Genomic DNA, 57,481 nt, shown 5'->3' with positions numbered 1-57,481 from the left:
TGAAATCTTTGGTGTACCACTTATACGTGTATCTTTTTGCAGTACAGGCATTGTATACACTAATCGATTGGCTACTTCTAATTCTGGGTTTGCTATTAATTGATTTGATTTCAATTTTGCATCATCTACGAATGAGAAAACTTTATTTGCAGAACCCATACTTAATGGTAAATTAACTGCTTTGTTACTTAAATACATACGAACTTTTGACGGTACAGCTGATGGATCCGGCCAGTTTTTTAATTTTTCCCAAGTTTTATTTTCACGTTGTACATCAACCATTGGTTCATTCATAATTCCATTTTCAATTCCATACAACCAATAATCGAGCCATTTATTTTGTGTTCTTTGCCAGTCATTCGTTGATGTGCCACCATGTCCACCTTGATGTAACCACATTTTACGAGGAACATTATTTTCTCCAAGTGCATCCCACCATTGCGCGAACTGCTTCGTCTTAACATTCCAATCATTTAAACCATGAACAACAAATACGCTTGCTTTTACATTTTTAGCATCTTTTACATAATTACGTTTATCCCAAAAATCATTATAATTACCAGTTTTCCGGTCCTGTCCAGCTGTTAGCTCTTTTATTACTTGTCCGCAAACTTCAGGATTTTCTCTTGTTAGTACTGCTTCTGCCATATTATCTGTATCTTCTCCTTGGTATCCACCTGGCGCAATGACTGCACCGTTTGCACGATAATAATCATACCAACTACTAATCGCTGCGATTGGAATAATTGTTTTTAAACCTTCAACACCAGTCGTAGCAACAGCATTTGGTAACGTACCATTATAAGAAACTCCAGTCATCCCTACATTTCCTGTAGACCAATCAGCCTTTACTTCCTCACCATTTTCTTTGTATGCTTTCGCACGTCCATTTACCCAATCAATGACAGATTTCGTTCCTAGTATTTCTTGTTCGTCTCCAGTGGTCGGACATCCATCTGATTTTCCAGTTCCAATACTTTCGCCTAAAATGACTGCATAGCCTCTTGGCACATAATAATTTCCATACGAACCAAGATTAACAGCTCCATACGGTTTCCCTTCATACGCATACAATTCTTCATCTACATTATATACAGGAACATCTTTTAAACCAGCTCGATATGGACTCATTTCATATATAACAGGAACTTTCACATTTGGATCAGTTTTTGGACGCATAACTTTTACCGATACACGATCCTTTTTTCCATCTCGATCACTATCTACTTCTGTTTCTACAAATAAATTTTCAATAATCGCTTCATCAAGCGAATAAATCGGTTTTGTCATCCCATTTTCTAATTCAATTTTCGTGTTTGATTGTAACGCCTCTGAAACTTTTCCATTTAACTTCACGTCATTCTCATTTATGTAGTTTGTTTCTTTATTGTCTGCATACGCAGTCGTGCTAGAAACTCCTGATGTAATTGATAAAGATAATATTGCTGATAATGTTGCTATTTTCTTTTTCCCCATACCCTTCCCTCCCCATATATTTCTCTTTTTACTATACAGTAAAATTGCAGAAAATTCAGTTTATACTTTATACAACAACTTGAGAAATTTGTAGAACACTCTTCCAATATTATATATTCTGACTTACTACTATAAAAAACATCGTCTAATAATAGACGACGCTTCTAATAGTATTGAATTACTCATTCATCAAATTTATATAAAATCGTATTTCTCCCTCTATAGTAAATACGCCATAGTCAAAACCATGTCTTTCTAAAATACTTTTCACGATCGCTAAGCCTAGTCCTGTACCTGAATGATCTTTACTACGAGAAGATTCTAAGACGTAAAAAGGTTCCCAAATTTTATCGATATCTTTCATATGTTCAGCATTCATACCATTTTGAATTTGAAAATATACACTCTCATTTCGATCTTCTAATGTAATTTTTATATTTTGATTTGATGTATATTTTATCGCATTAGAAATTAAATTTTGGAACACCATTCTCATTTTATTTACATCTGCATAAACAATTGCATCGCCAACATTATAGTTCACTTGCAAATTAATTTCTTTCGACTCCAGTTCAATCTTATGCTTATGTAATATACTTTGGACTAGTGATTTAATAGAGAATTCTTCTTTTTGTAACACATCTCTTTCTAGTTTAGAAAATCGTAATAACTCTTCAATTAAGTTTGATATGTGATCCGATTGTTTAATGATTGTATCTATGTATGTACCATCATCTAGACCATCTTTTATTCCCATAGAATATGCTTTCACTAACGCGATTGGAGTTTTTAATTCATGGGTCACATCACCCATAAATCGTTTTAAATGTTCATTACGATCTGTTAAATCTTGATGCGCTTCCTGTAGTTTTTCACTCATGATATTAATACTAGTAGCTAAGTCTCCTATTTCATCATTCGTTTTCACTTTTGTTTTTTTAAACTGTAAACGTGAAATATCTTCTGCGACATCACTTAATTCTTTCAGCGGTGTCGTAATTGTTTTTGACAATATCCATACAAGTACGATAATGAGAAAAATCGTAATACCTAAAATGAATAAATAAAATGAGTTTAACGTTTTTATTACTTCATTCGAATGCGCGATAGAAACTCCTACTAAAATCAACATATCATCTTTCGCCATGTATTTCACAAAAAAACTAGATTTGATTTTCTCTTGATCATATATTTTATTCGAATGTCCGAATTTCTTTACTTTCATTACTTCTTCTTTTGTAATCCAAATTTTATTAAGGGCAACTCTCTTTTTTGTAAGTTGCATACGTAACTCATCATTAATATGATCTTCTGAGTCTTTTATGGATGTATACGCAATCGTAACATTCCCCTCATTTTCAATGCTCGTAATTGCTTCATCCAATTGTTCTCTCGGTATGGACTGAATTTGCGCTGTAATACCTTCTAAGCTTTCTCGTGTTTTGTAAATATTATATTTCGGTAAAAGATAGTTAATTAATAATAAAGAAATCGTAAATATAAGAATAACGGTTAAAGATATACTAAGAAATAGCTTTTTTCCAAGTTTATTCACTCTGTTCCTCCAAACTATATCCTAGCCCGCGGTGCGTCTTTATAATATTTTCTCCAACTTTTTTTCGTAATCTCCTTACATGTGTATCAACAGTTCGCTCTTCTCCAAAATAGTCAAATCCCCATACGATATCTAACAATTTTTTACGAGTTAAAATCATCCCTTTATGATTTAAAAAACATTTTATTAATTGTAGTTCTGTTTTTGTAATATCTAATTCTTTATCATTTTTATAAACTTTATTTTTCGTAAAATCAATTTTCAAATCTTGAACTTGAATGACATCATCATGCTGTATTAGCTTTTTCGCTCTAGTTATTAATACGCCTGGATGAAATGGTTTTTTTACGTACTCATCTGCCCCGCTTTGAAGAGCTGCTAATTCATCTTCGCTTTCACTTTTCGCCGTGAGCATTAATACTTTTACGCTTGAGTTTTTCTTTATTTCCTGACAAACAGTAATACCGCTATGTTTCGGCATCATCCAATCTAAAATAGCTAAATCAATTTTTTCATCATAAAATATTTGAAGTGCTTCTTCTCCATCTTTCGCTAAGAAAACTTCGAAGCCTTCTTTCTCAAAATAAGCTTTTAAAATCCTTAGCATATCTTGTTCATCATCTGCGATTAATACTTTCATACATTATCCTCCATTGCTTTTAAACAAAAATCAATTGTATCATACAACTTCTTTGTTACATGTATGTGACAGAAAAATATTTGAACCTTTTAAGGGTATAGTAAAGACGAGGTGTTGTATTATGATTAAAAAAATCTGGGTCATTACTCTTCTTTGTTTCTTATTATCAACAAATGTGTTCGCAAATAGTAATCAACAAATTGAAGTGTTTGATTGTCAAAAAGAAATGGTCGTTCAAAAACAATCTTTAGATCCAGCTATTCAAAAAAAAGCTGTTCAATATGCTAAATCCATTACTGGCCCGTTCAAAAACTTAAACGTCGTTCCAAAAGATGGTCACATGATAAAAATCCCTTTATCTAAACCAGTTTCTATTACAAATCAATGGCTACATTCAACAATTGATGAAGTACTTATTCTTCTCCCGCTTAACCAAAAACCTTATATTATGCTTTACGATGATGAAAATAATCCACATTTTTATTATGTAAAAGGTGATCCGAAGGGACTATTGAAAGAAATGAATGTGAAACATAATTGACTAGAAAAAAGAGACTTCATAAGCTTATTTTTCGAAGCAGAGGTCTCTTTTTTTACTAATATAACACTTTATAATGACTAGATCCTTTAAATAATTTCCCTTTCACAAATCCATTTGCAATATAAAACGCATCACCTTGTTTCGTATCTGTATGTAGAACAACCACTTTAAAATACTTTTCCGCATGAGATAATAGCTGCTTTAATAACAACTTCCCTAGTCCTATACAACGATGGTCCTTCGCAATATAAAATCTCCTTAATCGGCCAATCTTATTATTTTCTGAGTATGGGTCTTCATTTAACCCTCCTATTCCAATTAACTTTCCCTCTTGAAAAATGCCATATAAACATTCGCCAGTTTTATTAAATGTATTTGTTTTATTTTTATATTCACTTTTTAGCTTTATTAAGAAATTAAATCCTTCTTCTTTGCTTTCTTGAACAAGATAATTATGTTCGTATATCATTAAATCTTCTATTTGTTGAATATGTATATCTTTCAAGTGATTTCCTCCTTGATTTAAAAATACATAAAAATGCTCAAGAATTATTTATTCTGAGCATTTTTATGGTTGTTATTTTATTCAATTTGTGTCATGCGTATTTTGCACTTCAGATGTAAATCGATAATATAATTGTTTAATTGCTATACGTTTAAAACTATTTGTACTCAAATATTATATTAGTTTATTCTCAAACAGACCCAAGATAAATTATACTTCGTTAATTGATATGTTTGTGTAACCACTGTTGAAATATCTTTAACTGTTCTGCAGTATGAAAGTAATGTTCACCTGTCTCCACGACCTCTAATTCACAGCGATGTTTTTTTGTAAAATCGTTAATAATTTTAAATTCGCACAGTTCATCCTTGGCTCCATACATAATATATGTATCTATATTCCATGTATTAATAGGATGTTCTTTTACATAGCATAAATAATCCCAATATAACTTTTGACCAATCGGTGTCTCTATAGTCATTTCTTTTTGCAAAAGCTCCGGTGTTACATTAAACCATTTCATCATATTTTCGATAATTCGTTCCATATTAACTACTGGTGATAAAAATAACGCCTTTTCTATCACATCATTTTGATAAGCTAAAAGGCTAAAATACGCACCTATACTACATGCAAACACACTTATTTCTTTCCAATGTTCTTCTGCGTAATTCATAATTATAGATAATTCCCTAACACAAAACTGTACTTTGCAAGGAGTATCATCATTTTTTCTTTCTCCATGCTCAGGTAAATCAAAGCTTAATACTTGATAACCTTTTTGATTAGCTCCTTCAGCTAATATTTGAATAACTGCATCTTCTTTATTTGACATATTTCCATGTACTGCAATAAAAACTTTTTCACTTTTATCTCCCCACAAAACCGCGGGAATATTATTAATGTTAAAATTATTTTTAAGCATATTTCCTCCATAGAATAAGTCATATAGTACTTGGCAAAAAACGTACACACTTTATAATCCAAATCAAACCATTACTAATCCATCACAAATGAATACCACTATCTCTACCTCTGTATAACAGAGTCTACTTTGTATTTAACATCTTTCTTTTTCCATTTCTTCAGAAGCCACAAGTACTTATTTTAATTCCCCACTAAGCAATTTACTCTGTTAATGGAAGAAAGATTTTTAAACGACTTTATTATTTTTAGAATGATTATATTGTAATTTAAACAACTTTATTATCTCTGTATAGCAGGCAATATCCCCTTCAACTCCAGTAAATCATCTATTACTATATCAGCTTGGGCAAGTTCATCTTCTTGTGCAAAATCAAAATTACATCCAATCGCAATCAAGCCATTATCTTTAGCTGCGCTTATATCAGATAAACGATCCCCGACTACTGCTGCCTTTTTTATATCATATTTGTTCAAAATACTTTTTACTAAGTCGCTTTTATTAAGTGAGTTTATTTGTTCAATACTAAATGTTTCAGTAATCCATTGATCTAAATCATAATAAGATACGATTGCTCGTAAATATTCAGTTAAACCATTACTAGCAATATAAATGGAACAATTATTTTCTTTTATATATGCAAACACTTCTTTTACGTTCGGGTATAAAGCACCTTTTCCACTTTTAATGTTTTCGATTAGTCTTTCTAAAAAATATGCATCTGTTTGTTCTCTTATTTCAAGAGAATGATCCGGTAATAAAGCTTCCCAAACCTTCGGTAAAGGCACACCCATAATTTTACGGTATTTATCAATAGGTGTTACCGTATCCCATAATTGTAATGAACGTAAATGATCAAAAGTATCATCTAACGATAATTCTAAAATTTTATCTGTTTGAAATAACGTTCCGTCCATATCAAAAATTAATGCTTGTAACATTTCATTCTCTCCTTTTGAATTATAATACAGTTTTACTTGATATATTTTTAAGCATCTCAACGATAATTTCTGAACAATAGTTTGCGGCCGTTTTCGCGAAGTCATCATAAGAAATTTGTGCTTCATCGTCTGCACTGTCAGAAATACATCGTATTACGAGAAACGGTACTTCATTTATGTAGGCAACATGTCCTATTGCTGCACCTTCCATCTCTGTACAAAGCGGCGCATATTCATCTATTAATTTCGCTTTTAATTTTGAATCTTCAACAAAACATTCACCACTTACAATTCTTCCTTCATGAACCTCCATATGTAAACAACTACTATTGCATGCAATACGTGCTAACTCTACTAATTCCTTACTTGCGACAAATTCTTCTTGGAACGGAAATAAGTTTTTCATTTGAGTTTTACTTACATCATGATGGGTAACATTCGTTGAAATAACGATATCACCAACTTTTACATCTCGGTGTAACCCGCCAGCAACACCCGTATTGATGATAGCATCTACATCAAATTTATGAATTAACGTTTGCGTACATGCGGCTGCATTTACTTTCCCTACACCAGAACGTGTAATAATTACTTCTGTTCCCATGAATTCGCCAATGTAAAAGGGCATTCCCGCAATCGTCTGTTCCTCTTGTATAGCTAGTTTTTCTAAAAGTAAGTCTATTTCAATTTGCATTGCTCCAATAATGCCGATTCTGTTCATGGATGTACTCTCCTTTATTAATTACTCCCTTTAATTCTTTCAGACATAACCGACAATAAAAATTTCGGAAGTACGATTTGTCTCTTTAATCTTTTCGGCTGTGAGAGTAATCTATATAACCATTCAGTTCCTGTATCCCTCATAATTTTCGGTGCTCTTTTTACAGTACCAGATAATATATCGATCATACCTCCAATACCAATAGATAGTGGAACGTTTAATGTTTGCATGTTTTCATAGATGAATTCTTCTTGTTTGGGTGAACCTAGTCCTACTAGTAGTAAGTGCGGCTTAAATTGCTTAATTTTTATTTTTACTTCTTCTATTTCTTCATTATTTACAAATCCATGCTGTCCTTTAAACTGTGCTCCTGGGAACTGCTCATTTAATTTTACTAATGCCTTTTTATTACTTTCTGGCGCAGCTCCAAAAAGAAAGACACGATATTCATTGTCATTACAATACTTTATTAACTCATGAGTAATATCTGCCCCAGTAACACGTTCTTTCAGCGTTCCTTTTAATATTTTCGAGCCTATTATGACACCAATCCCATCCGCTGTTATTAAATCTGCAGAAAGTAACATCTTTTTAAACTGTTTTGATTTAGCCGTGCTTTCCTTTGCAGACATAACAATTTCAGGATTTGCAGTTACTACAAATCTTGGTTTTTCTTGTTTTTCATGTAGCCAACCTTTTAATAAACTTATAGCTTTTGCATATTCTAAAGTTGAAAAAGGTATTCCCTTTATAAGTTGGTGATCCACTATACTCTCCCCTTATATAAGCCTCAAATATTCATCAATATCTATAGAAATTTGTCTAAAAGCCTTACCCCAAAATTCATAGCTCGTTATATCTATTTCAAAATGCTTTTTCATAAGTTCTTCCACTGGAGCTTTTCCTGTTTCTCGTAAAAACTCTTTATATTTCAAGTGAAAAGTACTTTTCCTTTCTTTAGCTATTTCTAATAAACTAAAACTAACTAAATACCCAAATATGTATGGATAATTATAAAAAGGAACATCTGCTAAATAAAACTGAACATATTTCATCCAAACAAACGGCTGATATTCTGATAATGAATTTCCATATGCTTTTTCTTGCGCTACTATAGATAATTTTTCGATTTCATCAGCACTTAAAGGACTTTCTTTACATTTCTCGTAAAAGTTCTTCTCAAATTCGTACGATGCTCGAATTGCCATTACATAATTAAAACAGTTTCTTATTTTCCAGCTAAGCAATAACTTTTTCATATCTATACTATCTGTTGTTTGAATTAGATAATTTATAAGCACCGTTTCAAAGAAAATAGATGCTGATTCAGCTGTACTCATTGGCAAATAATCATCTAAAAAAGAAGAGGATTGTTCAAAACTCATATTATAAAAATGCCAAGCATGTCCTAGTTCGTGGGCAAGTACTCTTACACTATCGATACTTCCGTCATAACGCATAGAGATTCGAGATTCTTTTTCACTGAAAAAAGGAGCACAAAATCCGCCAGGTGGTTTATTCTCTCTCGGTTCTGCATCTACCCAACCACTTTCTATCGCATTACGTGTAAATTCTGCTAATTCTTCATCTATATTTTTTAATGCATCGTATATGCTTTGTACTGCTACTGAAAAAGAAATACTTACCTCATTATTTTCCTTTACTGTCATAAGTTCATACCATGTTATCGAAGTTTTTCCTTTTTTATACACGTTTAAAGCACTTACTAATTTATCTATGTTTTCTTCTGTCGCATTCCATATTTGTAATAATACAGTTTCTGAAATACCATTCACATGAAGGGACCTTGCTAAAATCTCTATATCTTCTAATGCATTGCCCTTTGTATTACGCAATCTCCCTATTTGATTTAATACAGTAGCAAAAATTTCTTTTTCCTTATATAAGGCATTTGTTAATAACTCGAATACTTCTAGTCTTTCCTTTTTATTATGACTATTCATTGCAATATGATTTGCTTGTCCAAATGATAATTGCTTATTATTGTGCTCTATTTCTATCCTATTCCTTAATTGTATGTACATATTTTCCCACGCATGAAGTTCATCTTTTATTAGCCTAGTATTATCGGTAATTTCCACTTCACTTGGTTGCTGCACTTCACTTTTTAATTCCTTTACTTTCACAGTCAATCTAGTAATATCCGATGCAACGCTTTCTTCAACTGATCGACAATACAAATAATATTCTGCTTTTTCAATAGCTTGTATAAGTTTTGAAAGAATCTCTATATCTTTTGTTACAAAATATTGTTCTTTCAACTCCAATATTGGTACTAGAATATCCCCATTTGAATACAATCGATCTAAATCCCACCTAGCAATTTCATGCATTTTTATAGCCGCCTCCTATTTTTACAAATAGTTACAGATATCTCCCGTAAAACAATTATATATGAGATAGCTAAATTTTAACATCTTGAAATATTTAGATTTTTATAACCAAAAGACTTCAACACACAAAAAAGATGATTCTGTTGGAAAAAGAATCATCTTTTTAACATCTTATATTTAGTAACTGCTTTTTCTTCGCATTAAATTCATCTTCTGTAATAACGCCCATATCTAATAATTCCTTAAATTATTTCAGCTCATCTGCTACAGAAACAGTAGCATTATCTTGAAGAAAAAAAGATTGATCAAAAGATCAATCCTTTACTCTACTTCATTTAAGAAAAATAACGTTATAACGCCAGGTCCTGTATGTGCTCCGATTGCTGCACCAATTGTATTTACGATAAATACTTCACAGCCAAATCTTTCTGTAATTAATGCTTTTAATGCTTCAGCTGTTTCTAAGTCATCGCCATGAGTCATACCAATTGTTTGACCTTTAAGCTCTTTTCCGCGTTCTTCCATAATATCTACAATACGGCTCAATACTTTCTTTTTCCCTCGTACTTTTTCAAGTGGTACAAGTTTTCCTTCTTCCACGTTTAAGATCGGTTTAATGTTTAGTAAACCACCGATAAATCCTGCGACTTTACTTAAACGTCCACCTCTCACTAAGTACTGTAAGTCAGCTACAGTGAAGATATGTTCCATATGGTTCATTAGAAAATCAACACGTTTTAAAATATCTTCTTTTGATGCGCCGTCTTTTGCCATTTTAGCAGCTTCTAAAACGACAAGTCCTTGACCAAGCGAAGCACATTTCGTATCAATAATTTCTAAGTCTAAGTTAGCATATGTTTCTTTTACTTCCTCTTTAATGAGAACTGATGATTGATATGTACCAGACAGTTCAGATGAAAAAGCTAAATATATACAAGGATTACCTTCTTTTGCATAAGAAACAAATTTCTCTTGGAAAGTTTCAAGGGAAGGCAATGACGTTCTATAAACAGCGCCTTCTCTCATGTTTTGCAATAACGTAACTGACTCTAATGTAACTCCATCTAAATACTCTGTTTCTGCTTCATCATAAACACGGAGTGGAATTAAATCAATATCATATGCTTGCAGCAATTCTACCGGTAAATCCGCCGCACTATCCGTAATGATTTTAACACCCATTTTTAAACCTCTATTCTGTTATAAATATAAAAATATAAAATAAAAATAGTACTTTTAAATTATATACGTAAAACTTAAATGAAGAAAGGAAAAGACTTTATATTGTATGCACTATTCTTCAAAACTTGAACTGTTATTAAAAATCATCTAAATTTAACCGCTTTACATTCTGTATAATACAAATATATCGAATTTTCCAAAGGAGTGATACAAATGAGCATTCAACTAGCTACATCTAATGATCTAGAATGGATTAATAAACAATATGACTCAATAGGATTTGTACGAAGTGATTTAAATCGAGAGAAAGTCGCAATCATTACATACAACAATGAGTATGCAGGTGTTGGACGATTAGTCCAAATAGATGAAGATACTTTAGAAATGGGCGGGATTTATATTCTCCCTCAATTTAGAGGGCTACACTTAGCCGGGGAACTTGTTTCATTTTTAGTAGAAACTGCGAAGAAATTACAAGTTCCAAATGTATATTGTCTTCCTTTTGAGGAATTAGAAAACTTTTATAAGAAATATGGCTATACTGAGGTCGATACTACGAAAGAAGTTGTTCATCCAATTATTCTAGAAAAATATAATTGGTGTTTGGATCATTATGAAAAGCATGTTTTATTATTTAAGTTGTAAAGGTACCTAAAGTGAGTATATATAAATATTAATTATACTTTTCCGCATAGATAATAACCCTACTTTATTTGGTCAACATCAGCTTCTACAAGATATACTATTACTTCTTACGCTGTCTTTTTTCTTAACCTTACTTTTGTATAAAAGATTAGTTTGTTTAAAATTACCTTAAATCGTATTCAAATAAACTAATCGAAAGGCCAATTCTTATATAATACAATTAAGTAATTAAAAGGAGCGTTATTTATGATAGATGTAATAAGACTCGTTATCTTTACTGTAGTTGCAATTGGTGCCATTATTAACATATACATAGAATTTAAAAAACCTAAAAAAAGTATATTCTCAATCGTTTTTTTATCAGTACTCTTAATTGGATCCTCAGGGTTAATTAAAAATATTTTATCTCAACTTTTATAGAAGATTGATTAAAAATCAACCTCCCGTCAATAATGTAAGTAACATGATTGTATCTCTCCATTCCCCCTTTGGAGAGGAGCAGTTAGCTTTTGCTAACTGCTCTTTTATTTGAACTATTATCCACAAAATAAGTATCATACGCCTTATCAAAAACATATCCTAGTTTTTCAGCTAGTTTTGCAGATGTAGTATTCGCTGCATCCCAGTTTGGATATATCCCTTTTTCTAAACAGTCCAAGATGAGTGCTGCACTAACTATAGTCGCCAATCCTTTTCTTCTATAATTGTGATCAGTCGCAACTTCAATTTCAATGCCATTATCATAAATGCTATATGATGATGCACCGCATACAACTTCTCCTTTATACAAAATACAATACCCTATACCTCGGTTTATATAATCTTCTACAGATTGAAATTGACTTGTAAAATCTTTAGAGACTTTATGTAATGTAGGGTTATTTACGATATTTTCATCTATTCTTCTTAACTCGTATCCTTTTGGAAGCGCTGATATAAGAGATTGTAATTTTGAACGATCAAAAACTTCTGCATTACGTTTAAATTTATATCGTAAAAACTTATCTATTTTTCTTTCGTAAAATGTTTCTAAACGCTTTTTCCATTCTACACTATTTACGATGACTAACATTCTATCAGGAATGTTTCGAAGCAATTCTTCTGTTTCTTTCACCTTTGAATCCCCAGCGTAAAATGTAAAGATCCCTACCGTAATTTGCGCTACTGTCGGATTTTCAAGATCATTTACCCAAGCGGTACCCATATGTCCTTGTAAATAAGAAAGTAAAACAACGTTATTGAAATCTTCGAACATAGTAACTAATTTTTCTCTTGTATGTATATTCGCTTCATATATCATTTACATTCCTGCTTTCTTTAGAATTAATGTACTTCTACTCTTTTCTACATATAAGCAAACGTCTACTACATTCCATATAATTATAAATTATTCATAAATATAAAATTATTATAACATTTAATCAAAAAGTAAATGACTTTCTAGTGTATAGGTTTACAGATAATATACTTAATAAAAATTCACAATCTATATTATTATGTAAAAACCCTCAACATTAGTTTAAGGGTTCATTTAAATATATATGTTATAACTCATTCTTATAAACAAATGATTCTGTTCCTCCGTTTTTATATACTTTAGTTACTTTAACAACTGATGTGTACGTATTATCGTCATTCGATATTATCTTTTTCATCTCTTCTATTTCAGCATTACCAGTTCCACTCTCTATCCTCAAACAACTCGAAATGTTGAGGTATCCACTCGATGCGAAAAGAATAATAAACGTAAGATCAGGGAAATTAATGAACAGTATTCCAAACTTTAAAGGATTCGTAGCCGTATCAGATAATACTAGTCGGAAACTTAATAATTCAGGCACTTGAACAAAATCTTTAGAAACAATTGCTTCACCTATTATAGTAATTTGTTTTACTACATTTCCCATCTCATCTATAAACTCAGTACAACTAGGCGCATCAATTGTTTTTGCTTGAAGTGATAAATTCAATTCTGAATTGTGAAAGTCAAAAAAGAGTGTGCTTCCCTCTGTTAAACATTGCGGACAAACGTTTCCAAGTAGACTGAAATCCTCTTCAATAAATTTGACTTTCGTTTTACAACTACAAACTTTTCCTATTCGAATTGCATCAATCTTAGAGCAATCTACAAAAATAACCTCATCGACCTCTTGTACGAAGGATACGACACCATTCTTCTTATTAAATGAAAGAAAATAAGATACAACAATTTCATTTCCGGCAATTACAATACTCTCAACTTTTGTAAAAGGCTCTAGACTTCGCAAAAATTCACAAATACTATTTTGGCAACATCGATCATTTCGTTTCGGCTCACAACCCACTTACACTCCATCCCTTCTCTATATGTTTTATCTCATACACATAATATGAGCGGGATATGAGAAAAGCTTGGACAATATAACTTTAACGTAGGAATATATTTGCCTACTTATCGCATTAAAAATGAGTACTAACACATAAATTCCCCTATAAATACATATAACAATTTCATCTTTCATGAAAAAAACGTTATAATGAAGTGTAGCCTCTACGATTACGTTATAAAGGAGATTAAAACAATGGCTAAAATTAAAGTATACCAAGCAAAAGAAGAAAATATCGAAGCAGTAAAAAACATCATTGATGTTGAAGAACAAAATCCAACTGCTGAAAACTTACAAAATCTATACGCATGTGTATTAGATACTGAAGATATGGCATTGCCTGAATCATACATTGAAGAAGATATCTTAATTGATTCTATTGAAGTTATGGTTAACGCTTCTCAAAGCAAAATAAGAGACTTAGGTGCTTACGATGTAATCGAAGTTCAAAACAAAGGTAAGAAAACACAAATTTTATTATTAGCAGACGAAGAATACGAAATCATCGAAGGCTAATCTAAATCCGTACATACGAAAAAGCTCCTTTCCAATTGGAAGGGAGCTTTTTCATCACGCTTTTGATGTTTCACTCTTTTTATTCTTTTGTTGTTTTTTAATTACCATGCGCTCATTTCCCATAAAGAAAATAAATATGAATGCTAAACCAGCTGGTACCAATGCCCACATAAATGTTTGGACAATTGAGCTAGAAAGAGCATCAATAATTTTATCTAATATTTGCGGTGGAATTTGAGATCTTGCCGATTCTGATAGAATAGCTCTTGAATCTCCTAAAGCGTTTGTATTCATTCCCCCGTTCATACCTTTAAATGCTTCTTCTAATTGATCTTGGAAACCTGTTCTTTGGATCATTCCGAAGATTGTAATACCAAGCGTCATGCCTAATGAACGAATGAAGTTACTCGTTGAAGTCGCAGACCCTCGCTGTTCCATACCAAAGTTGTGGATAGCCGCCATACTTAGTACAGAGAATGAGAAACCAACTCCAAATCCAATAATAATCATATACACTGTTAATAATACACGACTTGTTTCTGGCGTTAATGTGCTTAATAAGAATAGTCCAATTAGCATAATAACAGCAGAAATAATCATAATGTTTCTGTAGCTAAGCTTCGTCGTTAGAAATCCACCTAATTGTGCTGTTACAACTGATCCTAACATCATCGGTAATAGTAGTAATCCTGAGTTTGTTGCGGTACCTCCGTATACACCTTGAATGAATAACGGAATGTATACAGTTGCTGACATAAACGCAGCACCATAACATAAAGCAATAATGGTACTCATTCCGAATAAGCGCTGCTTAAACATCTCAAATGATATGATTGGCTCTTCTACTTTTCCTTCAATAATAATAAATGCAATAATTAAAATAGCGAATCCACCAAATAAACTTAAAATAAAGCTAGAATCCCAATCATATTTTTGTCCGCCAAGTTCAAGTGCAAACATTAAAGAAACTACTGCACCAACTAAAGTAATTGCGCCGAACCAATCAATTTTTTGTTTTCTATGAACTCGTGATTCTTTATAAAAGAATGTAATAAAAATAAGTGCTAAAATGCCAAGCGGTAAGTTAATGTAAAATACCCAGTGCCAGCTAATGTAATCTGTAATATATGCGCCGAGTAACGGACCAAAAATACTTGATAAACCAAATACCGCTCCGAATAAACCACCCATTTTCCCGCGCTTTTCAGGAGGGAAAATATCAAAAACGATTGTAAACGCGATCGGCACTAATGCCCCGCCGCCAATACCTTGAATGGCACGATAAATACCTAACTGTGTAATATTTTCAGCAGTACCACAAAGTGCCGAACCAATCATAAAGACAATTAAACCGAAAATAAAGAATCTCTTTCTACCATACATATCTGATAGTTTACCGAAAATCGGCATACCTGCCATTTCTGCGACCATATAGGCAGAAACAACCCATACAAAGTTTTCAAGGCCTCCTAAGTCACCAACGATCGTTCCCATCGCCGTTACGACAATGGTATTATCCATTGATGCCATTAGTATACCTAGCAATAAGCCCGCCACAACAAAGCCAAGCTTATTATTCTTCTCAACCATATCTCTTGCTCTCCCTCGTATTACTTATATTTGTTTATGTTCTTTTACGACTGCATTACCTTTTTGATTAAAACTAGTATGATATTCTACAACACTAATTTCACACCCAGGGCCAATTGTAACGTTGTTTCCTCTCACTACGTCAGCAATCGTATGTTCTAAATAAATATCATCTCCTTCAATAATTGTAGTTTGTAGGTTACCAGCATGACTAATAAAAGGAAGAAATCTCGCTTTTTTACGAATCGTAATTTTTTTACCACCAATTTCTCTTACCTTACTTCCTTCATAACGAAGTGAGATTTGAATATTTTCAGCATTAAGTAATCCATCACTTTCAAGACCACCAGTTAATGATAAATCTTCTACTTCAATATTTCCCCTCACATTTAAAGCACCTTTTACATCGACAAAATCACCTGAAAACTTCCCAGCAATATCTATCATACCTCTAACTTTTGTTTTTTCAATATGTGCATCACCATGCATTTGTGTATTACCATATACTTTTACATATTCTGCATCTACATTTCCTTGTACTTCACTATCTCCATACACAACATAATTTTTTACTTTCATATTACCCCGTACATCACTCGTGCCGTACGTTTTAAATTCATTACAGCTCATATCATTAGAAATCGTTCCTTCGCCGCGTATCTTCACTTTATTATAATCTCCGCCTGCTGAATTACCGGAACCATTTACTGTGAGACTATGTGGATGTTCCATAGTGCTTTCTCCCTCCCATTAAACCTGCTTAATTTCTTTTACATTTGCGCTTTTATCAACAGTTAGAACACCTGTATATTCAATGAGTTCAATCTCACAGTTCGGTCCTACTGTAATATTATTTCCTCTTACCGTTCTTATGTGAGCATAATCAATATCAATATTGTCACCTTCTAATAGTTCAGCTTCTAACTGCAAGCCAAATACTGTTTTAAATAGCCTACTTAATGTACCTGATCTATGTCTTACTTTAATCGTTTGACCACCAATTTCTTTCGCGCGACATGTACCGTGAATATTAATATTTATTTCATCAGCGCTTAATAATCCGCCAATTGTAAATTGTCCTTCTGAAGAAAAAGTATCCACTTCACAATTACCGTCAATTGTTGCTTGACCATTAACTTTAAATTCTTCACCTGTGACATTTCCACCTATCGTACCTTTTCCTGCAATTTTCAAACTGTTTGCCTTTACATTTTGCGTAATTGTAGCTTTTCCATCAATTCGCATCGTTTCAGCATGAACTGTGCCATCAACTTTACCAGATCCGCTAATTCGTGCTCTGCTACTTTTCAAGTCGCCAGTAACTGCACCGTAACCGTTACATTCAAATTGCTCACATTCAACATTTCCATTCACAGTTCCTTTTCCGTTTAATTGCACTTTATGAAACTCGCCGCCATTCGATGAACCGTAACCATTTATAATCAAATTATGTGTACGCATACTTTCTCCTCCACTACAACAATTTAGTTTTTAATGCTTCGGTATATTTCATAATCGCTTCGCGCAAAACGATTTTGGTGCCTTTTTCAAAAATTAAGTCGTCCACGTTTGAAACTAAGAAACATGTAGAAATCCCTAACTTTCGGACAATGATTAAGTCACACGTTTTATGTTTCATTGCTTCATAATTTTCACTTAAAACTTGCAAAACCATTTTTCCTTCTTCTAAACTAATCTCTCCCGATTGTAGTAATTCTTCTAACATATACACATAAAGAATATCTACAAATTGAAACTCTGCTGTTTTATTCGTTTGTTCTATAAAAAATTGTAAAACTGGTTCTGATGCAATCCCCTTACGTAAAATGTCTTCCTTCGTTAAAAGAATTTCTCTCACACTCGGTGAAAACATATTCGCTAGTTCATCTAGTGATAGATCCTCTTTCATCGTTTGGATTTTATCAATTCGCTCTAAAATCTTTTCTTTCGGAAAAAATGTCTCCTGACCCGTGAATGTAGACTTTCGTACAAACCAATCTTCCGGTATTAAATTTTTTCTTTTCCACCTATATAACTGTCCATATGAAATACCAGTAAGTTCTAATAAATCTTTTTTTGAAATTAAATCTGTACTCAACTGTATAACACTCCTTCCTGATAACAATGTAACATAACACTGTTACGCTGTAAATAGACTTTTATCACAAGTAGCGTAACAATGTGTAAAACAATCCTATTTTACATACAAAAAGGCCCTTGCACATCTCATAAAAAATGCATAAGAACCTTTATCTATCAAGGTTTAAACCATATTCTATAAAAATCAATCCACCCTTGTGAATTAATCATTATATTTTGTACTTTTTCATGAGAAATTACTTGTTGTTTGTTACGGTATAAAGGAATAATTTGAATTTGACGTAACAATGTCTCCTCAATATCGCGTAACAGTGCAACTCTTTTCTCTACTTGTTCTTGTTTAAAATAAGGGGACAATGATTTATGAAAATCCACGCTGCTTTGCCCATGAATAAAACTGTTTTTTGTAAGAAACATATATAGCAAACTATCTTCTATTCGTTCGCCAATTGTTGCGCTATCATGCATCATATCAGCCTTTTGTATCGTACTAATTTCTAAAAGATCTTCTATTTCAAGAAAATTAGTTTCTACACGAATCCCGTACTTCGCACACTCTTTTTGTATCCATTGTGCATCTTCAACGTGATCTCGTCCTGTAAATGTGTATAGTTGTAGCACTTCACTATGATACGTACTCCTTTTAATTAAACTTTGGATATCTTCGTCAATATCTACTATACTTTCATTTGCTAATATTAGTTTCTTTGCCACTTCTCCACGTTCTCCGCCGAGTTCTTTAACGATTGCATGGCCATGAATGATTTTATATAACGCTTTTCGGAACATATAATCTTGCATTGGTCCTTCTTTTGCAAGATTGCATGTTATATATGTCACGTTCGACTCAAGCCGAGATAGTTCTTTATTATGTTTTTCTTTATCTTTATACTGCGCCTTTACTAACACGTCATATGTATTTACACTTCGCTTCACATTCAATAGTTCAATTCGGTCAAGGAAAGGTCTTTCGCGATAATATAAATCATGTGCTTCTAGTACAAACAGATTTGCATTCTTCTCTCGTAATGAAAAAGGCCCTGTACCAATGAAGTTTCCCGCTTCATCTTCCTTTACGATAGAACACTGTTCTGCACTTAGCATATGTAAAAACATCCTATTTTCCGTATGCAATTGAATTTCAACAACAAATTCATCCACTGCACGGAAACTTTCAACATGTTGTAACATCCATGCGTGTGGGTTGTTTTCAGTTTTCATAAATCGATTCAATGAATGTATAACATCATGTGCAGTAAGTTGTTTCCTATTATGAAAGTGAACTCCTTTTCGTAAATAAAACGTCCATATCTTTTCTGCATCATTATATTCCCATTGAAAAGAAAGCCTTGGTTCTATTGAGTTTGTTTCCTCATTTATATATACGAGTGTATCAAAAATATGTTTAACCATATGACATTCTGAGCGCATCGTAGCGTAAACCGGATCTAAAGCGATGTCCAGGTTCATTTGTACTTGCAAACGAAGTACGTCTTTTCTTCCTTCAGGTGTCCGTTCTATTTGATGACCAAATATGGAATCTACCCAAACTTCATACTCTTTCTTTACTGACGGAAATTGTGCGCTGTAGCGCTCTACAAATGAGATTCCACTTTTTACATCCCCTTTTTTCGTTAACTCTTTTCCTCTGTTTAAAATTAATGTCATTGGTTGCTTTTGAAATATTAGTTTAGAACGATTCCCTCTTCCGCGCCCTGGAAACCAAACAATCCAACGTAGTTCTTCTAACTTTTTTATTATTAATTTACTATTACGCTCTGTACAAAATAATGTTTCGGATATATTTTGCACTGTTATTTCTAATTGTTCTCCTTCTTTTTTCCCTTTCCCATAGGCAATCCATAGTTCAATGTATTGATCTAAAATAAACATCATATTCCCCCTAAAAGGTGAAAAATACTCCCTATTCTTTCTACCCTTTTTCCAATTCTCCTTTCATCTTATCATTTCAATATAGAAAGGAGGAAATAACATTGAATCATCTCTTATTACGTTACAATAAACCAATCATCATTCGACTGTGCGGTGAATTATTAACTCGAACAACTGAATCAATGTTAGCTATCATTATGATTATTTACGTTAATAAGGTGCTAAACGGCAATATTATGATGACTATGCTTATTTTCGGGTTACAACCGCTTTCGGACATTATATTTACACTTATTGCTGGAAGAGTGACTGATGAATATGGGCGAAAGAAAATTATGTTACTCGGCTTATTACTACAAGGCGTTGCAATTGGTAGCTTCATCTTTGCTCAATCCGTTTTTATATTTGCTTTGTTATATGTCATAAATGGGGTTGGCCGTTCCTTATATATTCCCGCTCAACGGGCACAAATTGCTGATTTAACAAAACATGGGCAGCAAGCAGAAGTTTTCTCTCTTCTGCAAACGATGGGAGCAATAGGTACTCTAATCGGCCCTTTAATTGGTACTATTTTTTATAAGACTCACCCTGAATATGTATTTATCGTGCAAAGCATTGCACTTATAGCATATGCAGTCGTTGTTTGGATACAGCTTCCAGAAACCGCTCCGGCAATGACAACACCAACGCAAAAGCTTGAAGTATCATCTCCAAAACAATTTGTACAAAAACATTACGCCGTATTTGGACTAATGATCACTACACTTCCTATTAGCTTTTTTTATGCACAAACTGAAACAAATTATCTTATTTTCGTGAAACATACACTTCCGGATTTCGATCGCATACTCGTTTTTATTACAACATGCAAAGCTCTTATGGAAATCACTCTACAAGTTTTCCTTGTGAAATGGTCTGAACAATTTTCTATGGCGAAAATCATACTTATTGCTTACACCTGCTTTACGATAGCTGCAATTGGCTATGGATTTTCAGCAACAATCTTGTCACTATTTTTCACATTACTCTTTTTAGTCATTGGAGAAAGTGTTGCTTTCAACCATTTGCTTCGATTCGTTTCAGAAATCGCTCCTTCAGATAAACGTGGATTGTATTTTTCAATTTACGGCTTACACTGGGATGTATCTCGAACTTGTGGTCCTGTTATCGGTGCGGTTTTATTAAGTAAACTAAACGGTAGTATGCTATTTTATATTTGTGCTTGTTTCTTAACAATTGGAGGCATTATCCAAGCTTTTTTTGTTCGAAATTTAGAGCGTAAGAAAAGAAGTAAAGATATTCAAAAAGATGTTTTAGAGCATCCCCATCATATTTTATAAAAGGAAGTTTCTTATTTACACAAAAAAAGATGTCACATAGTCATCGATTTCGACTTTTGTGACATCCTTTTTTTAATATCCTACCCTGCCATTTTATTTATACTATCCTCTGGCGAAAATACCGAAATGTGATTTACTTTACCAGTCGATTTTGGAATGATAAATTTCAATTCAAACTGATTATTTACTTTATATACATATATTTTATCATCACCATTTCCTTTAACTGAGTTTGGTTTTCCTAATACTTTTTCAATTTCTTGTAATGTAATTGATTTTAGTTCTGCATGATAGGAGCGTACATCAAAAACTTGTGATCCTTTATTAAAACCGAAGGAAACATTTTTATTTGTAAAAGTTGCGTACATTCCGTTTCCTGCTTGTTCTGTTTTATCTGCTTTCCCCCACGCTTTTTCTATTTCTTCAATATCTCCTGTATGAGCTGCGAACGGAACATTAGGTACTTTTCCTTCTTTCGCTAATTCAAACAAGTTTTTAACGTGGTTAATTGATTTTTGATTTATAACTGTATCCTTCGAATTTGAATCGGTATTTGATTTAATCTCAGGCCCTTTCTTTCCTTCAGAAGAAGTATTCTGTTCGTTTTTACTATTTTCCGAAGTTGGGTTTGCTTCCTTTTTTTCATCTGTTCCTTTACATGCCGCTAAAGTAAATATGCATGTAAAAGTAAGAAATAATAAAGCTATCTTTACATACACTTTCATATATTTCAGCTCCCTATTAAATGCTATTCATTTCGATAACCAATCCAACACACTACTTTTTAAATTGTATTTATTCCAAAAAGTAAATACTTCACTCTCTCCCAATGCTTGTACAATATATTCTACAAAAGCAGTTCCTAAAAAATAACCGAGTCGGTTGTATCCAAAATATTGTCCGCCAGATAACCGAAACCACTCTTTCTCTTTTTCAAACGTCCATCCTTCTATATAATCTTCCAAAAAACGTTTCTTTATATATTCTTCATTTTCTATATAGCATTGTAACCAACGTTCACCATCATTGTCATATGAGTAATATACTGATTCATTTAAACCTTTTATAATTTGCTTTGATAAGTATGTTGCAACGCCTTCACGATACAAATTAACTGCCGCATCGGTCCACTCAGCTTTCTCCCAGTCCATTCCATCATTTTGTAACATAACATTATGATATATATGTCCTATTTCGTGAGCGACAATAACACGAAGGTGATTTAAATCTGGAGATAATTTTTCTGCGGCAAAAAACATATCTCCAATAATCTCCCTTTCTACAAATGCATTAGAGCCAAAAGCTCCAACAAATAAATGAAATGTTACTTCTAAGTCGAAGCCAAACTGAATGTAATAATCCTTATTAATCTCTTGAATAATTCGTGGTAAATTTTCCGAAACACTATGTATATCTCCTAGTTTTTCTGGATACTTTTCAATTGCACTATAAAGACGTTCTTTCGTCTTAGGACAGTGAAATGTAAAATATTCTTTAAATACTTCTGGATGCCTATCATAATATTTATTCAAGTTATGTAGTCCTATATTACTGCTTTCCCAAAGTCTCGAAAAGCTTGGAATTATATTGTTAATCATTGTATTCATCTCCTTATATACACTTTCTCTTCTCAGTGATTATATCCTTTATCTTTAGCTTAAATATGTTGTCACATCAGCTCCTTAAAACAGAAAAAACCAGCAGGAAGTGTTTATTCTACTCCTACTGGTTTAATTGAAATTAAATGATGAATCTTAACTTTTTAAGGGATGTAACAACAATACTTTTTACCGTTTCAAAATTATGAGCAAATGTATTATCTCCACTTAATGATGAAATGCATGTTAAACCTGCAGCTTTAATAAAAGCTTTTACATCTACAAGCATAGAATTAGCCCCCACAAATTTTTTAATTACAGTCATTATAACAGATGTTTTACAAATGAAACATGAGAGTTATAAATAATGCTACTTAGCTATTATTAATTTATTTAGTACACAGATTTATGTCATATAAAAAAGCTGCCCCAAAAAGGACAGCTTTACATATGTATTTTTACACTTCAATTGACTTACCATCTTCAACAATATGATAAAGTAAGTGAGCTAAATGATGAATTGGACCATACTCTTCCTCTTCTTCATCTGTTTCACCTTGGAACTCAAGATCATTTAAGTATAGTGCTAAAAATTGATAGTATAGTTTTAAATCAAATCCGTAGCACGCAGTTGGCTCTTCATGATCTCCTTCATATTGTAACATTAAGTATTGATCATTTCCTTCTGCATCTTCTGCATCAAAGAATACGAAGAATCCAACATTTGTATCTAAATCAAATAGATGACGAGTGCCTTTTTCTGTCGCTTTATTGAAGTCCTCTTCACTTAATTTATGTACTGTTGTCGCTTTAGCATTATCTTCTTGATGAAAATTTACTGTAAATGTTTTCAATGCTGACACCTCCTGATTGTATAATACTAGCATAACATATAAAAAGGACTGCTTACAAATGTAAACAGTCCTTACATTCATTTTCGCATTGCTCGCAATAAGAAACTTACGATGAAAATTAAAATAATCGCACCAATTAAAGCTGGAATAATTGCATATCCGCCGATTACTGGGCCGAAACTACCAAGTAATTTCCCACCAATCCAAGAACCAATAATACCAGCAATAATATTACCAATTACACCGCCTGGTACATCCCTACCAGTAATTAAGCTAGCAAGCCACCCTAATATACCACCAACGATTAAAGACCAAATCATATGATAACCTCCTTTATATTTCACCAATCAAAATATAATTAGAAACAATTGCTTACCATTAGTTATGTTACATTTTTCATAAGTTATTCATGGAGCATAACTGTATTTTTTTGTAAAAATAATACATGTTAATTAACTTTTTAGACTAACGATTTATGCAGCTTGAGATATTACACTTATTATGGACAATCGGGCTTCAATATTGTCCGCATAAACTCTTCTTTAAATGCAGGATAATTAAAACCAACCGCAATTCTTTGTATCGGCCGATCATCAAACCTCGTCGGCTCAGCTATTTTTCTAAAGTCAGCCACACTTTGTCCTCTTGTTACGTCATTTGTCGTACTAATCCAAACTGCAGATTTTTTATATTCAAAAATATCATCATTTATAAATGAAATGAACGGAAGCAAATCGTGAATCGGACTTCCAGCAATACCCGGGTATTCTTTTTTATAAAAGTTCTCATAATAAAAATCAATCATTGGTTTAATAAGCTTTGCCTGCCCTGTTCCTTCTTTATTAATAATATCCACCATTTCAGGCGTAATTAGGGCCTGTTGCGTTACATTTAATGGATAAATAGTCGCATTCTTTGCGTACTTCATTACAATATTTGCAGCAATTGGATCTCCATAAAAATTTGCCTCCGATACAGGAGTAACGTTACCAGGAAATAAAAACGCACCGCCCATAATATAATACGAACATATTTTATCCATTACATTTGGATATAATAAAAATAATGTTGCCAATGTTGTTAATCTTCCTGTCGCTACGATAATAATATCTTCTGGACAAGGCTCAATTAATTTAATTAATTCACAAAAATTTTCCCGTTTACAAATCCTCATTTCAGGTGGAATAATGGGACCTAGGCCGTGCTCTCCATGAATCTCAGGAAAAAACAAAGGTTCTTCAGCTGTCATCGGTCTTGCTGCACCCTCAATGATTTTTACTTCTGTAGCATAGTATCTTTCTAAAAAATACACATTTTCTGTTACGATTTCTCGCGATACATTCCCATATTCAGCAACAATACCTAAAATATCTAATTTACATGTTTTATTTGCATAAATTAACGCCACAGCATCATCAATACCAAAGTCTCCAAAAAAGACGATTTTCTTATTAACTATACTCACCCCTCTTCAGCATTATCTACTATTATTAGTATGTAAAAAAGACAAGGCTGTGAAACGGTGCAAACTAAAAAAGCCGCCTATTTATTGGCGACTTCAATCTTTTTATAAGATAAATATGCTAGTACATTTTTACTTGAATCATATTTTGGATTATTTCCTTTTCTTGGTTCTCTCGTATGTGTTTTTTCAAATCCAGGAATATCCGGCATTTTCTCCATAAATTCAAGCATTTCTTCTTCAGTTCCTTCAATACGTACGCGAATCATTATTCCATTTCCTCAATTCTCATTTTCTCTGTTACTAAGTATAACGTACTTTGGAAAGACTGCAAGAAATTTATCTTTTTAATGTTAAACTTTTTTTACATACAAACAATGCCATTTCAGTATAAAACGATATGATTTTATTATTTTCATATTGAATGTTAAAGAATTCTTGCATTTCAACTGATGTTTTCATCATACATTCTGTTAACTTCACCCGCTTCTGCAAAGGTACATTCATCATATCGCACCACCAGTCAAAATCAAATTTCTTGTCAAAAGTAAGACATGACTGCATTTGCAAACCATTTTTCTCTAATAAGGTAATCCATTCTGTTTTTTTCAAAGCCCGTTCATGACTCGGATCCCGCTTTTTTTCTATAAAATTATAAAATGTATCGTATTCATTATTTTCCGGTGAAACATTATCTATTAAAATAAACAATCCATTATCTTCTAACGTACGATTTACTTCATAAATAAACTGAGCTGGATTCATAAAGTGATGTGCTGCAATTCGGCACGTAATTGTATCAAAAGAACTATCAGAAAACGGTAAACTCTCAGCGTTTCCAGCAACAAAAGACACATTTTCATGGCCGTTACTTATAATAAATTTTTTTGCATTCTCTAACATTTTTTCTGTTAAGTCTAAAGCAACTACTTCTTTAAACAATGGCGCTAATACATTTGCAACATGTCCTCCGCCAGTAGCAATATCAAGAAGACGATTATTATGACGAGACTCAACTTGTTGAACTACATATTGTAAATCCGGTCCTTTAGCATGAATTTTACTTTTTACATACTTCTCCGCATTATTACCAAACTGTTGTTTCACAAGCTCTTCTTTACTCATTTTATCATCTTCTTTCTATTGTTATTTACATATAGAATTCATATAATAATTAAAGTTCTCTTTATGTATTTTCAAATCCTCTTTTCAGCTCACTTCTTATCATGCTGTCCTATCATCAACATAAAATCGATTTTCCGTTTACATATAAAACAAAAAAGGCTACGGGAACTTGTCCCCTAACCTGACTAAATATCAATTACATTTTTACTTTTTCATATACATCTATATAATATAAATCCTCTTTCAACTTCATAATAACGTCTACTTCGTTATAAGTAGCCTCACGAGCATGTAAACCAAATTGATCCATACCAATCCATATCCATCCAGGTGTATGATAGAGAACATCTATGTTAAAATACTCTAATTTAGTAAGCTCCGATTTAATAAATTTATCTTTATTAGCAATTTGTTTATCTATTAAACCATATTCTTTTCCATTTTCCAATAGCGATATAATTTTTCCTACAATCGGGTATTCACGAACAATAAAGTGATATTCTTTTTCCTCCACATTCGCCACAATTAAACGAGAATTAGATAAATCAGCCTCTAAATTCGACATCTTTATTTATTCACCTCCTTTATGAGTTTCATGAACATAATAACAAATGAATATTCAAATAATATTAATATAATGTAAAAAATAAAAAAGCTGACTTCCCTTTAGAAATCAGCCTTTATAGTTTAATCATCTGTATACTTTTACAAACTATTATAATGTTTCTTTTTCCTCATCCTTTCCAGAAACTAAATTCCCAATAGCATCTGCTGTTACTTCCACCACAAATTCACAAATTCCTGCTACAACTTCTCCAATCACTTCATCCATCATTTTTACCCCCTTATTTTATGTAACTTATTTGTAGTATAGAAGAGATTGGTTATTTTTAACTATCGGAAAACGTGACAACAACATTACAGTTTTGTAAGCTTTTTAATTTATTTCGCTTCTATACTTTGAAACTTCAAGTATGATTCACAAGCATATAGGTCATCATAATATTAAGTGAATACTAATTTTGCTAGAGGAGGCGTGTAAAATTTACTACGTAAAATTAATTAAAGGTCAATCCTTCTATGCTTTTAATCATCGTTTCTTAATATCTGAAGAAGAAGAGGTTTCCGAGAAAGTTTATAATTACTTACGTCGTAATGAATTTTTCGAAGTACGCAAAGAAGAATATTCGGCCTAATGTATAAAAAGTATCAAGAAAAATATCATTTACTTGTGATAATTTCTTGATGCTTTTATTTTATTTCTCCTTACCTTCAATGAATTTTTAATCATAAGTTTTGTACATTTGGACTTACTTGTTTCATCTATTAACACATCAAATTTTTGACAAATCAAAAAGATTGAATTCCATTCATGAAACACGTAATATAGACTCTGACTCTAAAAAATTTCGTTAAAAATAATACATAAAATAAGGAGGTTTTATATACGAGTTTTTCATTTTAAAAGACGGCGAGGTTTTATATTATGTGGCGTAATAAAAATGTTTGGATTGTTTTAATTGGGGAGTTTATTGCTGGTTTAGGGTTATGGCTTGGTATTCTTGGTAACCTAGAATTTATGCAAAAATATGTCCCTTCTGATTTCATGAAATCAGTTATATTGTTTATCGGTCTATTAGCAGGTGTTCTCGTGGGACCTATGGCTGGTCGCATTATTGATCAGTACGAAAAGAAAAAAGTTCTTCTTTACGCCGGTTTTGGTCGCGTTATTAGTGTTATTTTTATGTTTTTCGCTATCCAATTTGAAAGTATCGCCTTTATGATTGCATTTATGGTTGCTCTTCAAATTTCAGCAGCATTTTATTTCCCTGCCTTACAATCAGTGATCCCGCTCATCGTACGTGAGCATGAGTTATTACAAATGAACGGTGTACATATGAATGTAGGTACAATTGCTCGTATTGCAGGTACTTCACTAGGTGGAATTCTTTTAGTTGTAATGAGTTTACAGTATATGTATGCCTTCTCAATGGCAGCATACGCTTTATTATTCCTCTCAACTTTCTTCCTTCAATTCGAAGATAAGAAATCAACAACACCAAGTAAACAAGCTGCAAAAGATAATAGCTTTATGGAAGTATTTCGTATTTTAAAAGGAATTCCGATTGCTTTCACAGCACTTATATTAAGTATTATTCCTCTATTATTTATAGCTGGATTTAATTTAATGGTAATTAATATTAGCGAAATGCAACATGATCCAACGATTAAAGGATTTATATATACGATTGAAGGTATCGCATTTATGTTAGGTGCCTTCGTTATTAAACGTTTATCGGACCATTTCAAACCTGAAAAGTTACTATATTTCTTCGCAGTTTGTACCGCTTTTGCACATCTATCATTGTTCTTTAGCGATATAAAATGGATGTCTCTTACATCATTTGGTTTATTTGGTTTTAGTGTCGGTTGCTTCTTCCCTATTATGTCGACAATTTTCCAAACGAAAGTGGAAAAAAGCTATCACGGCCGTCTATTCTCATTCCGTAATATGTTTGAGAGAGTTATGTTCCAAATTGTCTTACTTGGCACAGGCTTCTTCTTAGATACGATTGGATTGCAATATATGGTTCTTATTTTCGGTGTTATTTCATTATTCATTATTTTCATATCGCTTTCTAAACAGAAACAGTATGAAAAACAACCATCGCAATCTGCGAATTTATAACATAATTAAAGAAGCATGGATTTAGTAGTATTAAACTAATCCATGCTTCTTTGTTTTATATAATCTTATTTATTACGTTTATTAAAATTATTAAAAAAAGTAAACACTCTTACCTTCGAATACATTATATAAACTATTATCTACAACAAGGCGGTGTAGGAATGTCTGATGGTATGCAATTATTTATTATCTTTATTTTTGTAATAGTTATGTTTAGCATCCTAAACTTTTTAGCCATTTCCCTTTCTCAGCATAACTTTAAAAGAAGAATTGTCGCAGGTTTCATATTTTCACTACTGACTCCCCTTGTCTTTTTGACTACCACAGCATTCGATTCTATATTTGATAAAGCTGGATTTGGCGCAGGTACATTAGCCTTTATTGTTGCAATTGTATATATTTTAAATGGAATAATGGTCCTACTTTCCTCTTTATTTTTCCTCAAAAGAAACATAACATAAGCTACAGTACTCAGCATGAATCTAACTTTGCACTAGATTCATGCTTTTTCAATTCCCCCTGAATTTTTATATGAAATTAAATAATTCTTTATAAAAATTTAAACTTTTTTTATTACAATATTCCTATCGCATTCGCACGTTTATCGAAAATAAAAAGAAAGGAGTACAAAATGAAAAAGGTTCTATTACTTATTCCATTATTCATTATACTACTCAGTGGATGTAGCAATAATGACATATACGGCACTTGGGAAGTCGTTGACAACAAAAACGGTCTTTGTCCTATATCGTATAAATTTGAAACAGTTGTAAAAGAAGAAAAGAAAGAAAAAATCATTCAATATTTAGTAGAAATGCAAACAACGAAGAAAAAAGAAGATTTATACAAAGGTTCATTTGTAAAGGACTCTAATGTATATCACATTGATTATGGTAATTCATTTACATCGGATCAAACTATACAAGTTGTCGATGGCAAATTAAACGTATACTTTTATGCAGTGGAAAAGTTATGTACATATAAAAAGAAATGATTGCTCTTCATTTAAAACGCAGAAAATATTTTCTGCGTTATTTTTATCCTCCCTCTAAATTTGTCAATCGTTTTAATTTTCATAAAAAAATGATAAAATATACTCATGTGTTTTCAGAATAATTAAAAACGCAGAAAGAAAACACTGTTTTTAGGAGGGGTTTTGATGACTTACACGTTAGCAACTAGAATGAAAGCATTCCAATCTTCTATATTTAGTGAATTAGGGGCCTATAAAAAAGAAAAAATTGCAGCAGGTCACAAAATGATTGATTTAAGTATCGGGAATCCTGATATGCCACCTGCTGATTTCGTAAGAGAAGAAATGGTACATACAGCAGATCAAAAAGAAAGCTATGGATACACATTAAGTGGCATTCAAGAATTTCACGAAGCTGTAACTGAATATTACAACAACACTCATAATGTTATATTAAATGCCGATAAAGAAGTTTTATTATTAATGGGGTCACAGGACGGACTCGTTCATTTACCTATGGTTTATGCGAATCCAGGAGATATTATATTAGTTCCTGATCCAGGATATACAGCTTATGAAACAGGAATTCAAATGGCTGGTGCAACATCTTACTACATGCCTCTAAAGAAAGATAATGATTTCTTACCTAACTTAGAGCTAATTCCTGAAGAAATTGCAGATAAAGCGAAGATGATGATTTTAAACTTCCCAGGGAATCCCGTTCCAGCAATGGCTCATGAAGATTTCTTTAAAGAGGTAATCGCATTTGCGAAAAAGCATAATATTATTGTTGTCCATGATTTTGCTTATGCTGAATTTTATTTTGATGGTAATAAACCAATTAGCTTCCTCTCTGTACCTGGCGCTAAAGAAGTTGGCGTAGAAATCAACTCTTTGTCAAAAAGTTATAGTTTAGCAGGTAGTCGTATTGGATATATGATTGGAAATGAAGAAATTGTTCGTGCGCTTACCCAGTTTAAATCCAATACAGATTACGGAGTGTTTTTACCAATTCAAAAAGCGGCATGTGCTGCACTAAAAAATGGCGCTGCTTTTTGTGAGAAAAACCGCGGTATTTATCAAGAACGTAGAGATACTTTAATCGATGGGTTCAAAACATTTGGCTGGAATGTCGATAAACCAGCTGGTAGTATGTTCGTTTGGGCTGAAATTCCGAACGGCTGGACTTCTATAGATTTCGCATATGCATTAATGGATCGTGCGAATGTCGTTGTTACGCCAGGTCATGCATTTGGACCTCACGGAGAAGGCTTTGTACGTATTGCACTCGTTCAAGATAAAAAAGTGCTACAACAAGTGGTTGAAAACATTAGAAATAGTGGTATTTTTTCTCTTGAAAAAGCAGAAGAATTAGTTAAAAATTAATTGCAACTCCCCTGCTTAACTATAGCAGGGGTATTATTCATTGGAGGTACTTTCATATGCATATTAAAGACACACTTCCTCATCGTTTTCCATTTTCAATGATTGATAAAGTAACAAATGTAAAACATGGTGAGTCCGTTACGGGATATAAGCTCATTTCAAATAACGAGTGGTTTATAAATGATAGTCAAGACCATATGCCTCATATATTAATTGTAGAAGCACTTGCTCAGCTTAGTGCATTTGTACGTACAAGTAACCCTGAAGGTTTAGGCTTTCTCTCCTCATTAGATGGGATTGAATTCCACGGAAAAGCATATCCCGGTGATAAACTTAATTTACATTATGAGCTAACGCGTAATCGTCGAGGTTTTATTCTCGGTACAGGTACTGCAACTGTAAACGATCAGCCGATTGTAACTATAGAAAAGCTATTCATCTCCTACAAATTCGTTTCACCAACATGAACAGAGTAAATAAATTACTTGGTTAGGAGCAGGAAAATGGAAAGTACTATCGGTATCGATGCTGGAGGAACATTAACGAAAATTGCTTATTTGAACGAACAAAAGCAATTAGCTTTTGAAAAATTTTATTCCAATGAACAAGATAAAATAATAGATTGGCTTAAGAAAAACATTGCTATAAAACAAATATGTATTTCAGGTGGGAAAGCAAAACAATTACGGCAACTACTTTCAGACTCATATAAAATAGTAGAACTAAACGAATTTGAAGCTACTCTTACAGGTGTCCGATACATATTAAAAGATAATAAATATGATATAAACAATTTTATTTTAACAAATATCGGTACAGGCACTTCCATTCATTACGTTTATAATGAAAAATATATTCGAGTTGGTGGAACCGGTGTTGGCGGTGGTACTATTATGGGGCTTTCAAAATTGTTAACAAACGTAGATCATTTTGAAGATGTGATTCCTTTAACAAAAGTAGGATCTAGAAAAGAACTAGATATTACGGTTGGGGATATTTATGGTGGTATTCTCTCTCCTATTGATAATAGCTTAACTGCTAGCAATTTTGGTAAAGCCTCTATTACAGAATCCAATTATAAAAGCTCAGATATACTTGCTACTGTACAAGGACTCGTCGGTGAAGTCGTTACTGCATTAAGCCTTCAATTCGCCGAAATAAAAAACATTGACCATATTATTTATATCGGTTCAACTTTATGTAACAACGTACACCTTCAAAATATTATTAGTAGCTACACAAACTATCAAAATAAAACACCAATCTTTTTACAAGATGGTGGTAATAGCGGTGCAATTGGTGCTTTACTTCATGTTACGAATAAAAAAAGCTGACTTTTGTCAGCTTTTTTGCAACGGTACTTCAAATTCAATAATTGATTCCCCGTTCTCTCCAATTCGCTCTACACTAATTCTATCAACTACACATTGTAACTTTTCATGGAAACTATGAATTTCCTTAGCTACTTCAGCAGCTAACTCGGCACTTTGCACTTTCTTTTCTCCCGACTGTTACATGTGGTATGTACAGAATATCTTCTTTCAAAAATTGTAATAAAGGTCCTGTATACAGGATATTATGCAGTTCTTCTATTTGTTCTTTCCCTTTTTCAACTCGTAAAAACAAATATTCTCCCACACTCGTAATTTTATTTGCAAATTCAATTTCTATCTCCTGTATCCCTTTTGATAACTTCAAAATATGCACTTTCAAATGGGAATACAATTGTAATATGCGGTGGAATTAACCCAAATAAAGGATCATGTTTTAGCCTAATGGCCTCTATTTCATTGATAGAAATTTTATTTAGAAAAAGTAAAATCGTATGCATTTTTATACTCCCTACTTCCCCTTTTTATATTTATCATATTGTATAGCAGTGTGCACTTCAACAAATGTTTACAATTACATATAAAAAGAAAAAACTTCTCAAAAGAGAAGTTTTTTCTTATATAGCATGATTATTCTTTTCCCGCCAAACTTTTCTGAACTTAATATAACAAGCAATTCTCCACGGAAAGATATATGACACGGCAATTACGTAAAATAATAAACCAATCGTTTGTTGATCTAAATCAACAATATATTGCCTTGAACCATATCTTAAAATAATCAGTGCAATAAAAGTAATTAAGAAAGCAGCACTTTTTTTCGTATAAATATTCCCATCATCTCTTCGTTCATAATTTGTTAATACTATAAGCGGCACAGCGAAAAGTCCCCCAATGAATACCGCTATAACTACTTGTAATATAGCTGGATGTACAGGACCAAAAAACCATACAACACCTGGTGTTAAAAATAATAATGGCCATAAAATACGTTTTCCTGATCCCTTTATTGGCTTATGCATGGAACGATAACGACGCCAGAATATTAATAGTGCAATGCCTAAAAAGACTGTAATGAGTGAAGATGTGTCTCCCATTTGCTATCCTTCTCTCTATAGTAATCTAATAATATTTCAAATCGTTTTTTCGAATGATACTTTACGAATAAATATACTACTAGTTATGATATAAAGAACAGTTAATCCAATTGAAATAACAGTAAAATACGGTATATCTACTAAAGATCCATCACTCGTAAATAATAAACCGGTTACCCCCGCTTCTCCATAAAGTACACTATTTGTTGATAAGAAAAGGGTCCCACCAATCATAAGACCGATCCACTGAAATCGTTGTTTAAAAACTACTACCACTTGAAAGTAACATGCTGTTGTAACATAAAATAAAAATTGCAAAATAAATTGTTGCACCGATTGCTCCCAAAAACTAACATTTACTAAATTATATTTTATATCTTGTAAAAGCATAACTTGAAGAAATGAAAATAATGCAGATTGCAACACGATATAACAAATTGCCCCGATAAAATATTGTATTCTCGTTACACCGAATGAAATAGCTAAACGAAAAAGCTCATCTTGAATGATGAAAACACTCCCTACTATAAATAACATAATTGCTATTGAAGGGTTATTAATAATTTCGGGTAAATAACCAATGTTCGCTCCATTTAAATGAGCAGCATTTAAAGCTCCTTTTATTAATAAGGCTACAATCCAAAATATTAAAATTGCTTTATAATGAAAATTAATATGTAACTTTAACTGCTTCATTAATATCGTCATTTCACTTCACCACCAGTTATGTGAATAAATAATTTTTGTAATGTTATTCCATCAACTACTAATCCTAATTTTTCAATAGAGTCATAATCTTCATTAGACAATTCTTCCCATATAACAGCAATACCCTTATTTCCATAAACTTCTCGATTTAATACTTTTTTATTGATCAAGAACTCGTCCACTTTATCCTTTTGGCCTGAAATAATCTGAACTTGTTGTAATAAATCTTCCACCAATGATTGAACAACTAATCTTCCTTCTTTTATGATTATCACATCTTCAATCACATGAGTTACTTCTTCTACTAAATGTGTGGATAATATAATAGTTCGTGGATACTCACCGTAATCTTCTAGGAGTAGACTATAAAATAATTCACGATGCGCTGCGTCTAAACCTGTAGTTGGTTCATCAAAAATTGTAATTGGTGCCCTGCTTGCTAATCCTTGAATAATTCCAACAACTGTTTGCATACCGTGTGATAGCTTATGATATTTCACTTTCGTATTAAGCTGAAATTTATCAGCGAGTTTTTCAGCATACTTTCCATCCCAGTTTTTATAAAACATGCTACACATCTTAAAAATATCTTTTACTTTATAACTGAAATGTGCTTCTTCTTTCACTCTAACAAAACAAATATTTTGCATTGCTTTACTATTTTCAAAAACATTTTCACCAAATATTGATACGCTTCCACTACTTGAAGTAATTTGGCCTGCAAGTAAATTTAATAGTGTCGTTTTTCCTGCTCCGTTTCTACCGAGCAAACCATATATTTTATGCTCTTCTAATGAAATCGTTACTTCATTTACAGCTATTTTCTTTTTATATTTTTTCGTTACTTCTTTCGTTTCAAGTGCAATCATCTCTCTTTCCCCTCCTTCGTAATTTTTTGAATCATATCCATCAATTCATCTTTTGATATCTCTAATACTTTTGCTTCTTCCCATACTTTCGGTAAATATTCAGTCATAAAAGTATCTTGTCTTTTTTTTAGTACGACTTCTTTCGCTCCCTTTGCAACAAACATTCCGATCCCTCTCTTTTTATATAAAATCCCTTCGTCAACTAATACATTTACCCCTTTAGCTGCAGTAGCTGGATTAATTTGTAACATCTTCGCAAATTGATTTGTTGATGGAACTTGTTCTTCTTCAAGCAATATGTCTTTTAAAATATCAGATTCAATCGTTTCTGCAATTTGTAAGTATATTAATTTATTTTGCTCCAGAGTAGGTTTCACAATTTCACCACCTTAGTTCGGTTCATAGGTTCATTACTTATGTAATTAACCATACCACATAAACATATTCATTTCCATAAATTCCTTTTACAAAAAGAGAGTCATTCGTTTAAGAATGACTCTCTTTCTAAAATTTCGAAGTTTCAACTCTTGTTCTCAAATTCTTTTCATTTATACCATTTTGACAAAAGTTAAGTTGTTGTCCTTTTATTAACTTTGTACGATCTACTATTTGCCCTAAATGATAACTTGTATGCTCCACTAAATGTAATAAACTATGAAGTTCAATATTTCTTTTTTCTTCCCATGCTTGTATATATGCTTTTCCCCATTCATCAAATACCTTTTCAACGTACTGTAGCAAAACTTCAGTATGTTGTCGTTTTGTTGGAAAATACTCCTCGATTCCCTTTTCAAAAACTATATTTGGATTTTTATAACGACTAGTATTTCTCTGTATATGTTCACAAATATGCAGTACGATTCCACCAATTGAATTAACAGACTCCCCTTGTTTCCATAAATCATCTTCACTAACGAACTGAACTGCCTGTACTAACTTAGGTAAATAATGAGCCTGCATTCTATGATAAGAAATTTTGTATACTAACTCCATCTTTGTCCCTCCAATTATTTCGACTACTTTACTGGATGTTTAACAAATAAAGATTTTCGGAAATCTTCATCATTCACAAGCCTATTAATTTTTTCGTTATTATCATTAAGGAACTTTACTACTTTCTTTTTATCCCATATATTATCTTCTTTTGGAAAATCATTAAAATTTTCATACAATATTGGTAGTATTTCTTCTCTTTTTATTTTCTACTTGGAAATCAAAAGCTTTTGCATTTGGTACTAAAATCGCTAGATAAATAGCATTAAAGAGAAAATTCTTCTTTATTGTATCCTTACCATCAAACCAATACGTCTCAACCATGTCTTCTGTAAGGGGGCCATTCCCTTTTGCACCATAGTTCACCTTTATACTTTCATTCTCTAAACTTACACTTTGAAATGTTTCACCACCAGGTAAATGATTAACAATTGCAACTACATCTGAGTTATTCCCAACGTATGTCCCCGCATACTTATTAAAATCACCAGGTTCAACATCGGATATTTCTTTTATTCTTTCTCCTCTAGAACAAGCAGTAATACATAAAAAAATTGTTAGCATAACAACTACATTACGATGCATATATTTCATTTAGCATCCCCCATTTTTATCGATATTTCGTTAATTACAATACACCTTCTCAAAACCCTTTAAAATATACGCATTTTAATCAAAATTAAAAATTTTCATTTTTTATGTTTACAATTATCCATTAATTGTATATACTTACTAACGTAAGAAAAATATTCTAAAAGGAGGTCGAAGGAAATGATGAAATTACAATTACATGCTTTAACTTTAGCGTTAACTGTACCTGTGTTTTCTGGACAATTAAATATGAATTCGACCACCCTAATGGAGAATTGAAAATCGTACATTATTTCGATTAATTCATAAATTCGCCACAGGAGGTCGTATGCTTCCCTGTGGCTTTTTCACGCCTGGCCATAGGAGAACTATATCTTCCTGTGGCTTTTTTGTGCGATTTTTTAGCCTCTTACATCATTTTTTTAAGAAAGGAGCAACATTCGATGACTATTAGCGTATTGTTTTTAAGTATTACGATTCAAAGAAATAAAATTTCTAAAGATGAAATGTTTCATAATGAGCAAATAGAAAAAGCTATGAATGATGTTAAGGAGCGCCAAGCACTTTATTGTGATCACATGTAATTCCTTTTCGAAAGGAGGAATTCATTTATGACTTTTCATATTTTCTTTTTTACGACTGTACTTCAGAAGAACACTTTAACTGAGGCTGAAATCATTCGTAAGCAACAAATAAAACAACTGACTGATAAAATGACTGACATTAAAAGTTCATATTATACGCATATGTATTAAAAATATATTTTTAAGGAGAAATACCTTCATGAAATTTAAAGCATTCTTTTTAACGATTACCATTCAAAAACGTAAGCTTTCTCAAAGTGAGATTTTACGTGAGCAACACATTCAATATATTATGAACGAAGTAAAAGAGCGTCAAGCTTCTTATTACACACGTCTTTTCTAAATTAATTATAAAGGAGCAATACCTTCATGAAATTTAAAGCATTCTTTTTAACGATCACGATTCAAAAACGTAAACTTTCACAGAAAGAGATTTTACGTGAGCAACACATTCAAACTATTATGGACGAAGTAAAAGAGCGTCAAGCCTCTTATTACAGCCGTCTTTTCTAAATCAATTATAAAGGGGTTTTATCTAATGAAATTTAAAGTATTCTTTTTAACGATTACCATTCAAAAAACTAAGTTCTCGGACAGTGAGGTATTGCATGACCATCAAATTAATAAAGCTATGGAAGATGTAAAAGAACGTCAAAGTCACTACTGTAGCCATCTATAATTCCTTTCGAAAGGAGGAATGTATCATGAAGTTTCATCTTTTCTTCTTAACAATTACAATCCAGAAAGAAATCTTTTCTGAAGATGAATTAAAACAAGAGCAACAATACAAAAAGATTATGGACGAAATCCGAGATCATAGAAGCAAATACTACACTCACCTATAATCCTTTAAAAATATAAAACTTGAAAGGAGTCGATTATGATGTTAATAGCACGTTGTAAGGAAATGATTTGGATAGTTCAGAGGGATTCCACATAGTTTTATTGGAGCTATATCATACAACTTTAACGTTATATTTGATATGTAATAAATATACAATAAAATTGCATTTGTACACTTTTTAACTTTGGTTAATAAACAAAGATACACCACTTAAAAAGCGGTGTATCTTTCTAAACATATACTATTTTCGATTACTTCGTTTCGTCTTAAACAATCTCACTAAGTTCGATACAACTGTTTTCGTTACTGCATACACTGGCACCGCCAAGATCATTCCGATAATTCCCGCAAAGTTACCTACCCCTAAAATTAAAATAATAATTGTTAACGGATGGATATTTAATTTTGAACTCATAATACGGGGTGAAATGATGTTACTTTCAAATTGTTGTACAATTGTTACGATAATAATTACGTACAACGCTTGCATCGGAGATACGAACAAACCTACAATAACAGCTGGTGCTGCACCGATAAATGGACCTAAGTTAGGAATTATATTTGTAAATGCAGCTATAATTCCTAAAACAAAAGCGTACGGTAAATCGATAATTAAATAACCGATAAAAGTAAAAGCACCTACAAATATACAAACGAGCGCTTGCCCTTGAATATATGCAGATAATGTTTCGTTCGTTTCCTTAATGATACGAAGCCCTTCTTCACGGTATGACTCTGGTAATAAACTTACTGCTTTTCCTGGAAACGCATGTCCATCTTTAAACATATAAAATAAAATGAACGGTACTGTAAAAATAACTAATGCGACGTTCGTTATGATACCAAATAAAGCCGTTGCACTCGACGTAATGGTGTTTGGTATATCCTTTAAGTATTCAATTGCATTTTTTTCAATTGTTTCAATGGAAACATAATTTTGTGTAGATAACCATTCAAACAATCTATGATGGGATAAATCTTGTATGTATAGTTTTCCCTCTTTTATATAGCCTGGCATATTTTTCACTAAATCCATTAGCTGTTGTGAGATCGTTGGAACAACTACCCCAACGCCAACCGCAGTTAATGTTATGATAAAAAGATATAACAGTAAAATCGCTAAATTTCTAGGTACTTTTTTCTCCTCTAAAAAAACTAACACCGGATTAAATATGAAGTATAAAAATAACGCGATTAAGATTGGGAAAAACAGCGTTGATATGAAGATACCAATCGGTTGAAATAGAAACGATATTTTTGTGCAAATAAATATGATCGCTACAACCATTAGCACTTCTAATGTCCAAAAGTGCACTTTCGATTTCAAAAAAACGTCCTCCTTTAAACTAGCACTTCTCTTCATTGTACCAAAATAAGTAACAATTTCACATAATATTTTCCTTTACAATATTCCAAAATACCAATAAATACACTACAATGAGATTACATACAAATTTGCAGGTAAAGGTGATAAAAATGACACAATGCATCATTTGCAGAAAAGATACGAAAGAACTTAGTGAACAATATGTCATCCCAGAAATATTATGTGGATATTATTTCACAAACTCAATTTGTGATACTTGTTATGAACAAATGACAACAAATATTGATCGCCCCTTAATCCGGCATAAATTAAGTCAGTTTAAGATTGAACACATGAAAAAACAGATTGACTCCCCGCTCTATACGAATGAGCATGGTGAGGAACTTGCAGCGGCTGAGACAGATGTTGTTGAAGTAAGTGACGAAATACTTTATTCTAATGCATTAATTATGAAACTATGTAAAAAGCACGATATTTCACTACATAATGAAATTTGGAAAGAAGAACGTGTAACGAAAGTAGCTAGCTCTATTCAACGTGAATTACTTTTAGATAACCGTAAGTATAAAATGAGTGTATTAAAAATGGCTTATACTTTCGCTGTACAAGCAGTCGATGGCTATTTTGAAGATCCAGATGCGATTGATATTTCTAGCATCCTATCAAATGCCGACTTCATGGAATTAAAAGAAAAGAGCATTGTTCGCGATTTAAGCAAAAGTTCTTTATGGAATACATTAAATACAAATAGTGAAAACCACTACTTTATTTTATTAAGTGATAAAGATGGCCTGTTCTGTTTCATTCGTCTATTTGATATTTTTGATGTTGTCGTTCATTTATCAGAAAAGAGATATGAACTTCCATCACCAATTGTCGGCGTAAATGATGTAAATAAGCAAAAATTTTACGTTCAAACTTTAAAACAGTATATGGACGGGCTCTTTAAAGAAAAGTCACCTTCTATTTAATTAGAAACAGAACATACGGTCTCCTTTCTTGATGAAAAGACACTGTGTTATAATAAGTATGAAAAGAACAATACAATCACATAAACCAATTATAAATTGTATATAAATAAAAAAGACTAGTGTGCGGCTACACACTAGTCTACGTAACTTAGCAGATTGGATTGTTCATTTATCCTATTTGTTTCTTACAAACAAAACAACCCACATTCTATTGGCATAGGTGGGTTGTTATTTTTTGAGCTTGTCTATTAAAACGACGACGAATGTTAACAATGCAACGAGAAACAGTCCACCTTGCAGTAACAACGCTATTTCACTCACTTATTATCACCCCCCTCCTACTTAGAGAAGTGATAATTGAACAACCAACCGTACCTTAAGTTACTATTTAATTTTACCATATTTTCTGATAGTTTACGATGAAAACCCGCAAGTGATTTACTTGCGGGTTTTTTCTCACTATTTTTTTAATGCATATGCATCAGCTATCATTTCACCAACAATTTTATTTTCTTGCTTCTTATCTTCCTTCAATAAAGGAAATAACAGTTCTGCCACTTCATATGCCTCTTCTAAATGAGGATATCCTGATAAAACAAATGTATCAATTCCTAAAGCTTCATATTCTTTTATTCTATTTGCTACTGTATGCGGATCTCCAACAAGCGCAGTACCTGCACCACCTCTTACAAGCCCGATGCCAGCCCATAAATTAGGACTTATCTCTAACGACTCCCGTGTACCTTTATTTAAATGGGTCATTCGCTTTTGACCAACTGAATCATATCTTGCAAATGCCTTTTGAGCAAGCTCAATTGTCTCATTATCTACATATTGAATTAAACGTTCTGCCTCTTCCCACGCTTCTTCTTCTGTTTCTCTTACAATTACGTGTAATCTAATGCCAAATCGCACTGAACGTCCCTTCTCTTCTGCCAGCTTTCTTACTTCCTCTATTTTCTCCTTCACTTGCTCTGGTGGCTCGCCCCACGTTAAATATACATCACTATGTTCTGCTGCAACTTCCTTTCCAGCAGCGGATGATCCTCCAAAATATATAGGAGGGTATGGCGTTTGCACTGGCGGGAACACAACTTTACTTTCCGTAACTTTAATATGTTTTCCTTCTAAAGAAAATGTTTCACCTTGCAATGTCGATTTCCAAACTTTTAAAAACTCATCAGCTGCTTCATATCTTTCATCATGCTCAAGATACAATCCATCTCCTTGTAATTCAACTGGATCTCCTCCAGCGACTACATTAATAAGTAACCTCCCGTCTGAAATTCTATCAAATGTAGATGCCATCCTTGCTGCAACTGTCGGTGACATTAGTCCCGGTCTAACTGCTACTAAAAATTTTAGCTTTTCTGTCTCAGCTGCAAGTGCCGATGCTAATACCCATGGATCTTCACAACCTTGGCCAGTTGGAAGTAACACACCTGTATATCCTAAATAATCAGCTGCCTGTGCAACTTGTTTATAATAACCATACTCAGCTGCTCTTCCTCGTTTTGTCGTTCCTAAATATCGTCCATCTCCATACGCCGGAATAAACCATAATAATTCCATACCTTTACACACCCCTTATTTATTTTGAAACGTACACTAAACTACTCTATATAAATTACCCCTAATAATTTATATGTTAATTTCCTATCTCACCTTTATAATTATCTCGCCATCTTAAAAACTTCACTTCTAGTAAACGTACGAGTGAATCCGAAAACTTCCCAACGAATGCAAAGATGATAATACCAACAAATACGATATCTGTATTTGAAAATTGCCTTGCATCCATTATCATATAGCCAATACCTTCTGTAGATCCCATAAGTTCTGCGACTACTAAACTCACCCATGCAACTCCTAATGATAATCTTGCTCCTAGTAAAAGGTTAGGTAATGCGGCAGGTAAAATTAATTTTGTAATTAATTTTCTTTTACTAAACTCTAACACTCTCGCAACATCAAATAACTTTGAATCTACACCTCGTATTCCTAGAAACGCGTTTACGTATAAAGGAAAAAATGCACCATCTGCAATTAATAACACTTTTGATGTTTCCCCAAAACCGAACCATAATACGAAAAGCGGTGCAACAGCTAAGTGAGGCACAGTTCTTAACATTTGTACTGACGGATCTAAATATTGCTCACTTCTCGTTGAAAATCCAACAATTGTTCCTAAAATAATTCCTAAACTCCCGCCGATAAAGAAGCCAGCCGCAGCCCTGAACACACTAATACTTAAATGACCGAATAACTCTCCTGTTTTTATAAGTTCTTGAAAAGCTAAAAATATATCTAGCGGCGTTGGTAAAACTGTTTTAGAAACTAGACCGAATACGCCGGCCAATTGCCAAATTATTAATATAATAATCGGTATAGTAATTGCCCTTATCAAAAATTTGATATTCGTCTTCTGTACTTTCTTTACATTGTTTTTCTCAATCGTTATACTCGCCCTTTTAATAACCGCTTTCGTATTCTCCAATTTATACAACCTCTTTTCACTTCGCCTTTAACGCTTTTTCTACGAAAGAATTATCTACAACTTTATCTGTCTTAATTTCTTTCTTTATAGAACCAAGCTTATATTGAAAATCTGCTGTCTGTTGCTGTTCTGCAACTATTTCTTTCGTTACCGGAACTAAGATGGGTTTGTCGTGATTAAACACTTCTTTTACAATATCTGCATCTATTTTCTTTGCAGAAGTATATATTTTTATTGCTTCATCCAAGTTTTCATCTTGCCATACACGTGCTTTTTCATATACTTTAAGGAATTTCTCCACTAATTCTGGATGCTCTTTCGCAAATTTTGTTCTCGCAATTAAAAACTCTGGAGAAGATACATTTAATTGTTCACCATCTGTAATCACCTTCGCTCCTTTATTTACCGTATGTAACGATATGAAAGGATCCCAAATTGCCCATGCATCTACTGATCCTGATTCAAATGCTGGCTGCGCTTCATCTGGTTGCAGTTGAATGACATTTACATCTTTCGCATTGATACCTTCTTTCTCTAATGCTCGATACAATAAATTAAATGCGCTACTTCCTTTTGCTACGGCAATTTTTTTACCTTTTAAATCTTTTACACTCGTAATCTTGCTATCTTTTTGTACAAGAATTCCAGTGCCTTTCCTCGCATAACTTGTATTAGCAATTTCGGTAAATTCAATACCTGCTGCTTGCGCGGAAATAACTGGGGAGTTTCCAACTTCGCCAAAGTCTAATCGGTTTGATGCAATCGCTTCAAAATAGGGAGGTCCGCTTTGAAACTCTGTCCATTTCACTTTAACTCCTTCTTTTTTAAACTCTTCTTCAAACCATCCTTTTTTCTGTGCTAATAGTAGTGGGCTTAACCCTTGCTGTATACCAATTTGTATTGTTACATCTTCTTTCTTGCTACTCGCTGTACTTTTTTCGCATCCGAATAAAAATAAAGATATAGCTAAAGTAAAAGAAAGAACTTTAAATTTCTTATACATAAATACCCACCCTTTCCCTATATACTGGTTTGAATCAATCCTCCATGCTCAAACTGCTGTAATACTTTCTTTCGAATCTCTTGGAATGCCTCCGAAGTTTTACTACGTGGATAAGGTAAATTATTTTCAATTACTTTATGTATTTTTCCAGGCTTTGCACTCATGATGATCATTCGGTTTGAAAGATATATCGCTTCGTCTATATCATGAGTGACGAATAACATTGTCGTTTTCTTCTGTTCCCAAATATTCAACAGTACTTCTTGCAAATGACTTCTAGTAAAAGCATCAAGTGCCCCGAATGGTTCATCAAGTAATAATACATTTGGATCTCTTAATAAGGCTCTCGCAATTGCAACACGTTGTGACATCCCGCCTGAAATTTCTTTCGGATAAGATTTTTCAAAACCGTCTAATCGAACGATTTCAATCCATTCCTTTATCTTATCTTTTACATACTTATCTTTTAACGACAAATCTGCAGCAATATTTTCTTCAACTGTTAACCACGGAAATAAGCGATGTTCTTGAAAAATAAAACCTTGTTTCTTACTTGGTTTTACGATTTTCTCCCCATCAATAATAATTTCACCTTCAAATTCGTTATCTAATCCCGCAACAATTTTCAAAAGCGTACTTTTCCCACAACCACTCGGTCCGATTACAGTGACAAAATCGCCTCTCTCTAATTGGAAATTAATATCTTCTAGCACTTGAACCGTACCAGTTTGTTTCGAAAAATATTTTGATACTCCATCGATTGAAACAGTCACTATTTCTCCTCCTTGAAATGATTCATCTAAATGAACAGATTCAGTATTTATATAATAAAAAAACCAAAGGCATTTCATTTTGTAATGAAATGCCTTTGGTTTTTCCAATCAGCTATTATAGAATTAACTACATACTATACAAATATTTCCGATAAGTCAACTAGGTTTTAATAAACGATGTTTATTTTTTATAAATTGTTGCAGTTTCTATAATGATTTTTGGAAGTAATTCTTGAATTGTATGTAACACTGTATGCAGAGCTTTTTGTACATATCCATCTTCAAAGTGTTCTAACGGTTCAGGTAATTCATCCTCATCCAATATGAAAAATTCTCCGCTTGGAAGTACCATAATATCAAGGATTAAATCTTCAAAGGATACCACTTCATCCGTTATACATGTATTCTTTACAATATTAAAATAAGAACCTAAATAACTCCCATCCTGATCTCTCCAAACATATAAATTATATGGACGATTCCTCCAGTAATATGCAACTGTATAACTTCCTTTCGGGATCGTTAACTTCGTATCGTTTGCTGTCATAGTAAAAGAGTACTGTACTTCATGATACAACACAATTTTATCTGGCTGCGTTTCTATTAGTAAACAAGCATGATCTACAGTTGAAGCATCATAGCGAATTTTCCTTTCAATAATTTCAATTCCTGACGTACGTAAGCAACTCATTTTCAAAATTCCCCTTTAGTTGTAGTTCTTTCATTATAACCCTTTTTCCACTAAGAAGCTGTTTAGTGAATTCGTTTCTTGTTTTATTAATATACTCTCATTTTCTTGCCCACAAAAAAAGCTCCTTCTAAGTTAGAAAGAACTCCAGTTGTATCATTATTTTATAACCCATGATTTATACACCTTTACTTCTAAACGAAACTTAGATTCTGTTAACCACTCTACAGCACTACATACAAGAGGAGATGAATTATGTTCAGTAATACTTTCTAGCGGAATCCATCTAGCTCCTATTGAATCTTGCCCTTCAAATTGTTCCGGTACTTTAAATTCACCTTCGCACCTTTCAACAACGTAAAAAACTGCGATATGATGAACATGTGTGTACTCCTTGAATTTTGATGGGAATTGAAAATCAACTGTACCTATTTGGTTTACTACCTTCACTTTCAGCCCAGTCTCTTCTTTCATCTCTCTATGAAGTCCAGCTAGTAATGATTCTCCTTCTTCTAAACTACCACCAGGTAAATCATACCGATTTCTATAGGGACCTTTTATTTTATCAATTACTAATATGTTATTGTTTTCGATACAAATGCCATACACACCAAACGCACGATGAAAATTAGAAGCATTATTCATGTTTCAACTTCTCCGTAACCATATCATAAAACTTCCATTCCTCATCAACATTTAAGTGAACACGACTTACTGTTTTAGAAAATCCATATAACAATTGCGCTTCCACTGGTTCTTTTAGTGTAATTTCAAATGCTGGAGGTTCCTTTATAAATTCCATCACTGTTGCGTCAAGAAACTCTTTCTCTTTCTTTAAAAACTCTCCTTTATAAAACGTAATTTTATCAATTTGTGTAAATGGTATAATAATTTTCTTTCCTAATCCAATTTGAATGATTATTTCTTTTTCCACAACAATAATTGGATTTTTTCGCATTGCTTGTATTTCAGCTAAAAAATAAATCATTGCGTATACGTTTAAAATAAGTAAAATCCATGCTACTACTGGGTTCCATTGATGAAGTAAATAATGAAAACCGATACTTTCTATTAAGGTCGCATGGATGATCATAATATATACACCTATTGCACCAGTCTTTTTATGATATGAGTATACGGATTCACCTTCTGGCACTTTTTCACGCCACGATAAAAATGCATAATAGATTAACTTACACTCTGTTACAATGATATCTATTAATTTATTTCTTTTCATAGTGTCGTCAAACGCAGCATCAATTGCATAAGAAAATGAAGAATGCTCACTTTTATATTCTTTATATTTTTTTCTTATTGTAGGAAGCATTCTAACAATTTTATATAGAAGGAATAACTCTACACATACAAATGCAATTTCCCCTGTAACTATAATATAAGAAACGTATGAAAAAGCTTGTAAATAGTCGCTTGGAATAATAAATCTTGCAAATATATAACCAGCTATTACAACAGGAAATATATACGTTAACGAGTACCTTTTTCGAATAATAAAGAAATACGTAATGATTGGAATTATAAACATACAATCTAATAATGACCCAAGAACAACTTCTTTCGGAGTAGCTGGTACAATCGGAAGAGCATATAATAAATAGTTTGATAACAAGATTAAAGATACGAGTCCAATCCATATACCTTTTCGCCTTCGCGAAAGTGTGACACTCATACTTTCACTCCTCTATTTAAAAACCTCGTTTAAATGGTCTTTATAAAATGAAATAGCACGTTCAAATTCTTTAACTTCTTCTACTTTTACGACTGTTTCAAGTAATAATTTCATCGCGGATTCATGATCGTTTACGTTATATTTCGCTAATGACAAAAATACTTTCATCACATCATTATCTGGAAACTGCTGCAAACCTGTTTCTAAAACAGTAATTGCTTTGTCATACTCACCTATACAACGATATGTACTACCAAGGCCAATATAAGCTCCGCAAAGTGACTCACCTTCAAGACCGTTTGCAATTGCCTGTTCATAATACGGCATAGCTTCTGTTTCCAGCCCCATTACATCATGTATCCAGGCACATTGATAAAGTACTTCTGCATCCCTCGTAAAATTCGTTAATCCAATGAGTATCTCTTTAGACTGCGCATATTTCTTTTCTTTCCGGAGTTTAATAGCTTGCTTTAATAAATGTTCCATAGAATTCACTCCTCACCAATTATTCTATGTATCCATATTGAATGGTTAACGTTTGTATCAAAGCAAAAAGTTTCGCTTACCAATATATACTATGCGGATTCACTCTTATCCAAATACTTGAAATTATAAAGCAGTAACGTGATTACATAGTACTTCTAACCTTTTGACAATTTCTTTCGCTGTTTCATCTTTTCCATTACATAACTTCCCTTTACCGTCTTGTCCAATTACGTAGTGCACTGCTCCGCGCGAATATAAAGAATGTGGTGAATTTGCAATCATTACACTCGCCTTCGCTTCTTCCATTCTATTTTTCGCTCTTTCAAACAGTTCTTCTTCATTTACGTCGCTTTCAAGTTTAAAGCCAACGAGTACAGTTTCTGAATCCCACTGTTTTATTTGTTTTAATACTTTCGGTGCCTTTTGAAAATGTATAATGGGCGCTATATCACTTGAGATTTTTCCATTCATATTAAGAACATTGCCCTCTTGATCACAAATCTTGTCCACAATCCAATCAGATCCAGCCGCTGCCATAATAACCGCATCGACTTTTTCATGCGTAATGATACTTTTCATTTTATCTTGCAAATCAACAATTCCTTCAAATGGGTGTAATTCTAATTGATTGTTTATATCATTCGGTTTCTCCGCAAAATAACCATGTAAATATATAACATAGGCCCCTTTACTTATAAGCTCTTCGGCAATTATTCTTCCAATTGTTCCTTTTGCCATATTCGTATGACCACGAACTTGATCCCATTTTTCTAAACAACCACCGCTTGTAATTAATACCTTTTTCCCCTTCATCGTAACCATCCCTTACTAATTTTTCTTACGAAACCATTCTGTTCCAAAGTCAACTATATCACGTTGTTTCATAAGACGGCACTTTGCGTTTCCTATTTTCCCTATTTTCACAGTTCCTTTTTGCTCAAATTCCACACCAATTTCTACAAATTTGTCAGAATCATAATCCATATCAACAAATTCTTTCCACACTCTTTCACCATTTTCTATAATGGGTGCCCCTACTTTTATTAACTCACATGCACCAGAACGTACTTCTGATAAATGTACAGAAGTATTGGAATCATATCCAACACCAATTAATAATATGTATCCGTCTAAATCGTATATTTTTCTTAATGGAGATTCTTCTCCTAAACTCATTGATAGTGACTGATTCATCGTTATTTCTTCTGCATGTTTTCCCCATGCAGCAAAACTTCCTAATGGATGGTTACTACGTACTACATTCGGATATGTACGAAAACATTCAACTACTTTTCCCATTGCCCTTGTTGGTGTTATATGTGGCTCAAATGCTGGAACGTTATCCCGAATAATTTGCCACCATTCTTCAGGTACAGGTGGTCTTGACCAATGTTTCGGATCAGATAAATCCGAAGACTGAGTTGGCATAATAATCGTTCCCTCTTCTGTAATAACCTCCATTAACGCCTCTACTACTGCAACTGCTCCGCCTGATACCCAACCAATGGAACTTAACGAAGAATGTACAATAACTGTCATTCCTTTTTCTAATCCTAATTTTCTTAAATCATTTGTAATTGTTTTGATTGTATTTGGCAATTGCGTACTTGCCACTATGTCATTCATTTTCACGATTGTTCCCCCATTTATTTTAAACTACTACATACATATATTATCATATTTTTCTTAATTTTTAACTTAATCATTTTATCTATGCAAAAAATGAAGGCGTTACATCAAAAACATAAAAACACTATATGCAAACAAAGAGCTCACCAAAAATGATAAGCTCTTTGTTTCATTTATCCTTCAATTGTAACTCCAGTAAACATCGATAAATTTCCTGTTATTTTCTCACCTACACGTAAAAATAAACCAGCAGCTCTCCCGCTAATACAGTGTGAACCAATTAATAGTTTACCAGTATACGGACCGTCCCACGTGTCAATTGTATAGTCTGGCATTTCTATGTATTGCTGATATATTTTCCGCTGTTCAAAGTAATACTCTGTTTTATCTTCAGCTAATAGTTCATTATTTTCGTATATAGATACTCCTCCGCCTTCACGGCCGTATAAAGGTTTAGAAACATAGGATTCATTTCTTTCTATAAACGGTTTATTTGTAAAATATGTCGGTAGGAAGTATTTCTGAATGATTCCTCGCTCCTCTTCCTTAAAGAAAACTTCTTCTTCGTAAAGTTGCCAAATTAAAGCGAGTACACTTTTATTTTGCATAAGAAAAGCAGCTGGTGGATTAATGATTTTCACTCTGCCTTGCGCTATATGATCTAAAAACTGGAGTCCAATTCTTTTACCGCTTTTATCAGCATCTGAAACTAAATATTCAATTGGATATAGTCTATATAAATAATGAATTCTCTCACCATTTGGCGTATATATACCATCATCTGCAACGACGATATCTTGTATACCTATATAATCTGTTGATTGATCTAAACAATAGCTTCTTAAAAATTGAACCGTTTGATGGTCTTCATCATGCCAATCATAACTCGTAAAATAAATCGTTTCTCTAGGATCTATACTATAGTCATGTTTAATTTGTTCCCATGCCTGCACAATATGCTCTTCTATATGATTTGGATGATTTACATCGTGATAACGGCATAATACTTCATTTGCGACAGATGGCTCTAAATAGCCTGTGGGTGTATCACAATTTACTTCTATTAACTTTATATCTTCACCATTTACGATAAAGTCAAACCTTGTAAAATATGAAAACAAACCTGTATGTTTCATTCTCGCAATTTCCCACGTTTCAGCTGGAAATCCTAATTTTTGAAAATCTTTTGTCGTATTGAGAATGTATTGATACGTTCTATATAGCACATACATAATTTCTTCTGTCGCTTTTGAAATAGCAGTATAAGTTTTTATTGGCATACGATACATACCTGTTGCCATATATTGATTCCATTCTTCATTTTCTAATAGACTCGGCCAAGTAAACCCATTCCGACCAGCCTCTTCTGCAAGTGAAAACCATACTTTCATATACTCTTTCTGCTCTTGTTCTGTATACATGATTCTATTATCCTTTCGTGTTATGATCCGGCTGGCGCTTTTGCATTCCCAATTCCACTAGAACCAGAATTCACTTTCGGCGTTTGTGTCGTAGATGATTTCGGCGCATTTGTATCTGGTGTTACTTTATTTGATGGATTTGGCTGCTGTTTATTTAAATCTACTTTATTGGAAGATTTATTATTGTTGCTGTTAGTTCCGCCGTAATACCCTCCACCACCGCTGCCTCCAGTTCTACTTTGGTCTTTTTCACGATATGGAATAATATTATTTGCATATGGTTTCTTCATTATATTTGGTTTTGCTGTATAATTCATATTTGAAGTTCTGCTTGCTAATAAATATCCTGCTACGAATGGCAGTATCGGTAAATGTGAATTTTCATGATACGATGAAAATGACGGATTCATTTCCTTACATAACTCATCATTTTCTACATTTTCATTAGTAGGAGTTTTATCATTGCAATTTAAAGTTTCTTGTTCATCTCCTTGTTTTCCACCATCTGTTTTAACAGCAGTACTTTCTTGTTGAGCAGTATCTTCTTCATAATCGCCACATCCAGTTAATAAAAAAGATGATACACCTATCGAAGTAGCAATTTTTATAAATTTACTTTTATCCATTCTCATGTGTTATACACCTAATTTCTTTTATCTATATTTTTCCAGATACCTTTATTATATAATGTAAATCTTACTTTTTTCAAACTATACATGAAATTCAAATTTACATATTTTCACACTGTTTTTCCAAGTAACAATAAAACCTTTCAATCCCCGGATATTTTTCACCTAAACTTTTAACTTGAAAACCAATTTTTTTATAAAATTCTACTGCCTCATCGTCTGTCTCAGCCTCGAGATACGTCAATTGATGTATTCTTACTACTTCCTTTATCATTTGCAATGCAATTCCTTTATAACGATATTTCGGAGCGACTGCTATATGGCAAATTTCCGCTTTATTTGCTCCTATTATTTCAATACCTATACAAGCCTGTTCTTCAAATTTATAAAAATCCCCTTTATTCCTACCATAAAATAAAACTGCTTTCTTTAAGCTAGTTTCACTTGGTCCGACTGCATACTGTAGTACATTTAAAATGGGATCTTTCTCAATTTGTTCAACGCGTTGCAAATTCATATCATCATTCCTTTCTATGAAAAAAGATTAGCTCTTTATATAAAGAGCTAATCTCATTACGCCGTTATTTTTTCTTCTTTCTTCACAACGACCGCTACATAACTATGTAGTATCATTCCAATAATAACTAGACTCATACCAATCCAAGATAAAGATGACGGAATTGGTGCAGATAACAAGATGAGTTCTCCTACTAGCGCAAATAAAACCTCACCGGACTGAGTTGCTTCCACTGTTGCTAGTTTTTGCGGATCATCTTTTACAAGATCTGTCGCAAAGAAGAATAATACCGTTGCGATTAAGCCAGAACTAACTGCTACTATAAAACATTGGAAAACTTGGCTACTTGACGGTAGACCACCTGTTGATACTTCATAACCAGATAGTAAAAACCAAAATGGTAAGCTTGCTAATGTCATACCGAGAACTCGCTGAAATACATCTAATTCCCCTTTACAAACTTGCATCATTTTTCGATTTCCAAGAGGGTATGCAAACGCTGCAATAAGTACAGGAACTACACATAAAACAGTTTCACGAATTCCTAATGAAGAAGCATGTTCTACTTGCATGAGTACAACACCACATAAAATAATACCCGACATAACTAATTCCTTCATTGGGAGTTTTTTATGTAACGGATCTACTGCAAAAAATGGTGTTAACAAAATCCCTGCTACGATCGTAATTTGCCATGTTGATGCAACGAGCCAACCAGGTCCGAAAGCTCCAGCAAAACTAAGTGGTGCATAGAAGAGACCAAATCCAACAATACTCCAAACTAACCATTCTTTCGGATTGTTTTTCATATATTGAAAGAGTTGCTTTAAATTTCCTCTATACATGACAATAAGTAAAAGCATTGGAACCATAAAGTAGTACCGTAATGATGCACTCCAAATCCAGCTTCCACCTTCTAGGTCCATCGCCCGATTTAAAACGAAAGTAAAGGCAAAGAAAAATGATGCCAATATCCCTACTGCAATAGCTTTCATTATAAAACCCCTTGTTTAGTTTCTTCTTATACTATACAACAAATTAAATATAATTAAAATTCGAAATCTTTATCTCGTATGCATTCTAGCTCTATATAGTTTTCTTAACTGACTAATATGAGCTTGATGGTACCGACTATGATCAGCTATATGCCATATTCCCCACCTTATAGTCGCATTTTCTCCCTTTTCATAAAAAACCTCTCGTGTTAAATCATTTTCTGTTAGTTTCACACATTCCTCATAAAACATATGTTGCACTGCTTCATAATCTTGCATTAATTCTTGCAACGTCTGTTTTCTTAAACTTGGCAGCTCTCCCGCTTCATTTAACATAGGTCCATATATATTATCAAGTGCCAGTGGAACGGGTTCTCCTTTTAAGCGGTATACCCAATGCAAATCGACAACTGCTAAATGTTGAAGTAGTTGTCCAATACTATTTTCATTATTTTTTAACCCTTTAAAAGACAGTTCTTTCTCATCAGTACCCTCTACTAACTTTTGCAACCGTTTAAATGTATCGGCAACTGTCGCATATAGAATTGCCACTTGCGGGTTCATATTTTTTTCTAAATGGAGATCTTTCATAGTAAACTCCCTCTTTTAAAGGAACAAAACCATGTGTTCATCATCACTATACACACCATTCATCTTTATAGCTCTCTTTTCAATCCCATACGTTTTAAAGCCCATTAATTCATACAACCTTTTTGCTGGCTCGTTAGTGGATACAACACCTAATGTCAATTGTTCCAAGTTCATTTCTCTTGCTCTTTCAATTGCCTTACTTATTAAATCACGTGCAAGGCCATTTCTTCGATTGCTTGCATCTACATACATCGCAACGATATGTCCTTTATGTTTATACGCCTCTTTCTCTTCTGTTAGTAAAGTGACAACTCCAACTAATTGATGATCCTCATTAAAAGCACCGAATGTACAACTAGTAGTAGCTGTTAAATTACTTTCCACTCGCTTAATCGGGTTTTCTTGACGAATCGCCTCTTCATAAGTTGTTACAAATGCCTCTGGATTTACTTGTAATGCTTGTAAACGTAAGTCCCAATATTTTTTTGCATCTTCTTTCGTAAGTAATCGAATCATATTTCTCTATCTCCCTTTAGTTAACATAACATTTTTATAAACTACTAATTAAAGATTGATATTCTTCTCTTAACATACTATAACGATAGCGATGAATGAACTGCCCTCTACGTAATCGATCATTTCTCATTAACCCTTCGCATACAAAACCAGCCTTTTCATAGCTCTTTCTAGCTTGAAAATTATCTTCATCTACACGTAGCCATACTTTTTCTAATTCAAATTCAAAGAATGCTACATGTAACATACTATATAGGGCAGCTATTCCATACCCTTTACCCCAGTATTCTTTATTACCAATCGCGATTCCCAATTCTGCATTTTTATTTGTTTTATCAAAGTTTTTAAGATCTACCCATCCAATATGTATGCCGTTCTCCGCAGTGATAGCTCTTTGTTCGTAACCATTTTTTCGATTTATACATGCTTCAATCCATTTTTTTGTATCTTCACGAGTGAACGGTGGATATTGATCTGGTACAACTAAATGTTTTGTTACTTTTGTATCTAATGACCATTGATATCGGTCTTCTACATCATCTAGTGTCAGTTCTCTTAATTGAACGAATGGTATATTCATTGTATTATCCCCTTTTTACTTTCCTATACAAAAACCTTCGAACATTCTTCCTCCATACTGTTCTAGCGTTTTTTCTACAAAAGTAATTAATTTTATTTTCTCTCCCGTTATATAAAAATGATCGAACGCCACTACAAATTGATCTGCGTATTGTTCATCATATTTTCTAAGTACCCTTATAAACCATTTTGAACTTCCAAGCCATTTCCCATTTACTCTTAATACATATTCATGTAATAAATCAGCTAATAAATTCGCGATAAACAACTCTTCTTCTCTTTTTGATGCACCAATAAAATCATCCAAAGTATCTGTAATAAAATAACGCTTCTGCTTCATCATTTCTTCAGTCCATTTAGCTGGTCCTTTATTTAGTAACTCATTCGCTTCGCTTTTTAATTTCTCAACAATTTCATCTTCCCCTTTTAATACAACACCTTCTGCAACTAATTGTGGTAACGAAGGTCTTCCGCGATCACAATCCATTTTAAAAAAGGTTTTTAACGTTTCAAAATTATGTACAAATACCTCAACTGGCCATCCATTACTATAGAAAGATTCTCTATAACAAGATAACAAACTAGGATCTATTATTACAATGTCCAGATCAGATGTTTTTGTCGCTTCCCCTCTTGCAACGCTTCCTCCAAGTAAAGCTACATCACAATCCGGAAAGTGTGATGTAATTATGCTTTTTGCCGCTTCCATTGCTTTCATAACCGTTCCCCTTTTCTTATTTCACTTTCTTTTTTGCAGCTCTTTCTCTCGCTTTTTTTATATACGACTCTGCGTCTGGTGTTTTGCATGACGTTGCCCCGTGATCAACCTGTACTTTTCCAATTTCACGTGCAATTTCAATCGCTTTTCGCTCTAAGTCTTCATTACGAATTCCTATCGCAATTAAAGCACTATTCATTGCTTCTCTTTTTCTATTTTTTTCATTATGTATATTTTCTTTAATCTCATCTAGATAAGGAGAGAAGACATCATCCTGTAACGTTTTATTTTTAATCGCTATATTTGCTAATAAAGACCAGCCTGCTCTTCCAATCCATTCATCATGAGACTTTGTCCAGTCTTCCATTCTTTCTATCGCGATTGGCGACGTACAAATAGCCGTCATTAAAACATCCATTAAACAATAATAATCAACTTCCTGTACCCAATTATTTAGTAGTTCTGTCGTAACTTTTTTTGGATCTAATATCATTGTTGCTAATGTCATTGCATCCATATTTTTTGTTTCCCATAATAAAATTGCTAAATCATGATCTTTTTTTATCTTCTTTTTTAACAATTTTAAATTGGCAAAACTAACTCCGAATAGTGGCTCTTTCGCCCCATGATTTTTATACGTTTTACGATTCTGTTCTGTTCCGTATTCCTCTAGTTGCTGCATTACTTCTTCAAGTAACATATACCCACCTCTTTATTTTTTATGTTGACTTCATATATGTATGTACGATATATTCCACATTACTTTTTGGTTTTCCTATATTTACTTTTTAAATGCGGTATGTGAAATTTTAAAGACACGTTTTCATACAACAGGCACCCTCTTCGCTAGAATATTATATACCCTCTACTAACTCACTCATTGAATTTACTATATATGAACAAATCACATGCATTTTCATTCAATTTTTGTTTCATTTTAATAAACCTGCAAAATATTGAAATCTTGCATACTTTTGGACAAACTTTTTTGCACTTGTAAAAAAGTTTTTTTGCAATTACCTCCCTATAATTGCTAATATAGTAGAGTAGAACTTTTATAGAGAGAAGGAAAATTATGCACAATGGAATTCGAATGACAACTTTAGTGAAAAGGGCTATGTTGATTTGCGCGGGGGTATTATTTACATACGAAGCGGCTTTAGGATCAACACATACTGCTCTAGCAAGTACAGAGGATGAAGCAAAATCTGTTCAACTTGTAAGTGAAATTCAATCGTCTCTTGCACCGAAAGAAGCTCCAAAACAATACAATGGGCAAGTTAGAAAAGTAGCTTATTTAACATTTGATGATGGTCCTGGAAAATACACAGCTGAGCTTTTAGATATGTTAAAGAAAGAAAATGCAAAAGCAACATTCTTCCTTATTGGTTCAAATGTAAAAGCTTTTCCTGCTCTTGTAAAGCGTGAAGATGCTGAAGGCCACTACGTTGGGATGCACAGTATGACTCATAACTACAAGAAACTTTACACAGAAGGTCATTACGTAGATGAGATGAAAGAAGATCAAGGATTAATCGCTGGCGTTCTAGGTAAATCACCAGTATTAACTCGTCCTTCTTACGGCTCAATGCCAGGATTAAACGAAGCGCTTCGCAACAAAGTTGTTGAGAATGGGCTAAAAGTTTGGGATTGGACAATTGATTCTTTAGACTGGAAATATAACAAAATGCAGGTTGACGCTGCATCTGCTAAAATTGTAGAAAACGTTATTAATGGTGCAAACAAGCCAACAGAAGTTATCCTTATGCACGACATTCATCCACAGTCCGTAAAAGCAGTACCTGGTATTATTAAAGGGCTGAAAGAAAAAGGATATGAATTAGAAGCCTATAGTGAGAACGAACACTTCCCATTAAACTTCTGGCACGATAATCGTATGTAATAAAAAGACTTGATTTCCTTTAACTAGGAATCAAGTCTTTTTATCGTTTTTGGAATTACTCCTCTTATATTCGACTCAAACTCCACTTTCTCTAATATCAATAAAAATTACAAATCACATGAATTTAACTTGAAAACATCACATGTTATACTATAAT

At 32.9% G+C, this 57,481-nt stretch carries 71 protein-coding genes and 3 pseudogenes (1 of these 74 running past the window's edge); 19 read left to right on the top strand and 55 right to left on the bottom strand.

All coding sequences use genetic code 11. The features are described from left to right. From FH036_RS03275 to FH036_RS03265, 3 genes are all read right to left on the bottom strand, one after another. Positions 1-1,476, bottom strand: partial view of a Xaa-Pro dipeptidyl-peptidase gene (locus FH036_RS03275; protein ID WP_044792117.1) — the 5' portion only. The gene continues 318 nt to the left of window position 1, outside the view; only the first 1,476 of its 1,794 coding nucleotides appear in the window; the start codon lies at positions 1,474-1,476; the stop codon falls past the left edge of the window. 178 nt (positions 1,477-1,654) lie between these two features. After that, positions 1,655-3,031 carry a sensor histidine kinase gene (locus FH036_RS03270; RefSeq protein ID WP_001037281.1) on the bottom strand — a complete coding sequence of 459 codons (1,377 nt, stop codon included), beginning with the start codon at positions 3,029-3,031 and terminating at the stop codon, positions 1,655-1,657. Beyond that, a complete protein-coding gene (locus FH036_RS03265) occupies positions 3,024-3,671 on the bottom strand; it encodes a response regulator transcription factor (protein ID WP_000865973.1) in 648 nt (215 codons plus the stop codon). Before FH036_RS03265 ends, FH036_RS03270 begins: the two co-directional genes overlap by 8 nt. 121 nt (positions 3,672-3,792) lie before the next feature. Between FH036_RS03265 and FH036_RS03260 the strand changes: the two genes are divergently transcribed. After that, on the top strand, positions 3,793-4,212 hold the full coding sequence (locus FH036_RS03260; RefSeq protein ID WP_139895335.1) for a hypothetical protein: 420 nt from the start codon (positions 3,793-3,795) through the stop codon (positions 4,210-4,212). A 55-nt stretch (positions 4,213-4,267) separates the two neighbouring features. Here FH036_RS03260 and FH036_RS03255 read toward each other — a convergent pair whose 3' ends face one another. The 8 genes and pseudogenes from FH036_RS03255 to FH036_RS03220 form a co-directional block, all read right to left on the bottom strand. Then, positions 4,268-4,717 (bottom strand): GNAT family N-acetyltransferase, encoded by a 450-nt coding sequence (locus tag FH036_RS03255; RefSeq protein ID WP_138321868.1) that lies wholly within the window; start codon positions 4,715-4,717, stop codon positions 4,268-4,270. 220 nt (positions 4,718-4,937) lie between these two features. After that, positions 4,938-5,642 carry an alpha/beta hydrolase gene (locus FH036_RS03250; RefSeq protein ID WP_139895334.1) on the bottom strand — a complete coding sequence of 235 codons (705 nt, stop codon included), beginning with the start codon at positions 5,640-5,642 and terminating at the stop codon, positions 4,938-4,940. Between the two features lie 281 nt (positions 5,643-5,923). Continuing rightward, positions 5,924-6,583 (bottom strand): HAD family hydrolase, encoded by a 660-nt coding sequence (locus FH036_RS03245; RefSeq protein ID WP_138321864.1) that lies wholly within the window; start codon positions 6,581-6,583, stop codon positions 5,924-5,926. A 19-nt stretch (positions 6,584-6,602) separates the two neighbouring features. Further along, positions 6,603-7,304, bottom strand: coding sequence for a 5'-methylthioadenosine/adenosylhomocysteine nucleosidase (locus FH036_RS03240; RefSeq protein ID WP_138321862.1), 702 nt, complete (start codon positions 7,302-7,304; stop codon positions 6,603-6,605). Positions 7,305-7,321: 17 nt separating this feature from the next. Beyond that, the gene (locus FH036_RS03235) at positions 7,322-8,071 is read right to left on the bottom strand and encodes a WecB/TagA/CpsF family glycosyltransferase (protein WP_138321860.1); all 750 of its coding nucleotides are present in this window, start codon (positions 8,069-8,071) and stop codon (positions 7,322-7,324) included. A 12-nt stretch (positions 8,072-8,083) separates the two neighbouring features. Continuing rightward, positions 8,084-9,658 (bottom strand): M3 family metallopeptidase, encoded by a 1,575-nt coding sequence (locus FH036_RS03230; RefSeq protein ID WP_139895333.1) that lies wholly within the window; start codon positions 9,656-9,658, stop codon positions 8,084-8,086. Positions 9,659-9,821: 163 nt separating this feature from the next. After that, positions 9,822-9,941, bottom strand: a pseudogene (locus tag FH036_RS03225) (SHOCT domain-containing protein); the annotation flags it as partial. Positions 9,942-9,979: 38 nt separating this feature from the next. Next, on the bottom strand, positions 9,980-10,840 hold the full coding sequence (locus FH036_RS03220) for a DegV family protein (RefSeq protein WP_000538288.1): 861 nt from the start codon (positions 10,838-10,840) through the stop codon (positions 9,980-9,982). Positions 10,841-11,053: 213 nt separating this feature from the next. Between FH036_RS03220 and FH036_RS03215 the strand changes: the two genes are divergently transcribed. Next, complete coding sequence (locus tag FH036_RS03215) at positions 11,054-11,485, top strand: GNAT family N-acetyltransferase (RefSeq protein WP_044792101.1); 432 nt, start codon at positions 11,054-11,056, stop codon at positions 11,483-11,485. Positions 11,486-11,987: 502 nt separating this feature from the next. Here the strand turns inward: FH036_RS03215 and FH036_RS03210 are convergent. After that, on the bottom strand, positions 11,988-12,785 hold the full coding sequence (locus FH036_RS03210; protein WP_044792100.1) for a GNAT family N-acetyltransferase: 798 nt from the start codon (positions 12,783-12,785) through the stop codon (positions 11,988-11,990). Between the two features lie 244 nt (positions 12,786-13,029). Beyond that, the gene (locus FH036_RS03205) at positions 13,030-13,809 is read right to left on the bottom strand and encodes a BC_2878 family exosporium-associated protein (protein WP_139895332.1); all 780 of its coding nucleotides are present in this window, start codon (positions 13,807-13,809) and stop codon (positions 13,030-13,032) included. 237 nt (positions 13,810-14,046) lie between these two features. On the opposite strand from FH036_RS03205, the gene FH036_RS03200 reads away from it, so the two are divergent. Continuing rightward, complete coding sequence (locus tag FH036_RS03200) at positions 14,047-14,367, top strand: hypothetical protein (RefSeq protein ID WP_070806271.1); 321 nt, start codon at positions 14,047-14,049, stop codon at positions 14,365-14,367. A 54-nt stretch (positions 14,368-14,421) separates the two neighbouring features. On the opposite strand, the gene FH036_RS03195 is transcribed toward FH036_RS03200, so the two are convergent. From FH036_RS03195 to FH036_RS03175, 5 genes are all read right to left on the bottom strand, one after another. Further along, entirely contained in the window at positions 14,422-15,957 is a 1,536-nt protein-coding gene (locus FH036_RS03195; RefSeq protein ID WP_070806272.1) for an MDR family MFS transporter, read from the bottom strand. 24 nt (positions 15,958-15,981) lie between these two features. Beyond that, on the bottom strand, positions 15,982-16,689 hold the full coding sequence (locus FH036_RS03190; RefSeq protein ID WP_000400897.1) for a hypothetical protein: 708 nt from the start codon (positions 16,687-16,689) through the stop codon (positions 15,982-15,984). An 18-nt stretch (positions 16,690-16,707) separates the two neighbouring features. After that, the gene (locus tag FH036_RS03185) at positions 16,708-17,418 is read right to left on the bottom strand and encodes a bactofilin family protein (RefSeq protein WP_139895331.1); all 711 of its coding nucleotides are present in this window, start codon (positions 17,416-17,418) and stop codon (positions 16,708-16,710) included. Positions 17,419-17,431: 13 nt separating this feature from the next. Then, positions 17,432-18,055 carry a YhbD family protein gene (locus FH036_RS03180; protein WP_000102250.1) on the bottom strand — a complete coding sequence of 208 codons (624 nt, stop codon included), beginning with the start codon at positions 18,053-18,055 and terminating at the stop codon, positions 17,432-17,434. Between the two features lie 158 nt (positions 18,056-18,213). Next, a complete protein-coding gene (locus tag FH036_RS03175; protein WP_000470191.1) occupies positions 18,214-19,950 on the bottom strand; it encodes an ABC transporter substrate-binding protein in 1,737 nt (578 codons plus the stop codon). Positions 19,951-20,051: 101 nt separating this feature from the next. On the opposite strand from FH036_RS03175, the gene FH036_RS03170 reads away from it, so the two are divergent. Next, positions 20,052-21,290: an MDR family MFS transporter gene (locus tag FH036_RS03170; RefSeq protein WP_001016139.1), complete on the top strand. Its 1,239-nt coding sequence runs from the start codon at positions 20,052-20,054 to the stop codon at positions 21,288-21,290. An 80-nt stretch (positions 21,291-21,370) separates the two neighbouring features. Here FH036_RS03170 and FH036_RS03165 read toward each other — a convergent pair whose 3' ends face one another. From FH036_RS03165 to FH036_RS03125, 9 genes are all read right to left on the bottom strand, one after another. Further along, positions 21,371-22,015, bottom strand: coding sequence for a YjgB family protein (locus tag FH036_RS03165; protein WP_139895330.1), 645 nt, complete (start codon positions 22,013-22,015; stop codon positions 21,371-21,373). 27 nt (positions 22,016-22,042) lie between these two features. Then, on the bottom strand, positions 22,043-22,888 hold the full coding sequence (locus FH036_RS03160; RefSeq protein WP_139895329.1) for a DUF5700 domain-containing putative Zn-dependent protease: 846 nt from the start codon (positions 22,886-22,888) through the stop codon (positions 22,043-22,045). A 142-nt stretch (positions 22,889-23,030) separates the two neighbouring features. After that, complete coding sequence (locus tag FH036_RS03155) at positions 23,031-23,177, bottom strand: hypothetical protein (protein ID WP_000959546.1); 147 nt, start codon at positions 23,175-23,177, stop codon at positions 23,031-23,033. Between the two features lie 169 nt (positions 23,178-23,346). Continuing rightward, the gene (locus FH036_RS03150; protein ID WP_000847587.1) at positions 23,347-23,742 is read right to left on the bottom strand and encodes a hypothetical protein; all 396 of its coding nucleotides are present in this window, start codon (positions 23,740-23,742) and stop codon (positions 23,347-23,349) included. A 77-nt stretch (positions 23,743-23,819) separates the two neighbouring features. Next, positions 23,820-24,062: a GlsB/YeaQ/YmgE family stress response membrane protein gene (locus tag FH036_RS03145; protein ID WP_000638307.1), complete on the bottom strand. Its 243-nt coding sequence runs from the start codon at positions 24,060-24,062 to the stop codon at positions 23,820-23,822. Positions 24,063-24,241: 179 nt separating this feature from the next. Next, the gene (locus tag FH036_RS03140; protein WP_000029506.1) at positions 24,242-25,207 is read right to left on the bottom strand and encodes a nucleoside hydrolase; all 966 of its coding nucleotides are present in this window, start codon (positions 25,205-25,207) and stop codon (positions 24,242-24,244) included. A 77-nt stretch (positions 25,208-25,284) separates the two neighbouring features. After that, positions 25,285-25,473 (bottom strand): YvzF family protein, encoded by a 189-nt coding sequence (locus FH036_RS03135; protein ID WP_000621882.1) that lies wholly within the window; start codon positions 25,471-25,473, stop codon positions 25,285-25,287. 70 nt (positions 25,474-25,543) lie between these two features. After that, positions 25,544-26,329 (bottom strand): class I SAM-dependent methyltransferase, encoded by a 786-nt coding sequence (locus FH036_RS03130; protein ID WP_000031325.1) that lies wholly within the window; start codon positions 26,327-26,329, stop codon positions 25,544-25,546. 196 nt (positions 26,330-26,525) lie between these two features. Then, positions 26,526-26,894: a hypothetical protein gene (locus FH036_RS03125; RefSeq protein WP_000067103.1), complete on the bottom strand. Its 369-nt coding sequence runs from the start codon at positions 26,892-26,894 to the stop codon at positions 26,526-26,528. A gap of 478 nt (positions 26,895-27,372) precedes the next feature. Here FH036_RS03125 and FH036_RS03120 point away from each other — a divergent pair, with 478 nt between their 5' ends. The 7 genes from FH036_RS03120 (at position 27,373) to coaW (ending at position 32,711) form a co-directional block, all read left to right on the top strand. Continuing rightward, complete coding sequence (locus FH036_RS03120; RefSeq protein ID WP_080559811.1) at positions 27,373-27,525, top strand: YqbF domain-containing protein; 153 nt, start codon at positions 27,373-27,375, stop codon at positions 27,523-27,525. Between the two features lie 290 nt (positions 27,526-27,815). After that, entirely contained in the window at positions 27,816-29,018 is a 1,203-nt protein-coding gene (locus FH036_RS03115; RefSeq protein WP_000269244.1) for an MFS transporter, read from the top strand. A 161-nt stretch (positions 29,019-29,179) separates the two neighbouring features. Continuing rightward, positions 29,180-29,479, top strand: a complete 300-nt coding sequence (locus FH036_RS03110; RefSeq protein ID WP_001279506.1) for a hypothetical protein — start codon at positions 29,180-29,182, stop codon at positions 29,477-29,479. A gap of 170 nt (positions 29,480-29,649) precedes the next feature. Then, positions 29,650-30,012 (top strand): lipoprotein, encoded by a 363-nt coding sequence (locus tag FH036_RS03105; protein ID WP_044793533.1) that lies wholly within the window; start codon positions 29,650-29,652, stop codon positions 30,010-30,012. 165 nt (positions 30,013-30,177) lie between these two features. Next, positions 30,178-31,377, top strand: coding sequence for an LL-diaminopimelate aminotransferase (locus FH036_RS03100; RefSeq protein ID WP_044793534.1), 1,200 nt, complete (start codon positions 30,178-30,180; stop codon positions 31,375-31,377). A gap of 56 nt (positions 31,378-31,433) precedes the next feature. Beyond that, positions 31,434-31,844, top strand: a complete 411-nt coding sequence (locus FH036_RS03095; protein ID WP_000547633.1) for a 3-hydroxyacyl-ACP dehydratase FabZ family protein — start codon at positions 31,434-31,436, stop codon at positions 31,842-31,844. 36 nt (positions 31,845-31,880) lie between these two features. After that, the gene (gene coaW, locus FH036_RS03090) at positions 31,881-32,711 is read left to right on the top strand and encodes a type II pantothenate kinase (RefSeq protein ID WP_000446261.1); all 831 of its coding nucleotides are present in this window, start codon (positions 31,881-31,883) and stop codon (positions 32,709-32,711) included. A gap of 6 nt (positions 32,712-32,717) precedes the next feature. Here the strand turns inward: coaW and FH036_RS03085 are convergent. The 7 genes and pseudogenes from FH036_RS03085 to FH036_RS03055 form a co-directional block, all read right to left on the bottom strand. Then, positions 32,718-33,208: pseudogene (locus tag FH036_RS03085) on the bottom strand (2'-5' RNA ligase family protein). A 117-nt stretch (positions 33,209-33,325) separates the two neighbouring features. Beyond that, the gene (locus FH036_RS03080; RefSeq protein ID WP_044793535.1) at positions 33,326-33,805 is read right to left on the bottom strand and encodes a CcdC family protein; all 480 of its coding nucleotides are present in this window, start codon (positions 33,803-33,805) and stop codon (positions 33,326-33,328) included. A gap of 36 nt (positions 33,806-33,841) precedes the next feature. After that, entirely contained in the window at positions 33,842-34,513 is a 672-nt protein-coding gene (locus FH036_RS03075) for a DUF4052 family protein (protein WP_044793536.1), read from the bottom strand. After that, entirely contained in the window at positions 34,510-35,382 is an 873-nt protein-coding gene (locus FH036_RS03070) for an ABC transporter ATP-binding protein (protein WP_044793538.1), read from the bottom strand. The genes FH036_RS03075 and FH036_RS03070 overlap by 4 nt, the downstream gene beginning before the upstream one ends. Next, positions 35,379-35,759: a GntR family transcriptional regulator gene (locus tag FH036_RS03065; protein WP_044793539.1), complete on the bottom strand. Its 381-nt coding sequence runs from the start codon at positions 35,757-35,759 to the stop codon at positions 35,379-35,381. Before FH036_RS03065 ends, FH036_RS03070 begins: the two co-directional genes overlap by 4 nt. Positions 35,760-35,886: 127 nt before the next feature. Further along, positions 35,887-36,375, bottom strand: a complete 489-nt coding sequence (locus tag FH036_RS03060) for a DinB family protein (RefSeq protein WP_044793540.1) — start codon at positions 36,373-36,375, stop codon at positions 35,887-35,889. 23 nt (positions 36,376-36,398) lie between these two features. Then, a pseudogene (locus tag FH036_RS03055) lies at positions 36,399-36,969 on the bottom strand (DUF4825 domain-containing protein). A 440-nt stretch (positions 36,970-37,409) separates the two neighbouring features. Here FH036_RS03055 and FH036_RS03050 point away from each other — a divergent pair. From FH036_RS03050 to FH036_RS03025, 6 genes are read left to right on the top strand one after another with little or no spacing between them, the layout of a single operon-like run. After that, on the top strand, positions 37,410-37,550 hold the full coding sequence (locus tag FH036_RS03050; RefSeq protein WP_000156179.1) for a YrzI family small protein: 141 nt from the start codon (positions 37,410-37,412) through the stop codon (positions 37,548-37,550). Between the two features lie 27 nt (positions 37,551-37,577). Beyond that, a complete protein-coding gene (locus tag FH036_RS03045) occupies positions 37,578-37,721 on the top strand; it encodes a YrzI family small protein (protein ID WP_000142733.1) in 144 nt (47 codons plus the stop codon). Positions 37,722-37,749: 28 nt separating this feature from the next. Then, the gene (locus tag FH036_RS03040; protein ID WP_139895328.1) at positions 37,750-37,893 is read left to right on the top strand and encodes a YrzI family small protein; all 144 of its coding nucleotides are present in this window, start codon (positions 37,750-37,752) and stop codon (positions 37,891-37,893) included. A 26-nt stretch (positions 37,894-37,919) separates the two neighbouring features. Continuing rightward, positions 37,920-38,063, top strand: a complete 144-nt coding sequence (locus FH036_RS03035; protein WP_000668966.1) for a YrzI family small protein — start codon at positions 37,920-37,922, stop codon at positions 38,061-38,063. Between the two features lie 25 nt (positions 38,064-38,088). Then, positions 38,089-38,229, top strand: a complete 141-nt coding sequence (locus FH036_RS03030) for a YrzI family small protein (protein ID WP_000669815.1) — start codon at positions 38,089-38,091, stop codon at positions 38,227-38,229. 25 nt (positions 38,230-38,254) lie between these two features. Further along, positions 38,255-38,395, top strand: coding sequence for a YrzI family small protein (locus FH036_RS03025; RefSeq protein ID WP_000668486.1), 141 nt, complete (start codon positions 38,255-38,257; stop codon positions 38,393-38,395). A gap of 240 nt (positions 38,396-38,635) precedes the next feature. Here FH036_RS03025 and FH036_RS03020 read toward each other — a convergent pair whose 3' ends face one another. Beyond that, on the bottom strand, positions 38,636-39,721 hold the full coding sequence (locus FH036_RS03020; protein WP_000837888.1) for an AI-2E family transporter: 1,086 nt from the start codon (positions 39,719-39,721) through the stop codon (positions 38,636-38,638). Positions 39,722-39,870: 149 nt separating this feature from the next. Here FH036_RS03020 and FH036_RS03015 point away from each other — a divergent pair, with 149 nt between their 5' ends. Further along, positions 39,871-40,692 (top strand): HNH endonuclease, encoded by an 822-nt coding sequence (locus FH036_RS03015; protein WP_000189721.1) that lies wholly within the window; start codon positions 39,871-39,873, stop codon positions 40,690-40,692. A 228-nt stretch (positions 40,693-40,920) separates the two neighbouring features. On the opposite strand, the gene FH036_RS27335 is transcribed toward FH036_RS03015, so the two are convergent. The 20 genes from FH036_RS27335 to FH036_RS02920 all read right to left on the bottom strand — a co-directional run bounded on the left by FH036_RS27335 (position 40,921) and on the right by FH036_RS02920 (position 56,121). Beyond that, a complete protein-coding gene (locus FH036_RS27335; protein ID WP_001289320.1) occupies positions 40,921-41,013 on the bottom strand; it encodes a putative holin-like toxin in 93 nt (30 codons plus the stop codon). 138 nt (positions 41,014-41,151) lie between these two features. Continuing rightward, positions 41,152-42,264 (bottom strand): FMNH2-dependent alkanesulfonate monooxygenase, encoded by a 1,113-nt coding sequence (ssuD, locus tag FH036_RS03010; protein WP_139895327.1) that lies wholly within the window; start codon positions 42,262-42,264, stop codon positions 41,152-41,154. A 76-nt stretch (positions 42,265-42,340) separates the two neighbouring features. Continuing rightward, positions 42,341-43,189 (bottom strand): ABC transporter permease, encoded by an 849-nt coding sequence (locus FH036_RS03005; RefSeq protein WP_139895326.1) that lies wholly within the window; start codon positions 43,187-43,189, stop codon positions 42,341-42,343. Between the two features lie 16 nt (positions 43,190-43,205). Then, on the bottom strand, positions 43,206-44,192 hold the full coding sequence (locus FH036_RS03000) for an aliphatic sulfonate ABC transporter substrate-binding protein (RefSeq protein WP_139895325.1): 987 nt from the start codon (positions 44,190-44,192) through the stop codon (positions 43,206-43,208). A 17-nt stretch (positions 44,193-44,209) separates the two neighbouring features. After that, positions 44,210-44,965 (bottom strand): ABC transporter ATP-binding protein, encoded by a 756-nt coding sequence (locus FH036_RS02995; RefSeq protein ID WP_139895324.1) that lies wholly within the window; start codon positions 44,963-44,965, stop codon positions 44,210-44,212. 181 nt (positions 44,966-45,146) lie between these two features. Continuing rightward, entirely contained in the window at positions 45,147-45,656 is a 510-nt protein-coding gene (locus FH036_RS02990) for a ribonuclease FAU-1 family protein (RefSeq protein ID WP_138321845.1), read from the bottom strand. Between the two features lie 156 nt (positions 45,657-45,812). Next, positions 45,813-46,298, bottom strand: a complete 486-nt coding sequence (locus tag FH036_RS02985; RefSeq protein WP_139895323.1) for an NUDIX hydrolase — start codon at positions 46,296-46,298, stop codon at positions 45,813-45,815. Then, complete coding sequence (locus FH036_RS02980) at positions 46,291-47,340, bottom strand: hypothetical protein (protein WP_139895322.1); 1,050 nt, start codon at positions 47,338-47,340, stop codon at positions 46,291-46,293. The genes FH036_RS02985 and FH036_RS02980 overlap by 8 nt, the downstream gene beginning before the upstream one ends. A gap of 12 nt (positions 47,341-47,352) precedes the next feature. Beyond that, positions 47,353-47,826, bottom strand: coding sequence for a tetratricopeptide repeat protein (locus FH036_RS02975; RefSeq protein WP_000400626.1), 474 nt, complete (start codon positions 47,824-47,826; stop codon positions 47,353-47,355). A 123-nt stretch (positions 47,827-47,949) separates the two neighbouring features. Next, positions 47,950-48,639, bottom strand: coding sequence for a phosphopantothenoylcysteine decarboxylase domain-containing protein (locus FH036_RS02970; RefSeq protein ID WP_138321839.1), 690 nt, complete (start codon positions 48,637-48,639; stop codon positions 47,950-47,952). 15 nt (positions 48,640-48,654) lie between these two features. After that, positions 48,655-49,452 (bottom strand): BA2930 family N-acetyltransferase, encoded by a 798-nt coding sequence (gene aacC / locus FH036_RS02965; protein ID WP_139895459.1) that lies wholly within the window; start codon positions 49,450-49,452, stop codon positions 48,655-48,657. 176 nt (positions 49,453-49,628) lie between these two features. Next, positions 49,629-50,876 (bottom strand): glutathionylspermidine synthase family protein, encoded by a 1,248-nt coding sequence (locus FH036_RS02960; RefSeq protein ID WP_000287869.1) that lies wholly within the window; start codon positions 50,874-50,876, stop codon positions 49,629-49,631. A gap of 20 nt (positions 50,877-50,896) precedes the next feature. Further along, a complete protein-coding gene (locus FH036_RS02955; protein ID WP_139895321.1) occupies positions 50,897-51,508 on the bottom strand; it encodes a hypothetical protein in 612 nt (203 codons plus the stop codon). Positions 51,509-51,605: 97 nt separating this feature from the next. Beyond that, positions 51,606-52,022, bottom strand: coding sequence for a GNAT family N-acetyltransferase (locus FH036_RS02950; protein WP_139895320.1), 417 nt, complete (start codon positions 52,020-52,022; stop codon positions 51,606-51,608). A 56-nt stretch (positions 52,023-52,078) separates the two neighbouring features. Beyond that, on the bottom strand, positions 52,079-53,017 hold the full coding sequence (locus tag FH036_RS02945; protein WP_000643664.1) for a DMT family transporter: 939 nt from the start codon (positions 53,015-53,017) through the stop codon (positions 52,079-52,081). A 69-nt stretch (positions 53,018-53,086) separates the two neighbouring features. After that, entirely contained in the window at positions 53,087-53,608 is a 522-nt protein-coding gene (locus tag FH036_RS02940) for a DinB family protein (protein WP_139895319.1), read from the bottom strand. A 15-nt stretch (positions 53,609-53,623) separates the two neighbouring features. After that, complete coding sequence (locus FH036_RS02935) at positions 53,624-54,124, bottom strand: GNAT family N-acetyltransferase (RefSeq protein WP_139895318.1); 501 nt, start codon at positions 54,122-54,124, stop codon at positions 53,624-53,626. 34 nt (positions 54,125-54,158) lie between these two features. Then, complete coding sequence (locus FH036_RS02930) at positions 54,159-54,704, bottom strand: GNAT family N-acetyltransferase (RefSeq protein WP_001024999.1); 546 nt, start codon at positions 54,702-54,704, stop codon at positions 54,159-54,161. 15 nt (positions 54,705-54,719) lie between these two features. Next, positions 54,720-55,421 carry a nucleotidyltransferase domain-containing protein gene (locus FH036_RS02925; RefSeq protein ID WP_139895317.1) on the bottom strand — a complete coding sequence of 234 codons (702 nt, stop codon included), beginning with the start codon at positions 55,419-55,421 and terminating at the stop codon, positions 54,720-54,722. A 16-nt stretch (positions 55,422-55,437) separates the two neighbouring features. After that, entirely contained in the window at positions 55,438-56,121 is a 684-nt protein-coding gene (locus FH036_RS02920) for a DNA alkylation repair protein (protein WP_139895316.1), read from the bottom strand. A 375-nt stretch (positions 56,122-56,496) separates the two neighbouring features. Between FH036_RS02920 and FH036_RS02915 the strand changes: the two genes are divergently transcribed. Then, complete coding sequence (locus tag FH036_RS02915; RefSeq protein WP_139895315.1) at positions 56,497-57,324, top strand: peptidoglycan-N-acetylglucosamine deacetylase; 828 nt, start codon at positions 56,497-56,499, stop codon at positions 57,322-57,324. Positions 57,325-57,481 lie beyond the last annotated feature (157 nt).

Source organism: Bacillus sp. CD3-5, assembly GCF_006349665.1.
Lineage (GTDB): Bacteria > Bacillota > Bacilli > Bacillales > Bacillaceae_G > Bacillus_A > Bacillus_A paranthracis.
This window is presented reverse-complemented; position numbering and strand designations above follow the sequence as displayed.

Coding starts and splice junctions, on each gene's coding strand:
- FH036_RS03195 (WP_070806272.1), bottom strand. CDS start 15,957: ATGGTTGAGAAGAATAATAAGCTTGGCTTTGTTGTGGCGGGCTTATTG.
- FH036_RS02960 (WP_000287869.1), bottom strand. CDS start 50,876: ATGTATACAGAACAAGAGCAGAAAGAGTATATGAAAGTATGGTTTTCA.
- FH036_RS03070 (WP_044793538.1), bottom strand. CDS start 35,382: ATGATTGCACTTGAAACGAAAGAAGTAACGAAAAAATATAAAAAGAAA.
- FH036_RS03060 (WP_044793540.1), bottom strand. CDS start 36,375: ATGGAGTTAGTATACAAAATTTCTTATCATAGAATGCAGGCTCATTAT.
- FH036_RS02915 (WP_139895315.1), top strand. CDS start 56,497: ATGCACAATGGAATTCGAATGACAACTTTAGTGAAAAGGGCTATGTTG.
- FH036_RS02975 (WP_000400626.1), bottom strand. CDS start 47,826: ATGGAACATTTATTAAAGCAAGCTATTAAACTCCGGAAAGAAAAGAAA.
- FH036_RS03160 (WP_139895329.1), bottom strand. CDS start 22,888: ATGATTAACAATATAATTCCAAGCTTTTCGAGACTTTGGGAAAGCAGT.
- FH036_RS02955 (WP_139895321.1), bottom strand. CDS start 51,508: ATGAGAATGGATAAAAGTAAATTTATAAAAATTGCTACTTCGATAGGT.
- FH036_RS03200 (WP_070806271.1), top strand. CDS start 14,047: ATGGCTAAAATTAAAGTATACCAAGCAAAAGAAGAAAATATCGAAGCA.
- FH036_RS02970 (WP_138321839.1), bottom strand. CDS start 48,639: ATGAAGGGGAAAAAGGTATTAATTACAAGCGGTGGTTGTTTAGAAAAA.
- FH036_RS03185 (WP_139895331.1), bottom strand. CDS start 17,418: ATGCGTACACATAATTTGATTATAAATGGTTACGGTTCATCGAATGGC.
- FH036_RS03265 (WP_000865973.1), bottom strand. CDS start 3,671: ATGAAAGTATTAATCGCAGATGATGAACAAGATATGCTAAGGATTTTA.
- FH036_RS02945 (WP_000643664.1), bottom strand. CDS start 53,017: ATGAAAGCTATTGCAGTAGGGATATTGGCATCATTTTTCTTTGCCTTT.
- FH036_RS03050 (WP_000156179.1), top strand. CDS start 37,410: ATGACTATTAGCGTATTGTTTTTAAGTATTACGATTCAAAGAAATAAA.
- FH036_RS03125 (WP_000067103.1), bottom strand. CDS start 26,894: ATGTCGAATTTAGAGGCTGATTTATCTAATTCTCGTTTAATTGTGGCG.
- FH036_RS03155 (WP_000959546.1), bottom strand. CDS start 23,177: ATGCTTGTAGATGTAAAAGCTTTTATTAAAGCTGCAGGTTTAACATGC.
- coaW (WP_000446261.1), top strand. CDS start 31,881: ATGGAAAGTACTATCGGTATCGATGCTGGAGGAACATTAACGAAAATT.
- FH036_RS02925 (WP_139895317.1), bottom strand. CDS start 55,421: ATGAAAGCAATGGAAGCGGCAAAAAGCATAATTACATCACACTTTCCG.
- FH036_RS03015 (WP_000189721.1), top strand. CDS start 39,871: ATGACACAATGCATCATTTGCAGAAAAGATACGAAAGAACTTAGTGAA.
- FH036_RS03190 (WP_000400897.1), bottom strand. CDS start 16,689: ATGGAACATCCACATAGTCTCACAGTAAATGGTTCCGGTAATTCAGCA.
- aacC (WP_139895459.1), bottom strand. CDS start 49,452: ATGAATGACATAGTGGCAAGTACGCAATTGCCAAATACAATCAAAACA.
- FH036_RS02980 (WP_139895322.1), bottom strand. CDS start 47,340: ATGAGTGTCACACTTTCGCGAAGGCGAAAAGGTATATGGATTGGACTC.
- ssuD (WP_139895327.1), bottom strand. CDS start 42,264: ATGGAATTATTATGGTTTATTCCGGCGTATGGAGATGGACGATATTTA.
- FH036_RS03045 (WP_000142733.1), top strand. CDS start 37,578: ATGACTTTTCATATTTTCTTTTTTACGACTGTACTTCAGAAGAACACT.
- FH036_RS03000 (WP_139895325.1), bottom strand. CDS start 44,192: ATGTATAAGAAATTTAAAGTTCTTTCTTTTACTTTAGCTATATCTTTA.
- FH036_RS03145 (WP_000638307.1), bottom strand. CDS start 24,062: ATGATTTGGTCTTTAATCGTTGGTGGTATATTAGGGTGGCTTGCTAGC.
- FH036_RS03040 (WP_139895328.1), top strand. CDS start 37,750: ATGAAATTTAAAGCATTCTTTTTAACGATTACCATTCAAAAACGTAAG.
- FH036_RS02940 (WP_139895319.1), bottom strand. CDS start 53,608: ATGAAAGATCTCCATTTAGAAAAAAATATGAACCCGCAAGTGGCAATT.
- FH036_RS02985 (WP_139895323.1), bottom strand. CDS start 46,298: ATGAATAATGCTTCTAATTTTCATCGTGCGTTTGGTGTGTATGGCATT.
- FH036_RS03100 (WP_044793534.1), top strand. CDS start 30,178: ATGACTTACACGTTAGCAACTAGAATGAAAGCATTCCAATCTTCTATA.
- FH036_RS03105 (WP_044793533.1), top strand. CDS start 29,650: ATGAAAAAGGTTCTATTACTTATTCCATTATTCATTATACTACTCAGT.
- FH036_RS03250 (WP_139895334.1), bottom strand. CDS start 5,642: ATGCTTAAAAATAATTTTAACATTAATAATATTCCCGCGGTTTTGTGG.
- FH036_RS03220 (WP_000538288.1), bottom strand. CDS start 10,840: ATGGGTGTTAAAATCATTACGGATAGTGCGGCGGATTTACCGGTAGAA.
- FH036_RS02930 (WP_001024999.1), bottom strand. CDS start 54,704: ATGAATATACCATTCGTTCAATTAAGAGAACTGACACTAGATGATGTA.
- FH036_RS02950 (WP_139895320.1), bottom strand. CDS start 52,022: ATGAATTTGCAACGCGTTGAACAAATTGAGAAAGATCCCATTTTAAAT.
- FH036_RS03080 (WP_044793535.1), bottom strand. CDS start 33,805: ATGGGAGACACATCTTCACTCATTACAGTCTTTTTAGGCATTGCACTA.
- FH036_RS03135 (WP_000621882.1), bottom strand. CDS start 25,473: ATGATTCGCGTACGTATTGAAGGAACTGAAGAAGAAATGCTTGAATTT.
- FH036_RS03230 (WP_139895333.1), bottom strand. CDS start 9,658: ATGCATGAAATTGCTAGGTGGGATTTAGATCGATTGTATTCAAATGGG.
- FH036_RS03115 (WP_000269244.1), top strand. CDS start 27,816: ATGTGGCGTAATAAAAATGTTTGGATTGTTTTAATTGGGGAGTTTATT.
- FH036_RS03245 (WP_138321864.1), bottom strand. CDS start 6,583: ATGTTACAAGCATTAATTTTTGATATGGACGGAACGTTATTTCAAACA.
- FH036_RS03030 (WP_000669815.1), top strand. CDS start 38,089: ATGAAATTTAAAGTATTCTTTTTAACGATTACCATTCAAAAAACTAAG.
- FH036_RS02990 (WP_138321845.1), bottom strand. CDS start 45,656: ATGAGTTGCTTACGTACGTCAGGAATTGAAATTATTGAAAGGAAAATT.
- FH036_RS03165 (WP_139895330.1), bottom strand. CDS start 22,015: ATGAAAGTGTATGTAAAGATAGCTTTATTATTTCTTACTTTTACATGC.
- FH036_RS03095 (WP_000547633.1), top strand. CDS start 31,434: ATGCATATTAAAGACACACTTCCTCATCGTTTTCCATTTTCAATGATT.
- FH036_RS03130 (WP_000031325.1), bottom strand. CDS start 26,329: ATGAGTAAAGAAGAGCTTGTGAAACAACAGTTTGGTAATAATGCGGAG.
- FH036_RS03025 (WP_000668486.1), top strand. CDS start 38,255: ATGAAGTTTCATCTTTTCTTCTTAACAATTACAATCCAGAAAGAAATC.
- FH036_RS03075 (WP_044793536.1), bottom strand. CDS start 34,513: ATGACGATATTAATGAAGCAGTTAAAGTTACATATTAATTTTCATTAT.
- FH036_RS03210 (WP_044792100.1), bottom strand. CDS start 12,785: ATGATATATGAAGCGAATATACATACAAGAGAAAAATTAGTTACTATG.
- FH036_RS03215 (WP_044792101.1), top strand. CDS start 11,054: ATGAGCATTCAACTAGCTACATCTAATGATCTAGAATGGATTAATAAA.
- FH036_RS02935 (WP_139895318.1), bottom strand. CDS start 54,124: ATGATTCGATTACTTACGAAAGAAGATGCAAAAAAATATTGGGACTTA.
- FH036_RS03260 (WP_139895335.1), top strand. CDS start 3,793: ATGATTAAAAAAATCTGGGTCATTACTCTTCTTTGTTTCTTATTATCA.
- FH036_RS03035 (WP_000668966.1), top strand. CDS start 37,920: ATGAAATTTAAAGCATTCTTTTTAACGATCACGATTCAAAAACGTAAA.
- FH036_RS03175 (WP_000470191.1), bottom strand. CDS start 19,950: ATGTTTATTTTAGATCAATACATTGAACTATGGATTGCCTATGGGAAA.
- FH036_RS03240 (WP_138321862.1), bottom strand. CDS start 7,304: ATGAACAGAATCGGCATTATTGGAGCAATGCAAATTGAAATAGACTTA.
- FH036_RS03110 (WP_001279506.1), top strand. CDS start 29,180: ATGTCTGATGGTATGCAATTATTTATTATCTTTATTTTTGTAATAGTT.
- FH036_RS02920 (WP_139895316.1), bottom strand. CDS start 56,121: ATGTTACTTGAAGAAGTAATGCAGCAACTAGAGGAATACGGAACAGAA.